Genomic DNA, 56,505 nt, shown 5'->3' with positions numbered 1-56,505 from the left:
TTCATTCAGCTGATAGAGGTGTGTTCATGAGTTTAACGGCTTCTTCTTGGCGCCTAGCTATCGACTCACCATTAATATTGCCTCAATCTGAAAACTATCGTCTCCCTAGCTGGCCACCGCCTGACGATTTCCCTGTTGTTATAGACTCCGCCGGAAGAGTCGTTAGCTTTTACGGCGACTCATTCTGGAACCTTATGCCGTGGGCCAAGCAGTGTCTAAGATTAAATTTCGGTGATAAGCCACAGCGCAAAGACGATCCTGTCACAACCTCCGTAAATGCCAAACTAGCGCGCCTAGTGGCGGCATGGTGGCTATGGGGCCCCCATGCTGTAACTAGCGCAGTTTCTCTGAAAGCACGATTCGTCTGTTTGTTTCCACTATTCGTACTATGCTCTAATGAATCTATCGCCGCGTCTGACCTATGGAAGTTCCCAAGAGTCGCCGATAAATTACTAACATTCATTCCTCCCTCGAAAGCCTCTGAAGCGCTCCACCACCTACACGCATTGTTTGAACAACGTGAAAAACTCGGATTTACAATCCTTGACAGAGAGGGACTGCGCAGATTCCAGGCTTCCATGCCAGTACATCAGGTTAAGCAAACGCCATATATCCCACCTCGAATTTGGACTTATCAGGTTGGTCGCTTACGTAATTTCCTAGAAGACTTCCACAGTCACCGAGACAACATCGAAAAATGCTATAGATACTGCCTTGAAAAATATACAACATACTATGGATCTTTAGGGGAGGCCTGTAGTCGCTCAAAACATCTGGCCAAGAATCGCCCCTCACCATTCAGTGTAAGAAGTCATCAAGCAACTGAGAAACTCGAGTTTGACGGAAAATTTCCTTCAATAGCGCGACGCTATGGTATAGATGGTCTGCTACAGAAATGGATATTGCAGCCCGACCAATCAATTGCCAGTGTGGACTACAGCATCTCAGCACTATCAAGTTATTTTACGATGGTTGGTAAAGTAGGTACCGCCTATATTCTGAACTTCTCAATGATGCGAATCGACGAGGCATGGGCACTCCGGACTAATTGTTTAGAAGTTGAGACTGATGAAAAACTTGGAAAAATCTACACCCTCCGAGGGGTTACAACAAAAACCGTAGAAGACGACGATGCGCGATGGATCACATCTCCCTCTACCAAACTTGCTGTTGATGCCATGAGATACATAGCTCGGTTAAGAGTAGTCTGCGCTGAAGCCAATCCTCGCGTCCCCACTACTTTAGAGGATATTCAGTCTCATCATCTTGTACTGCGTTCTTATGAGCCATGGGCTAATGCCAAAAACACAGACACTCCTCTCCATATCCGCCCAATGTATCCCAGCTACCAAGCCGTTATTGACTCGTACCCTAATTTGTTCGACCCTAAACACCTCAAAATTACTGAATCCGACTTAATCACCGCCAGACTTGTTACTACAACATTGGACGACGAAGCGTTCAAAGTAGGTGAATTATGGCCGTTGGCCTGGCACCAACTTCGACGCACTGGCGCAGTAAATATGCTTGCCTCTGGACTGGTATCAGATGCCTCAGTCCAATACCAATTGAAGCATGCCACTCGAGCTATGTCGCTTTACTACGGCCAAGGCCGATCGCAACTAAAAGTCAACAGCGATGCTTGCACCCATTATGTTCGGACAATGTACGAGATTCTGAGTAAAGAAATAGCACTATTATTCTCAGAAAGATTTGTTAGCCCATATGGAGATGATCGAAAAGCGGAAATCCTGAGGCTTGTTGACGCTAGCGACATGAAGAAGCTTAGCAAATCAGCAAAGTTAGGACAGGTCTCATGGCGTCAAACTATGCTAGGTGGATGCACCAAGCGAGGCCCTTGTGAATATGGTGGTGTGGATAACATTATCCGTTGCGGCGGCGGAGATCACCTAAGACCGTGCGCGGATGCTTTGTTTGACCGAGATAGAAAGCAAAACATTCAGCAATTAGCAGAACAGATCAAATCTCGTTTATTGGACGCACCTATAGATTCACCATATCGTGACTCTTTACTTGCTCAACAACGCGCAGTGGAGAATGCCCTCAATGTCATCTCTCATAGACACCTCGCCAGTTGTAGGTCGGGCGGAAAAAGCATTCCGTGAAGCTTTTGGGCGTTTGAAGTTAGGTAAGCCCGAGCGTCTCCCGGAGGGTGCTCCTGTGACGCAGAATAACGTAGCCAGGGAGGCTGGAAATGATCCGTCTGCCCTAAAAAAATCACGGTACCCTGCACTTATCCTAGAAATTCAACATTGGATCAACGAGCACAACCTTGAATCTGCGCCGTCGACTAGACAGAGCACACTCGCTCATCGTAGAAAAAACCGATCACTCAAGCAAACTATCAGAGACCTAAAATTACAGCGTGACAACGCGGCCTCGTTACTTGTCGAAGCAGATGCCAAGATTCTCGAGCTGACTATTGAAAATAAGCGCTTACAGGCTTTGCTAAACCACTCAACTATTAACGACATAAGAAATCTAAAAACTTGAGAAACGCTATAATTACGTTACTGGATGACCACCTCCAGACTCACCATCAGAGCTAACACTTCAGGGATTGAAACCAGGGTGAAATATGCTGGTTTATGTCAAGCGCATCAACCAGCATAATTACAATGATTCTTCGGAAAACGGAGCAATTCTAAGCCTGGCTTCAATCAAGCTGAATCGTATAGTCGCTTAACTCCTCCCAGCAACGAGTTAACTCGAGCGACATTGCAGCCAGGATACTTCAGCTGTCGAACCAAATACCCGTATGCCACTGCCGCACGCTCTCGCTTACCAGCGGCTACTGATTCCGCCCATTCTCTGCAGCTATTAAAAAATTCAGCCGCGGGACAACTGTCAGTTACAAAATTCGACTGACCCCAAAGCAACGCCTCTCTTTCATCCGGCCAAGGGCTATCCTTAAGAGGTCCCTCAGGATGAAAAAAGACGCTTAGCTCGAAAGTTATAGGATCTCTGCTGGCAACGCCTTCTCCAACATCTCCATAGTCAATAATTACTGGGACCATGTTACCTGTAAGCAAAACGTTCATACCATGTAAATCGCCATGAACGCAAACGCAGTTAGCGAACACTGGACTTTGTTCGAATCTATCAATCCAGTCGTGCTGAACTAAGTGACGAATCGACCCAAACTGCTCATCACTGATAAACGCTTGCCGTATACTCTCAATTGAGATACGTCTCTGGGTAACAGCATCAGTCCATCGCTGCAGAGACCCCATAATTCCTTTTACTACAACGCTCGCATTGCCATGAATTATCGAGAACCCTGTAGAATCCGAAGCTGATGCCAAACTGTAGAACACCCCGGATGTATCTTTTGCCCCATGGCTCAGAACCGCTACCTTCCTTGGCGTAGAACTTGGATCTAATCTTAAAATGTACCTATCATGTCGTTCAACTTCATCCCGGATATCGTCAGGCGCCCCTATCTTTGCTACAGAGTTATGGATTTTTGCTCCATCTCCATCTTTAACTACTAAGTTGAGGACTAATGCGCCTGAAAGACCACCTCCAATTTTCCGCACCTCACAAAAAACGCCACCAACTGACGCTGTGAATATCCGGACTAGTCGCGCAACCCGCAAATCTATTTCAATATCAGTGCTAATTTCTACATCGCATACGGCGTCACAGGAACTCACATATGGTTCAATCAGCTTATGGAGATTGTTGATCCTATGTTTTGGCTGAAATCCTATTAGAGAAAGAGCTCTACCTTGCCCCCAGATATCTACTTGATGATTCAATGCTATCATCTCTGGCAAAAACTGCTCTGCTGAAGAGCCGGTTAGCATAAATATCGGTGTCCCAGGTGCAACAGATCTGGCCATATCTAATAAGTCCCGACCATGCTGAGGATCACTATCCATCGCGCCATCAACCGTGGGCAACTTGAGGTCGAGAAAAATGAGATCAAAAAAACCGTTTTGTAACCTGTCGGAGGCTGCCTCTATAGACGATGCGATCGTATAAATAGGCTCTCGACATATTGAGGAAACTATCCTTATTATTTCCTCTACAAAGTCCTGCTCATCCTCAATAATAAGTATATTCAATTAGTTAAGCTCCATCTTAGCTCATATGCGGCACCATCAGCCCCAGAGTTTCGGAGTTCGACAGAGCCGTGAAGTGTTTCAATTGCCTGCCTGGCAATTCCGAGACCAAAGCCTAAATGCCCAGACTTAGAAGACTCTCCAAGAACAAACGATCTAGCTGAGCTACTAGGTAACCCAGGACCATTGTCAATAATTGTTATCCAGTTGTCTTTGTCGGTCTGCCCCCAGCTAACCACAATCATCGGAGCACGAACCTCAGAACGCACTGACATTGCAGCCTCCATGGCATTTTTTATACCATTGCACAACGCAAGGCCTAATAAACCTCGGTCGCAGAATATAATAAGTGGTGAAATCCCAACATAGGACGCCTCCACATCTCTACCAATTCGCTCCACTTCAACCGAATCACGAATGAACTCGGAAAGATCCATTTCTATTGGTTTAGGAGATGAGGTTGCCTTTTTTAACTGCTCAATTCCATCGAATGTATCCTGCAGCTGTTCAATTCGTCGCATTGAGTTGGAGCTTTCAAAATTTGGAACATCCTGTGAAATTTCGCTCGCCAAAAGCCCTAGCTTTGAACCTATCTCATGGAGCAATAGTCCTGCCACCCACTCAATTGCGTCCGCTCTTACCTTTCTTTTCACCTCAGCAGGTACTATATCGTCATCTACTTCAGTTTTCTCAGGCAAATTTTTGTGAAGTTTCGATACGACTCTCTCGATACGTTTTTTAACGTACAAGTCAGCCTCGGTCGTCTGAAGCTTCATCAGCAACTCTATATCTGTAGGGAGGGCAACTCGTTCCAAAACCCCTAAAGCGGTAAACCTGCTATGTGATGTTCCGTTAGCTATCGCATAAAGGGCTTCTTCACGAGTCATCTCAAGAATTCCCGTTGTAGAATTCCGCACGTTTGGAGAAGGCTGCTGCGCCTCCTTCCATAACGGTACTGATAGCCGATACTATATCTTGCTCTTGAAGCGGTCCAGCTGACATCCTAAATCCACGACGACCGTCAGATCCTAGGTGTAGTACCATATCAGCATTCCCTAATACCGGAATGTTGGGATTATGAGTAGAAAATATTATTTGCCCCTTCCCCCCTCTTGAAACGATAACCTTTATCAGTGTTTCTGCAATAAACGCGTTGTCAATATGATCTTCAGGCTGATCTACAATCAACATTCGGTTCATGTGGGAAAGGATGAGGGGCAATACAACTGTACACCGCTGCCCAGTAGATAGCTCCGATATATCTTTATAGTCGGTACCATCTAAAAGCTGAAGCGAAACTTCGTCTTCAATATTTATAGTACACAGCTCCCCCAAATCGCAGCCCTTCAGATGCGAGAGGATTCTCGAAGCGCGATCCAATGTAATATTAGCTGCGTCAGCTATGGCCTCAGTATCAAAATTATCAACTGCTTCCATCAGCGCCCTCGGGCTTAAATTTTCAGCGATATCGTCAGCAACTTCAGCGTACCGCAGCCCACTCCCCCTCAAACTCTCAGAAATAGAAGCTGAGAATTTTTTTACTTGCCCGTTTCTATAAATCGAAACTCTTATATTTGGGCCCACTAACTTATTCAGCCAATTCGCTGCCTCTTGCCTGGCTTGGAAACGAGCAGAGCGTATTGTGTCAAGCTGATCCAAGGCGATTGCTCTTCTATCTATCAGAGCCTTCAGCATATCTTTGCGCTGAGTCAGGTAGGCAGTTATAGACTCCAGCTTAGCGATATTCTCTCTAAGCTCTTGCCCTTTTCTTAGAACTGCGCCTGAACCAGATTGCACACCCTCAATCTCGATCCTCAACTGCCTCGCAACATCTTCCTGTGCTATTTTATCCGCGGTGCATTTTTTTACGATGGCGTCTAATTCATGATATGTAGCGATTACGTTCCCAAGCTCTGCATTCATCCGCTTTCTCATTTCTTTTATTTTTTGCACTAACGGTAATGCTGACGGTGCTATGGACGCCGTTAGCGCAGAATCTAAGTCATCGGGCAGTGAATACTCGGCACTCTTTTTTACCTCATGACTCCATCCAGCCACGCCATCCCTGAGCCTGTTCACCTGTTGGAGAACGACACTGATGTTTGAGATTTCGTTAGATCTCTGGTTTAGATGCTGGGCTTTCTCCTGCAAAGCGAGGGAGCTTTTAGATACCTCCTGCTCTGCATAGGCTATTTTCTTTAGCTCCTCATGGAGACTAGGCAGCCCTTTTTGCGTTTGCTCGAGCTCATCAATTTCTCTGCGGCAGGATTCTACCTGCCGCGTCAGGTTGCGGCACTCACTTATGATATCTCGTTCGTCCAGATCGGTATCTTGCTTTAATTTTACAAAACCATCCAATAACCTAAGCCTGCCTGTAGCCTCGAGCCCAACGGTTTCGATTTCAGTCTGCGAAAAAATTACAGGTTTACGATAATTCGATGTCGCTCTGGGAACATCATCCATAGCAGTTCGAGTCACTAATATTAGTTGCTCATTATCTGCTATAGTAACTGTCACTTGCCCAGATCCAAGTATCGACAGCGCATGATCCTTACTTTTTCTCGTGGTTTCTGCCGAGGTACTAGTGACGTCAAGGCAAAACCTAATTATCTCAATCAATGAAGTCTTGCCAGTTCCACGCGCACCTATTATTGCATTCAACCCCGGAGTGAAGCTTACATCCAGGCCATCCAAAAAACCTTCTTCTATTTGTACCCTTGTAATATGCATTCAGACTCCAGTCCCTAGATATGGTTGTATTCAGAAATTGTTACCCTAAAGATACCTCACTGCGTGGTCCTAGAAAATCTGTCATGCGATATTTTTCTGTCCACCGCTCATGGTTCTGTGTACGTCCGTAACTAGAATTTCTCTCTCGCAGACACGCGGTTAGCATGGACGTACACCGATATTTGAAACCGCACAGCAAGCTCTAAGGCATGGACGTAGCACTAACTATTTCAGGATGGAAAACAAGGAGTTATAGAGCGTCCATGATTGCAAACTAACCCGTAGACAGCCGCTACGACCTTGCCATCGCCCTGGGCATCCTCGCCGCCAACGGCCAGGTGCCGGTGGCGACCTTGGTCGATTTCGAATGCCTGGGCGAGTTGGCGCTATCCGGGGCATTGCGCCCAGTGCAGGGCGTGCTGCCAGCGGCGCTGGCGGCGCGGGAGGCCGGGCGGGCACTAGTGGTGCCGCGGGAGAATGCCGAGGAGGCGAGTTTGGCCAGTGGGCTGGTGGTGTATGCGGTCGGGCATCTGCAGGAGCTGGTGGCGCACCTCAATGGCCAGGCACCGCTGCCAGCCTATGCCGCCAACGGCTTGATGCTACGCGCGCGCCCCTATCCGGACCTCAGCGAAGTACAGGGGCAGATCGCGGCCAAGCGCGCCCTTCTGGTCGCGGCGGCGGGGGCGCACAATCTGCTGTTTACCGGGCCACCCGGCACTGGCAAGACCTTGCTTGCCAGCCGCCTGCCGGGCTTGCTGCCGCCGCTGGACGAGCACGAGGCGCTGGAGGTTGCGGCCATCCAGTCGGTCAGCGGCAAGGCACCGATCGACTGCTGGCCACAGCGGCCGTTTCGCCATCCTCATCACAGCGCGTCGGGCCCGGCACTGGTCGGTGGCGGCAGTCGGCCACAGCCTGGGGAAATCACCCTGGCCCATCATGGGGTGCTGTTTCTCGACGAACTGCCCGAGTTCGAACGGCGTGTGCTGGAGGTGCTGCGCGAGCCGCTGGAGTCTGGCGAGATCGTGATTTCACGGGCCCGGGACCGGGTGCGCTTTCCTGCGCGCTTTCAGCTTGTAGCGGCGATGAACCCCTGCCCCTGCGGCTACCTGGGCGACCCGGCAGCCCGCTGCCGGTGCAGCCCTGAGCAGATCCAGCGCTACCGCAACAAGCTCTCGGGCCCGCTGCTCGACCGCATCGACCTGCACCTGACCGTCGCACGCGAAAGCACCACCCTCAGCCACCAGCCCAGTGGCGAGACCAGCGCCAGCGTCGCCGCCCAGGTCGCCCAGACCCGCGAGCGGCAACAGCGCCGCCAGGGTTGTGCCAACGCGTTTCTCGATATGCCAGGCCTGCGCAAGCATTGCGACCTGAAAGCCGCCGACCAGTCATGGCTGGAGGGCGCGTGCGAGCGACTCAACCTTTCGTTGCGCGCCGCTCACCGTCTGCTCAAGGTCGCCCGCACCCTGGCCGACCTTGAACAAGCCGATCACATCGACCGCCCCCATCTGGCTGAGGCACTGCAATACCGCCCCGGCAGTTGACCCAACGTCCGCACAACCACCGATTACCCCTCTCAATCTTCTCCATAGCGGAAATATATTTTGCGCGCTAAATATTTGCGAGCAATATTCACCTCAAGCAGCAAGCAGTCGCTGACCCCTTACCGAACCCTTGGAGAACGATCATGACCACTCTTCGCAAAGCCTTCGCCATCGCCACCCTGACCCTGTGCACCACTGCAGGCGCCTTCGCCCAGTCCATCGAGGCCACGCCGTACCACTACGGCATGAACCTGGACATCGCCCAGGTCATCGCGGTCGATGCCCCGAACAGCACCCGCAGCCATGCCTCGGCCGCCACCCTCACCTACCGCGACAGCAGCGGCCAGGTGCAGAAGGTCAGCTACATCCACCCCACCACCGCCGCCAACCAGAACTGAACCCCACGGCCCGACACCAGAGGAGCTTGAACCATGAAACTGTCCTGCACCCTGACCACCGGCCTGCTGGCCCTCGCCGTCAACAGCGCCTTCGCCGCCGGTAGCCCCGGCGTCGAGCACACCACCCAGGGCTTCCTCGACGCCCTGGCCGCCGGTGGCGGCAAGCCGCTGGAAACCTTGGCGCCCAAAGACGCACGGGCCGTGCTCAGCGGTGCGCAGGCCAGCGTCAAGGTCGACCTCTCGGGTATCGAGGTCGAGCGTCGCACCCTGCAGATCGACGGCAAGCCGCTGGACATCCGCGTGGTGCGCCCGCAAGGCGCGAAGGGTGAGCTGCCAGTGTTCATGTTCTTCCACGGCGGCGGCTGGGTGCTGGGCGACTACCCGACCCACGAGCGCCTGATCCATGATCTGGTGGTTGGCTCCGGCGCGGCGGCGGTCTATGTCGACTACACGCCATCGCCAGACGCCAAGTTCCCCACCGCGATCAACCAGGCCTACGCCGCAACCCGCTGGGTAGCCGAGCACGGCAAGGAAATCGGTGTGGATGGCAGCCGACTGGCCGTGGCCGGCAACAGCGTCGGCGGCAACATGGCGGCGGTGGTGGCGATCAAGGCCAAGGAAGCAGGTACGCCCAAGTTGCGGTTCCAGGCGCTGTTGTGGCCGGTCACCGATGCCAACTTCAACAATGCGTCGTACAACCAGTTTGCCGAAGGGCACTTCCTGACCCGCAACATGATGCAGTGGTTCTGGGACAGCTACACCACCGACCCGCGCCAGCGTGACGATATCCATGCTTCGCCGCTGCGGGCCAGCCTGGATCAACTCAAAGGCCTGCCACCAGCACTGGTGCAGACTGCCGAGATGGATGTACTGCGTGACGAAGGCGAAGCCTACGCCCGCAAGCTCGATGCTGCCGGTGTGCCGGTGACTGCCGTGCGTTACAACGGCATGATCCATGACTTCGGATTGCTGAACGTGCTGGGACAGGTGCCCGGAACTCGTAGCGCGATGGGCCAGGCGGCGCAGGCGCTGAAGGAACATCTGCAATAACGATGGTGGCCTCACGGGCCTCTTCGTGGGCAAGCCCGCTCCCATTTGTAGGAGCGGGCTTGCCCGCGAAGAGGCTCGTGAGGGCTACAAAGGCTCCAGATCCTGAACGCTGCTTCCCACCCCCGACGGTTGCCCCCTCCCCCCGCCGAGACGAAAATGCCTACCGTCCCCGGCGCCTGCTCACACAGCGCTTCATCCAAGCCTCCTGGAGTTCTACCCATGCCACATGAAGGCAGCATCCTGCAGACCGCAGTGATCTTCCTGCTTGCCGCCGTCGTCGCCGTGCCCCTTGCCAAGCGCCTGCAACTGGGTGCCGTCATCGGCTACCTGCTCGCCGGCGTGGCCATCGGACCACAAGCACTGGGCCTGATCCGCGACACCGAGAGCGTGGCGCACATTTCTGAACTGGGCGTAGTCCTGCTGCTGTTCATCATCGGCCTCGAACTTTCCCCACGACGCCTGTGGCTGATGCGCAAGGCGGTGTTCGGCGTAGGCCTGGCACAAGTGGTGCTGACTGGCGCGATCATCGGTGCCATCGCCCTGTTCGGCTTTGCCCAGTCCCTGCCAGCAGCCGTGGTGCTCGGCCTGGGCCTGGCGTTGTCATCCACCGCGCTGGGCCTGCAGAGCCTGGCCGAAAGCAAGCAACTGAACGCCCCCCATGGGCGCCTGGCCTTTGCGATCCTGTTGTTCCAGGACATCGCGGCAATCCCGCTGATCGCGCTGGTGCCCTTGCTGGCGGCCAGCGGCCCGGACACCAGCCACGGTGACAGCATCGAACATGGCCTGCGGGTGTTCGGCAGCATCGCCATCGTCATCGTCGGCGGGCGCTACCTGCTGCGCCCGCTGTTCCGCATCGTCGCCCGTACCGGCCTGCCGGAGGTGTCCACGGCCACCGCGCTGCTGGTGGTGATCGGCACCGCCTGGCTGATGGAGGAAGCCGGCATTTCCATGGCACTGGGCGCGTTCCTCGCGGGCCTGCTGCTGGCCGACTCGGAATACCGGCACGAGCTGGAGTCGCAGATCGAGCCGTTCAAGGGCCTGCTGCTGGGGCTGTTCTTCATCAGCGTTGGCATGGGCGCCAACCTTGGCCTGCTGCTGGAGGCACCCGCGCTGTTGCTGGGCCTGACCTTGCTGCTGGTAGCGGTGAAACTGCCACTGCTGATGCTGGTCGGCCGTGCGGTGGGCGGCCTGAGCAACCTGAGCGCGCTGCGCCTGGGGCTTGTGCTGGCGGCGGGCGGTGAGTTCGCTTTCGTGGTGTTCAAGCTGGGCAAGGACCAGAACCTGTTCGACACCTACACCTACGACCTGCTGCTGATGACCATCACCCTGTCGATGGCCCTGACGCCGATGTTGCTGCTGGCCAGCTCGCGCCTGATCAAGCGCCCGGCGCCAACCCGCGAAGTGCCAGAGCAATACCGCACGATCCAGGCCGACGCCCCGCGCGTGGTGATCATCGGCATGGGCCGCATGGGGCAGATCGTGGCGCGTATCCTGCGGGCCCAGAAAGTCTCCTTCATCGCCCTGGACACCTCGGTCGATGCCATCGAGATGACCCGCACCTTCGAACAGGCCCCGGTGTTCTACGGCGACCCGATGCGCCCCGAGGTGCTGCATGCGGCCAAGGTCGGCGAGGCCGAGTACTTCGTCATCACCACCGACGATCCGGAAGCGACCATCCGCATCGCCGAGCGGGTCAAGCATGAGTATCCGCACCTGAAGGTGATCGCCCGGGCGCGTAACCGCCAGCACGTGCACAAGTTGCTCGACGTCGGCGCCGAGCCGATTCGCGAGACCTTCTACTCGAGCCTGGAGATGACCCGCCTGACCTTGATCGGCCTTGGCCTGAGCGAGTCCCAGGCGGCAGACCGCATCCAGCGCTTCACCGAGCATGACCAGCAGGTGCTGGAAGCACAGGGACGGGTTCGCGATGACCGGGCGAAGGTGATGCAGACGGCCAAGGAGGCCAGGGTGGAGCTGGAGCGGTTGTTCGAATCGGATAGCGACTGAGCTGTATGCCGCAGGGGCCTCCATGCCGCCCCTGCGGCGACACGGCACCTGCTCGACGCCGTGCCAGGAAGGGTCAAAATCAGCTTCGGCTCAAGCAAATCCCAGCCGCGCGATAGGCGGGTGCTCACGATGAGCAGCCTGCCATAGATCATACGCCGCCTGCTCTGCCAGATATTGGCGGGCACTGCCCAGACCAGCCAATTCAAGCCGGTACGCAAGATCGGCGGAGATAGCTGCGCGCCCGTTCATCACAGTGGACAGTTGACCTCGGGAATAACCGAGATGACGAGCAAGCGCAGAGACACTCAGGCCAATCGCCGGCAGGACATCCTCGCGCAACGCTTCACCCGGATGGGGGGGGTTATGCATGGGCATGACAGTGCCTCCTAGTGATAGTCCAGATAGTCCACAAGCTCTGCATCAGTGCCGACAAAGCGAAACACCAGCCGCCAATTTCCCGATACGTTGACAGCCCAATACCCCTCCAAATGTCCGCGCAGGGGATGAATACGGTTTCCCGGACGCTCCATATCGTGCGGGCCCTTCGCGATCTCGAGTGAGGCCAAGAGTCTTCGTAAGCGCGGTACATGATCGGCACGAACACCCGACCTGTCGTCACGCTGGTACAAAGCCTTGAGGCCCTTGTGCCTGAAGCTTCGTATCATGGTCGCCAAAGTGTAAGGCCGTACCTTACACACCTCAAGCACATCGAGCTCATTTGAACGTTGCTCCTCTACACAGAATGCACAATTCTGGAGGGAAGGCGTTCCGGGAGGGAGTTTCAGCTTTCCGCCTAAGGCGTGAGAGCCTTCCGATCCACTGGCGTGATCTGATACCTGCGAAAACCCACCACACAAACAGCAAAAAGGGCGACTGTCTCCAGTCGCCCTCAATGCCGCAGTTGCGCAGGCCAGGCCTCAGCCGGTCACTTCGCCAGAAACGCCAGCAAGTCGTCGTTCAATTGCTGCGCGTGGGTCACGGCAAAGCCGTGTGGTGCACCCTGATACACCTTCAACTGCGCCCCCTTGATCATCTCGGCGGCTTTCTTGCCGGTGGTCTCGAACGGCACGATCTGGTCGTCATCGCCGTGGATCACCAGTGTCGGTACATCGATCCTCGCCATGTCCGGGCGGAAGTCCGTTTCGGAGAACGCCGTCACGCAGTCGATGGTGCCTTTGAGCGAGGCCAGCAGGGCAATGTTCAGGGTCTGGGCCTGCACGCCCTGGGAGACTTTCTGCCCATGGTTGATGCCATAGAACGGCGCGGCGAAGTCGGAAATGAACTGCGCACGGTCGGCACGCAGGCCGTCGCGAATACCGTCGAATACCGACTTGTCGACGCCCTCGGGGTTGTCGGCGGTCTTGATGAACAGTGGCGTCACCGCACCCAGCAGCACCAGCCCGGCCACGCGCTCGCTACCATGCTTGGCGATGTAGCGGGTGACATCGCCACCGCCCATGGAGAAGCCGACCAGGGTGACGTCACGCAGGTCCAGGTGCTCGATCAACTGGGCGATGTCATCGGCAAAGGTGTCGTAGTCGTAACCGTTCCACGGCTGGCTGGAACGCCCGAAGCCGCGGCGGTCGAAGGCGATGGTGCGGTAGCCGCGGCTGGCCAGGAACTCCATCTGGCCATCCCACATGTCGGCGTCCAGCGGCCAGCCGTGGCTGAACAGCACGGGCTTGCCGCTGCCCCAGTCCTTGTAATAGATCGCGGTGCCATCGCGGGTAACTAGTGTGCTCATGTCGGAATCTCCTGAAAGTCGGGTAGGTCTGGATCTTGAGTGCGGGGCGCGAGGAACATTCCATCGCGCGGCTGGCCGGTCGCTCACGAGGCGTACCGACCGGCCATTGGCTGGGTCACTTGCCCGCGGTGAGGGCGTTGTAGCTGGTGATCAGGTTGCGGTAGTCGGGGATGTGGTTGGAGCACAGCGCGGCCAGGCCTTCGACGTCGTTGCGCCAGTCACGGTGCAGCTCGCAGGCCACGCCGAACCAGGTCATCAGTTGCGCACCGGCAGCTTCCATCCGGCGCCAGGCGGCATCGCGGGTCATCTCGTTGAAGGTGCCGGAGGCATCGGCCACCACGAACACTTCGAAGTCCTCGGCCAGGGCCGACAGTGCCGGGAAGGCCACGCACACTTCTGTCACCACACCGGCGATGATCAGCTGCTTCTTGCCGGTGGCCTTCACCGCCTTGACGAAATCTTCGTTGTCCCAGGCATTGATCTGGCCAGGGCGGGCGATGTAGGGCGCGTCCGGGAACAGCGCCTTGAGCTCTGGCACCAGCGGGCCGTTCGGGCCTTGCTCGAAGCTGGTGGTGAGGATGGTCGGCAGGTTGAAGAACTTGGCCAGGTCGGCCAGCGCCAGCACGTTGTTCTTGAACTTGTCCGGCTCGATGTCACGGACCAGCGACAGCAGGCCTGCCTGGTGGTCGACCAGCAGTACGGCGGCATCGTCTTTGTTCAGGCGGTTGTAGGTGAATTGGCTCATGGTCTGTACTCCCAATGTGTCTTTGATGTGCGGTAAGTGGGTGTTGCGCGTTGATGAGTACAGATTAAAAACATCACCTTTGATGCGGTAGACTGCAAAAATTGTCTGTAGCGTTCTGTTTGGAGAACGATCTTGGAAGACCTGAATTCCCTCTATTTCTTCACCCAGGTCGTCGAGCATGGCGGCTTCGCCCCGGCGGGCCGGGCGCTGGACATGCCCAAGTCGAAACTCAGTCGGCGCATCGCCGACCTGGAAGACCGTCTTGGCGTTCGCCTGCTGCACCGTACCAGCCGCCACTGTTCGCTGACCGAGATCGGCCAGGCCTACTACAACCGTTGCCTGGCCATGCGTGTGGAAGCCGAGGGCGCGGCAGAGATCATCGAGCGCAACCGCAGCGAACCACGTGGTCTGGTGCGAATCAGTTGCCCCACCACCCTGCTCAACTCGTGGGTCGGGCCGATGCTCACGCGCTACATGCTCAAGTACCCGCAGGTGGAGCTGTTCATCGAGAGCACCAACCGTCGCGTCGACCTGTTGCATGAAGGCTTCGATGTGGCGCTACGGGTGCGCTTCCCGCCGCTGGAGAACACTGACATGGTGATGAAGGTGCTGAGCAATAGCACCCAATGCCTGGTGGGCCATCCATCGTTTCTCGCCCAGCTGCCCGAAGGTTTCGAACCGCAGGTGCTGAGCTCGCTGCCGAGCCTGCACTGGGGCGCGGCGCAGCAGAAGTATCAATGGGAGTTGTTCCAGGGGGAGGACATGGCGCGCAAGCTGGTGATCACGCACACGCCGCGCATGGTCACCGATGATCTGTTCGCGCTGCGGCATTTCGTGGTGGCGGGGGTGGGCATCGCGCACTTGCCGCGGGTGGCGGTGCGCGAGGACCTGGCCCAGGGGCGCCTGGTGGAGATGTTGCCGGCGTGGCAGCCGCGCTGCGGGATCGTCCATGCGATCTTCCCGTCGCGGCGCGGGCTGCTGCCTTCGGTACGCTCGCTGATCGACCATCTGGCCGAGGAGTTTGCGGTCAGTGATATGGCTTGAGTTTCAGAACGCGAAGCAGGAACAGCCCAGCGCTCCCCAGAAGCCCTGATAGTCGCTCACCGGCACGCTGGAATGGCGTGCCTTCTCATGGCTGTGCGCATGCACCCCGCACGGCCCGACGCACTGGTGTACCGCCGCCGCCAGCGGCGCACCGGCCCGCCAGTGGCCCGGCACCTTGGCCACCGGCGACCACTCGGGCACCACCGGAATCTGCGCCGGGCCGAGCTTGTCGAACTCCGCCGCGCCGTACACCACCTTGCCATCCACCACCGTCAGCACCGACTCGATGCTCTTGATCGCCTCTTCCTCGACGCTGAAGAAGTCCAGCGACAGCGCCGCCAGGTCAGCCAATTGCCCGACCTTGATCTGCCCCTTCTTGCCCTGCTCGCTGGAGAACCAGGCGCTGCCATGGGTGAACAGCTCAAGCGCCGTGGCGCGACTCAGGCCTTCCGGATACAGCTCCAGGCCGCCAACGGTCTTGCCGCTGACCATCCAGTACAGCGACGTCCACGGGTTGTAGCTCGATACTCGGGTGGCATCGGTGCCGGCACCGACCGGCACACCCTCGGCGAGCATGCGCTGGATCGGCGGGGTCTTCTCGGCGGCCTTGGCGCCGTAGCGGTCGACGAAATACTCACCCTGGAAGGCCATGCGGTCCTGGATGGCAATCCCGCCATTCAACGCCCGCACCCGCTCGATGTTCTTCGGCGAGATGGTTTCGGCGTGGTCGAAGAACCACGGCAGGTTGTTGAACGGGATGTCGCGGTTGACCTTCTCGAACACATCGAGCATGCGCGAGATGGACTCGTCGTAGGTGGCATGCAGGCGGAACGGCCAGCGCTGCTCGACCAGGTGACGGATCACCGGCTCCAGCTCTTCTTCCATGGTCTGCGGCAGGTCCGGACGCGGCTCGAGGAAGTCCTCGAAGTCGGCCGCGGAGAACACCAGCATCTCGCCAGCGCCGTTGTGGCGCAGGAAGTCGGTGCCGCTGTGAACTTTCACGCTGGAGGTCCACTTCTTGAAGTCGTCCAGCTCTTCCTTGGGTTTCTGGGTGAACAGATTGTAGGCGATGCGCACGGTCAGCTGGTCGTTGTCGGCCAGTTGCTGGATCACCGAATAGTCGTCCGGGAAGTTCTGGTAGCCGCCACCTGCGTCGATGGCGCTGGTCAAGCCGAGGCGGTTGAGCTCACGCATGAACTGACGGGTCGAGTTGACCTGGTACTCCAACGGCAACTTCGGCCCCTTGGCCAAGGTGGCGTAGAGGATGGTCGCGTTGGGACGGGCTATGAGCATGCCGGTCGGGTTGCCGAACTTGTCGCGCTGGATTTCGCCACCGGGCGGGTTGGGCGTGTCCTTGGTGTAGCCGACAGCACGCAACGCCGCACGGTTGAGCAGCGCCCGATCGTACAGGTGAAGGATGAACACCGGCGTGTCAGGCGCAGCCTGGTTGATTTCTTCAAGGGTAGGCATGCGTTTTTCGGCGAACTGGAATTCGTTCCAGCCACCCACCACTCGCACCCATTGCGGCGTTGGTGTACGCAGGGCCTGCTCCTTGAGCATGCGCAGGGCATCGGCCAGCGATGGCACGCCTTCCCAGCGCAGTTCGAGGTTGTAGTTGAGGCCGCCGCGGATCAGGTGCAGGTGCGAGTCGTTCAGACCCGGGATCACCGTGCGCTGCTTCAGGTCGATGATCTGCGTGCTGTTGCCCTTGTGGGCCATGGCCTCGGCATCGCTGCCCACGGCGACGAAGCGCCCGTCCTTGATGGCCACGGCAGTGGCGGTCGGTTTTTCACGGTCGACGGTGTGCAGCTTGCCGTTGAACAGAATGAGGTCGGCGGTCATGGGATCTCCTGAAATGTCGGCATGGGCGGAATCGGTGAAGGGCAGTGCGGACCAGAGCGCGCCGGCCGCACCGAGCAGGGTACTGTTGGCGAGGAAACGGCGGCGGCTCTTGTCGGTGGGGTCCTGGTTCATGGTGCTCTCCGTCCGGTGGTGATGATCGGGCGATTGAACGCTAGCAGTGGATCGTCGGGCGTGCGCTCAACGGCGCAGCCATCCGGCGCAGCGGCGCGTCACCCACGGCATGATGAAGAACACCACCGGGAGGATGACGCACAGGTTGACCAGCAAGTTGCTCGCCAACGGCCCGCCCAGCGGCGGCACCTTTGCGAACAGCGGCGCCAGCAACAGGGGCACCAGCAAGGTCATCGGGCAGATAACCAGATAAGTCAGCACCGCCTGCTTCCAGCGCGCAGGCTGTGTCGCTGCCGTGCTGGATGGGGTGAACCAGAACTCCGGGTCATCGTGGATACGGGTCTGGTCACCCTCCTCCAGCAGCGGCAGCACTTCGGCGACCAGGCGCTGGCGCTCCGGTGAATCGACCCAGGCACGCAGTTGTCCTGCATCGGCAAAACGCACCACGGTGGTGAACTGACCGCCATTGGCGTCCGGGCGGATCACGTTCACGTCCAGATGACCCGGTTGGCGGCGGGCAACCCCGACGGTATGACGCAACCAGGTCTCGTAGTGCGCCAGGGCATCGGCCCGGACCTTGTGCTGGATCACCAGGGTGACCACGCTGCTGTTGTTCATTGCTGAATACCTGAGCAAAAGTTGACCAGGCGCCGCAGAGGGCGCCTGGCGGGGCGGCTCACTTGCCTGCGGTGAGGGCGTTGTAGCTGGTGATCAGGTTGCGGTAGTCGGGGATGTGGTTGGAGCACAGCGCGGCCAGGCCTTCGACGTCGTTGCGCCAGTCGCGGTGCAGCTCGCAGGCCACGCCGAACCAGGTCATCAGTTGCGCACCGGCAGCTTCCATCCGGCGCCAGGCGGCATCGCGGGTCATCTCGTTGAAGGTGCCGGAGGCATCGGCCACCACGAACACTTCGAAGTCCTCGGCCAGGGCCGACAGTGCCGGGAAGGCCACGCACACTTCAGTCACGACACCGGCGATGATCAGCTGCTTCTTGCCGGTGGCCTTCACCGCCTTGACGAAATCTTCGTTGTCCCAGGCATTGATCTGGCCAGGGCGGGCGATGTAGGGCGCGTCCGGGAACAGCGCCTTGAGCTCTGGCACCAGCGGGCCGTTGGGGCCTTGCTCGAAGCTGGTGGTGAGGATGGTCGGCAGGTTGAAGAACTTGGCCAGGTCGGCCAGCGCCAGCACGTTGTTCTTGAACTTGTCCGGTTCGATGTCGCGGACCAGCGACAGCAGGCCTGCCTGGTGGTCGACCAGCAGTACGGCGGCGTCGTCTTTGTTCAGGCGGTTGTAGGTGAATTGGCTCATGGTCGTGCTCCTTCGGATGGGTTGGGTTGTTGTCTCGACTGCATGGGCACAGATTAAAAACATTGCATTTCTTGCGGTAGATAGTGAAAAACAGCCTTAGCGTTCCTTTTTTGGAACGATGAAATCGGTGCGGTCTTGTTCGCGGGCAAACCCACTCCCACAGATGCCCCATTGCCTGGGCAACCAACCTGCTCTTTACTACCCCTCAGCCCTCCCCTAGCCCCCCGAGACCACCATGCTGGCCTTCATCCAGTCTTATCCCCTGCTGCTGGGTACCTGCCTGATCTTCCTCGACCTGCTGCTCTGGCAACTGATCCCGCTGGAGCGCCGCGCCTGGCGTATCGTCACGCGCCTGGGCATCTTCGTCATCTTCAGCGCGGTTCTGCTGGCTGCCGGCATGAGCCCACTGCAACCGCCGCCATGGGCGGACGATGTCGCGCGCAACCTGATCGCCACGGTGCTGACCATCGGCTGGTGGCTGTTCGGCGCGCGCACGGTGACGGTGGTGTTCGGCCTGCTGATGATCGCCCGCGGCAGTCACGGCGGACGCCTGCTGCAGGATGTCGTGGGGGCGCTGATCTTTCTCGCCGCGGCCGTGGCAGCGGCGGCCTATGTCCTGCAACTGCCGGTCAAGGGGTTGCTGGCGACCTCCGGGGTGATGGCCATCGTCATCGGCCTGGCGCTGCAGAGCACCCTGGCCGACGTGTTCTCCGGCATCGTGCTCAACACCACGCGGCCCTACCAGATCGGTGACTCGATCTCCATCGACGGCACCGAGGGCAAGGTGGTGGATATCGACTGGCGCGCCACGCGGCTGATCACCGGCAGCGGCAGCCTGGCGGTGATTCCCAACTCGGTGGCAGCCAAGGCGCGCCTGCTCAACCACAGCCGGCCTGCCGACCGCCACGGAATTTCGATCAGTGTGGTGGTACCCGCCAGGATCCGCCCCAAGCGGGTGTTCGATGCGCTGGAAAAGGCCCTGCAAGGCACCAGCGCCCTGCTCCCGTCACCCGCAGCGAAGGTGTCGGTGAAAGCCTCGACACTGGAATCGGTGGAATACGAGGCCAGCGGCTTTATCGCCGACGCGGCGCACAAGACCGAAGTACGCAACCAGCTGTTCGACCTCGCCCACCGCCATCTCGAGGCCAGCGGCGTGATGTGGAACCTCGACCTCGCCGTGACCCCACGCAGCCGACAGCGTGAGCTGCTCGACGAAGTGCGGGTGTTCCGTTCCCTGAGCAGCGAGGAGCGCGATGCCCTCAGCCAGCGCATGATGGCGGTGGAGTATCTGGCCGACCAGGTGATCCTGGATGTCGGCGAACAGTCCGATCACCTGCTGGTGATCGGCAGCGGCGTGGTCCAGGCATCGATCCGCAATGGCGACAAGCGGGTGGAGGCCGGGCGCATGGGGCCGGGGGAAGTGCTGGGGATCGAGGGCATCATGGACGAGGACAGCTCGTTCGCCGAGTTCCGCACCCTGACTGGCTGCCTGCTGTACCGGATCGACAAGGAGCAGGTGCGCAGTTGCCTGGCCGAGCGCGGCGACGTGGTGCAGGCGTTGAACAAGCTGCAGCGCTTCAGGCTGCAGAGCCGGGAGTCACTGCTGCTGCAGAAACCGGCAGCGGTGAAGAAGGGTGGCTTCCTGAGCTGGCTGCACAAATAAACGGGCCCTTTCGCGGGCTTATCCGCGAAAGGGCCAGCGCAATCACAACACCACGCGCAAGCACTGCCCAGCGTGATACAGCGAGAAGCCCGACTCGTAGAAGGCCGTGCGCAACGAAGGCGCACTCACCGGTTTCATCGGCGAGAACGGGATCGGCAGGTGGTCGGGATCATCCTTGAGCAGAAACTCCGCAAGGGCCCGCCCAATCACCGTGCCCGTGGTATTGCCACGACCGTTGTAGCCCGTCACCGCCACCACCCCCGACGCCGGCTCGAACAGGCGCATCAGATGGTCGGGGGTGAAGTCGATGCAACCGGTCCAGTGCACCTCCCACTCGACCTTGCCCAGCTCGGGGAAGTAATGGCTCTGGATTCGATCGGCCCAACTGCGCACGAACCACGCCGGCTTGTTGTCGACCCGGCCCAGGCTGCCGAGCAGCAGGCGACCTTGATCATCGCGGCGGATGCTGCTGAGTACGGTGCGGGTATCCCACGAGCCCTGGCCATGGGGCAGGATCCTGTCGGCCGCCGCCCCCTGCAGTGGCTTGGAGGCGACCTGGTAGTAGTAGCCGCGGAAGAAGTGCTTCTGCAAATGGCTCCAGTCGCCCTCGGTGTAGGCGCCCGTGGAAATCACCACCTTGTCGGCGCGCACGCTTCCACGGTCGGTGGCGACTCGCCAGCCGTCGCCATCACGCGTCAGGCCTTCGACCGGCGATTGCTGGAACAGCTTACCCCCCAGACGCTGCACTGCGGCGGCCAGGCCCTGGGTGTAGCCCATGGGGTTGATGGTGCCAGCGCGGCGGTCGAGCAGCGCGGCGGAAATCTTGTCGGTACCGCAGTATTCCTGGCACTCGGCCCCCCGCAGCAGTTCCACGTCGGCACCACGGCGGCGCCATTGCTCGTGGCGTGCTTCGAGGTCGGCGAAGCCCGTGGCGTTGTGCGCCATGTGCAGGTTGCCTTTGTGCTGAGCCTGGCAGTCGATGCCCAGGCGTTCGATCATGGCGAAGACTTCACCGGGCGCCTCGCCCAGCACCTTGTTCAGGCGCCCGCCCTGCTCGACGCCCAGGGTTGCCTCGACGTCGTCAGGGCGAATCCAGGTCCCGGCATTGACCAGCCCGACATTGCGCCCGGAACCGCCATGCCCAACCTTCCACGCCTCCAGCAGGACGACCGACTTGCCTTGTTCGAGCAGGTGGATCGCCGTCGACAGCCCGGTGATTCCTGCGCCGATCACGCAGACATCGGCCTTGTATTCACCGGCCAGGGCCTGTGAAGCAACGGTCGGTTGGGTGATCGATTCCCACAGACATTCTTGACGCAGTTCGGACATGGCCCGGCTCCAGCAATATTATTCTTGTTGCGGTTAGGGCGGCGTATCGCCCAATCGCGGGACAAGCTCGCTCCTACAGGGATCCCCATCGCCTGCGCGATCCTTGTAGGAGCGGGCTTGCCCCGCGAACCGGGGGCCAAGGCCCCCGGCCATTACATCAGTCGAACACGATACCCTGCGCCAGCGGCAGCTCACGCGAGTAGTTCACGGTATTGGTCTGACGGCGCATGTAGCCCTTCCACGCATCCGAACCGGACTCACGGCCACCACCCGTCTCTTTCTCACCACCGAAGGCGCCGCCGATTTCCGCGCCGCTGGTGCCGATGTTGACGTTGGCGATACCGCAATCACTGCCCGAGGCGCTCTGGAAGCGCTCGGCCTCGCGGATGTCGGTGGTGAAGATGCACGACGACAGGCCCTGTGGCACTTCGTTGTTCAGGCGCAGCGCCTCTTCGAAATCATCGTAGGCCAGCACGTAGAGAATCGGCGCGAAGGTTTCGTGGCGCACCACCTCGCTCTGCGCCGGCATCTCGGCAATGGCAGGCGATACGTAATAGGCATTGGGGTACTGGTCGGCCAATTGGCGCTCGCCACCGAAGACCTGCCCACCCTCGTCGCGTGCCTTGGCCAGCGCGCCCTGCATGGCGTCGAACGACAGCTTGTCGATCAGCGGGCCGACCAGGTTGTCCTTGCGCGGGTCGCCGATGCGCACCTTGCCGTAGGCGGCTTTGACGCGGGCGACCACTTCGTCCTTGATCGAACGGTGGACGATCAGGCGGCGCAGCGTGGTGCAGCGTTGACCAGCAGTACCCACGGCCGAGAACAGGATGCCGCGCACGGCCAGGTCGAGGTCGGCGCTCGGGGCAAGGATCATGGCGTTGTTACCGCCCAGTTCGAGGATGCTGCGGCCGAAGCGCGCCGCAACCCGTGGGCCTACTTCGCGGCCCATGCGGGTGCTGCCGGTGGCGCTGACCAGCGGTACACGCGGATCATCGACCAAGGCTTCACCGGCTTCACGCCCGCCGATCACCAGTTGGCTGAGCCCCTGCGGCGCCTCACCAAAGGCTTTCAGGGCCTTCTCGAACAGCGCCTGGCAGGCCAGTGCGGTCAGCGGGGTCTTTTCCGAAGGTTTCCACACCACCGAGTTGCCAGCTACCAGCGCCAGCGTGGTGTTCCATGCCCATACCGCAACCGGGAAGTTGAAGGCGCTGATCACCCCAACCACGCCCAGCGGGTGCCAGGATTCACGCATGTGGTGGCCCGGACGCTCGGAGGCGATGGTCAGGCCGTAGAGCTGACGTGACAGGCCGACAGCGAAGTCGCAGATGTCGATCATCTCCTGCACTTCGCCCAGCCCTTCCTGGGTGATCTTGCCGGCTTCGATGGACACCAGCTCGCCAAGGTCAGCCTTGTGCGCACGCAGCACTTCACCAAACAGACGCACCAGCTCGCCGCGTCGCGGGGCCGGTACGTTGCGCCAGGCTTCGAAGGCTGTTTGCGCCTGGTCGATGCGGGCGATGGTCTCGGCCTTGCCGAGCAATTTCACCGAGGCGATCTGGCTGCCGTCGATCGGCGTGTGGACAGGGTAGTCGCCCTGGGTGTGATCCGCGGCGGCGACGCCGAGGCGCTCGAGCAATGCAGCAACCATTGTGCTTCTCCTACATCGGGTGAAGGGTTGAAAAGGTGATGGGGATCAGTATTAATCCGATTACATTGCTGCAACAAACGACCTTTATTCCTCTTATCATTCCCCTGCGGAATGGTATCGCTGCCGTAGAGAGTGCCATGTCCAAACGCCTGGTTCCGTCGATGACGGCCTTGCAGTGCTTCGAGGCTGCCGCCCGCCACCTGAACTTCACCCGCGCCGCCGAAGAGCTGCACCTGACCCAGAGCGCTGTCAGCAAGCAGGTGGCACAGCTCGAAGAGATGCTGCGTCACCACCTGTTCCTGCGCATCCGCCGGCGCCTGCAGCTCACGCCGGCGGGCTCGCTGTACCTGGCCGAGGTCAACAAGATCCTCACCCAGGTGGACATGTCCAGCCGCTATGTCCTCACCTATGGCGAGCAGACCGAAGTATTGAAAGTAGCCACTCAACCGAGTTTTGGCGTGCGCTGGTTGATTCCTAGGCTCAAGGGCTTTGGCAAACGCCACCCGAACATCCACCTGGACATCCGCAACGAAATGGAGCCCTTCGCCCTGCTGCAGGGTTCGGCCGACGTGGTGTTCTTCTTCGGCCAGGGCACCTGGCCGGGTGCGACCTGCGTGGAACTGTTCGGCGAAGAAGTGGTGCCGGTATGCGCCCCGGAGCTACTGGCCGGACAAGTGCTGGACAGCCCCGGCGCGCTGGCCGGGCAGGTGCTGCTGCAAAGCACTTCGCGGCCGGAGGCCTGGCATGAATGGTTCCTGGAACAGGGGCTGCACACCGACAACAGCTACCATGGCCCGCGCTTCGATACCTTCTACATGGCCCTCAGTGCCGCGCAGTCCGGCTGCGGCGTGGCCCTGGTGCCGCGCTACCTGGCGGCCAAGGAGTTGGCCGAGGGTAGCCTGGTGGTGGCCTGGAACCATGCCATGCCGAGCAACGGCAAGCACTACCTGGCGTTCGCCGAACATGCCGCGGAGGTGCCCAAGGTGCGGGCGTTGGTGGAGTGGATTCGGGCGCAGTTGCCTGGGTGATGCGCTGGAGCGGCCGGCCCTATCGCGGGACAAGCCCGCTCCCACAGGCACCCCGCCGACTCTGAGACCTGCGGGGTGCCTGTGGGAGCGGCGGTTCGCCGCTGCGACTGGCCCCGCGATAGGGCCGGCAAATTCAATAGCAAAAGGAATGACCCTCACACTTTTTTTCGCTTGTGGACAAAGTCCATTCCCCGCTTTCATGTAAGGGTATCTACTGACCTTCAGGAAGCTAGCGATGCCCGCCCACGATTTCGTCAGCCCCGACAACATCCGCGCGCAGTTCTCTGCCGCCATGTCGCTCATGTACAAACAGGAAGTGCCGCTGTACGGCACGCTGCTGGCGCTGGTGAGCGAAATCAACCAGCAGGTCATGGCCCAGCAGCCTGAGGTCGCCCAGGCCCTGCGCTGGACCGGTGAAGTCGAACGCCTGGATCAGGAGCGCCATGGCGCGATCCGCGTCGGCACCGCCGAAGAGCTGGCGACCATCGCCCGCCTGTTCGCCGTCATGGGCATGGAGCCGGTTGGCTACTACGACCTGAGCTCGGCCGGCGTCCCGGTGCACTCCACCGCCTTTCGCGCGGTGCACGAACAGGCGCTGCACATCAGCCCGTTCCGCGTGTTCACCTCGCTGCTGCGCCTGGAACTGATCGATAACCCGCCCCTGCGCGCATTGGCCCAAGACATCCTGGCCAAACGCCAGATCTTCACCCCGCGCGTGCTCGAACTGATCGCCCAGCGCGAACGCGACGGCGGCCTGAACGCAGCCGATGCCGAAACCTTCGTACAGGAGGCGCTGCACACTTTCCGCTGGCACCAGCAAGCCACGGTCACCGCCGAACAGTACCAGCAACTGCACGATCAGCACCGCCTGATCGCCGATGTGGTGGCCTTCAAGGGCCCGCATATCAATCACCTGACCCCGCGCACGCTGGACATCGATGCAATCCAGGTCGGCATGCCGGCCAAGGGCATTCCGCCCAAGGCCGTGGTCGAAGGCCCGCCCACTCGGCGTCACCCGATACTGCTGCGTCAGACCAGCTTCAAGGCGTTGCAGGAAAAGGTCGCGTTCAGCGATGCCCAGGGCAGCCACACCGCGCGCTTCGGCGAGATCGAGCAACGCGGGGCGGCGCTGACGCCGAAAGGCCGGGCGCTCTACGACCGCCTGCTCGACGCGACCCGGGCCGCCCTCAACGGCGTACCGGCCGAAACCAATGCCGAGCACTACAAGACGCTGCTGGCGCAACACTTTGCCGAATTCCCGGATGATCTGACGCAGATGCGCGAGCAGGGGCTGGCGTACTTCCGTTACTTCGCCACCGAAAAAGGCCTGGCCGAGCGAGGTCGCCAGGATCGACCGTCCACGCTGCAAGGCCTGATCGACGCTGGGCATGTGCATTTCGAGGCGCTGGTGTACGAGGATTTCCTGCCGGTCAGTGCCGCAGGGATCTTCCAGTCGAATCTGGGCGACGATGCCCAGGCCGACTATGGCAGCAATGCCAACCGCGACGCCTTCGAGGCAGCGCTGGGACTCAAAGTGCAGGACGAACTTGCGCTGTACGCCCAGAGCGAACGACGTTCGCTGCAAGCCTGTGCACAGGCCTTGGGCGTTACGCTGGCATAGGGCTGCCAGGCAGCCCCTGTGTGCGGCCTCGGCCGCACGCCATCACTCGCCGATGGCAGCCTTGTAGCCTGCCGCGTCCAGCAGTTTGTCCAGCTCGGCCTTGTCGCTCGGCTTGAGCTTGAAGATCCACGATTCGTAGGGCTCTTCATTGAGCAGCTCAGGGCTGTCGGCCAGCTCCTCGTTGACGGCGATGACTTCGCCGCCGACCGGGGCGTAGATGTCGGATGCGGCCTTGACCGACTCGACCACCCCCGCAGCGTCGCCCGCGGCGAACACCTTGCCGACTTCGGCCAGTTCGACGAACACTACATCACCCAGAGCTTCCTGGGCGTGATCGCTGATACCCACGGTCACGGTGCCGTCGGCTTCCAGGCGCGCCCATTCATGACTTTCAGCAAAACGCAGGTCGGCGGGGATATTGCTCATGTGTCGTATTCCTCGGTTGGCTCAGCGGTCTACCGCCGGTAATTGAGTGTTCAGATCAGGGTCTTGCCGTGGCGCACGAAGGTCGGTTTGACCACCCGCACCGGATACCACTTGCCACGAATCTCTACTTCGGCGCGGTCGCCAGTGGCGATGGGCACGCGCGCCAAGGCAATGGACTTGCTCAGCGTAGGGGAGAAACTACCACTGGTGATCTCTCCTTCGCCAATACCGGCAACACGAACTGTCTGGTGGGCACGCAGAACGCCGCGCTCCTCCAGTACCAGGCCGACCAGTTTGTCCTGCACACCACGCTCGATTTCCGCCAGCAGGCCGCTGCGGCCGATGAAATCGCGTTCAGCAGGCTCCCAGGCAACGCTCCAACCCAGGTTGGAGGTCAGCGGTGTGTGGGCTTCGTCGATATCCTGGCCGTACAGGTTCATGCCGGCCTCCAGGCGCAGCGTGTCACGAGCGCCAAGGCCGCTGGGGGCGATGCCGGCGCCGACCAGGTCGTAGAAGAAGCTTGCGGCCTGATCGCCCGGCAGGATGATTTCCAGCCCATCTTCGCCGGTGTAGCCGGTGCGGGCGACGAACCAGTCGCCTTCGGCGACACCCTCGAACGGGCGCAGCTCGCGAATCAGCGCCGCACGCGCAACACTGAGCAATGCGGCGACCTTCTCACGGGCGTGGGGCCCCTGGATGGCGAGGATCGCAAGCTCGGGGCGTACCTCGATGCAGACGGCAAAGCCTTCGCTCTGGGCCTTCAGCCAGGCCAGTACCTTGTCGCGGGTGGCAGCATTGGCCACCAGTCGATAGCCGTCTTCGGTGCGGTAGGCGATCAGGTCGTCGATGACCCCGCCCTGCTCATTGAGCAACGGGCTGTAGAGGGCTTTGCCGGGGCTTTCGAGGCGGGCCACGTCGTTGGCCAGCAGGCGCCGTAGCCAGGGGGTGGCGTCGGCACCGTCGATGTCGATGACTGTCATGTGGGAAACGTCGAAGACGCCGCAATCACTGCGGACCTGATGATGTTCTTCGACCTGAGAGCCGTAATGCAGGGGCATGTCCCAACCGCCGAAATCGACCGTCTTGGCGCCAAGCGCCAGATGCAGGTCGTACAGGGGCGTGCGCTGTCCCATGGGTTTCTCCTTCCGGGCGTGGCGAAGCAGAGGCGGTCGGTGCTGTTGAATCAACACCTGATCTTGTAGGACCCACCTCTACGAATGCCGCGCATTGTAGCCGCAAGGGCGGGGACTGGCACCCTCAGCGAGGATGCCCAGGACGAGAGGCAGAGCGGCGGATCAGGCCGATGACCGGCAAAAGCCCCACCAGCACCAGGGTCAGGGCCGGCAACGAAGCGCGCGCCCATTCGCCCTCGCTGGTCATCTCGAACACCCGCACGGCCAGGGTGTCCCAGCCGAACGGCCGCATCAGAAGCGTGGCCGGCATCTCCTTCAGCACATCGACGAACACCAATAGCGCGGCACTGAGCGCACCCGGCACCAGCAGCGGTAGATACACCTTGAAAAACAATCTCGGCCCCGCCACGCCGAGGCTGCGCGAAGCCTCCGGCAGCGACGGGCGGATCCGCTCCAGGCTGCTTTCCAGCGGCCCGTAGGCCACCGCGATGAAGCGCACCAGATAGGCCAGCAACAGCGCAGACACACTGCCCAGCAACAGCGGCTTGCCGGCGCCGCCCAGCCAGGTGGAAAGCGGAATCACCAGTTGATTGTCCAGATAGCTGAACGCCAGCATGATCGACACCGCGAGCACCGAGCCAGGCAAGGCGTAGCCCAGGTTGGCCAAGCCGACGCCGGCACGAATCGATGGCGTGGGCGCCTGACGCCGGGCAAAGGCCAGCAGCAGCGCCACGCTGACGGTGATCAACGCCGCCATCGCGCCCAGGTACAGGGTGTGCAGGATCAACGCGCCATAGCGCTCGTCCAGATCATGTCGGCCCCGCTGCCAGAACCACGCCAGCAACTGCAGCAGCGGGATGACGAAGGCGCAGGCGAACACCAGCAGGCACCAACCACTGGCCGCCAGCGCCTTGAGCCCGCGCAGATGATAGAGCGCCTGCCCGCGCGGGCGCTCGTTGCCGCTACGGCTGGCGCCACGGGCGCGGCGTTCTCCATAGAGCACCAGCATCACGGCCAGCAGCAACAGGCTGGCCAGTTGCGCCGCACCGGACAGGCTGAAGAATCCGTACCAGGTCTTGTAGATGGCGGTGGTGAAGGTGTCGAAGTTGAACACCGAGACCGCACCGAAGTCCGCCAGCGTCTCCATCAACGCCAGGGCGATGCCCGCGCCAATGGCCGGCCGCGCCATCGGTAGCGCCACCCGCCAGAACGCCTGCAACGGCGACAGCCCCAGCACCCTCGCGGCCTCCATCAGGCCCTTGCCCTGGGCCAGAAAGGCGGTGCGCGCCAACAGGTAGACATAGGGGTAGAACACCAGCACCAGCACGATGATGACCCCGCCGGTCGAACGTACCCGGGGCAGGCGCATCGGCCCGAACAGCTCGCGCAAGGCACTCTGCACCGGGCCGGAGAAATCCAGCAGGCCGACGAAGACGAAGGCCAGCACGTAGGCCGGGATGGCAAAGGGCAGCATCAGCGCCCAGTCGAGCCAGCGCCGGCCGGGGAACTCACAGAGGCTGGTGAGCCAGGCCAGGCTGACGCCCAGCACGGTGACGCCGACACCCACGCCCAGCACCAGGGTCAAGGTGTTGCCCAGCAGGCGGCTCATCTGGGTGTCGAGCAGGTGCGACCAGATCTGCGTGTCGATCGACTGCCATGACAGCACCAGTACGCTCAGGGGCAGGAGCACCAGGGCGGCGACAAGGCTGACCGGAAGGTACCAACGGCGTTGGGGGGAGTGGGGCAAGGCAGGTATCTCGGTTGCAGGTTGCGACCGCTGTGCAGTCGTTCGCAGCTAAAGCCGCTTCCAACCTGTGGGAGCGGCTTCAGGCGAAGGGGCCCAGGAAGGCCCCGAGAGGATAAGCTGTGAAACTCAGTTCCAGCCAGCCCGATCCATCAGGCGAATGGCTTCGGCCTGGCGCTTGCCGGCCACTTCCACCGGCAGACTGTCGGCCTTGAAACTGCCCCAGGCCGCGACTTCATCCGATGGCTTGACCTTGGGGTTGGCCGGGAATTCCTGGTTGATGTCGGCGAACAGCTTCTGCGCTTCCTCGCCCGTCATCCACTCGACCAGCTTCTTCGCCGCTTCCGGGTGCGGGGCATGCTTGGTCAGGCCGATACCCGAGAGGTTGACGTGCACGCCACGGTCGCCCTGGTTGGGCCAGAAGATCTTCACCGGCAGCTTCGGGTCGGCCTTGTGCAGGCGCCCGTAGTAATAGGTGTTGACCACGCCCACGTCACACTGGCCCGCGGCCACGGCCTGGATCACTGCGTTGTCGTCGGAGAACACGTCGGTGGACAGGTTGTTGACCCAGCCCTTGACCAGCTTCTCGGTCTCGGCCTCGCCATGGGTCTCGATCAGGGTGGCGGTCAGCGACTGGTTGTAGACCTTCTTTGCGGTGCGCAGGCACAGGCGGCCTTCCCACTGTTTGTCGGCCAGGCCTTCGTAGGTGCTCAGTTCCGAGGGTTTGACCCGCTCGGTGGAGTAGATGATGGTCCGCGCACGCAGGCTCAGACCTGTCCAGTCGTGGGAAGAGGCGCGGTACTGCGGCGGAATGTTCTTGTCGATGACGTCCGACTTGATCGGCTGCAGGATGCCCATCTGCTCGGCCTGCCAGAGGTTGCCGGCATCAACGGTGAGCAGCAGGTCGGCGACGCCGTTCTGGCCCTCGGCCTTGATGCGCTGCATCAGCGGCGCTTCCTTGTCGGTGATGAACTTGATCTTCACCCCGGTCTTGGCGGTGTAGGCATCGAATACCGGTTTGATCAGTTCGTCGATGCGCGAGGAGTACACCACCACTTCATCATCCGCCGCCTGGACGGAACCGGCGAACAGGGTCAGGGCCAGGGCGGCCAGTAGGGGCTTGCGGGGCGACATGGTGGATGCTCCTCGGGGTTAAAGAGATGCAAATGGTAGTGAATCCCATTTTCCCACTCACCCTGGAAGCAGTTACCGGATGTTGCAAAGCAATCGCGGGGCACGCCCGCGCCTACAGAACCACCCCGTTCTTCAGGCAGGTGGCGTACCTGTAGGAGCGGGCTTGCCCCGCGATAGGGCCCTCACGCCTTGGCCAGGTCTGGAAGGTCGCCGCTCAACCCCAAGGCCTGGCGCACGAACACTGCCTTGGCCTCGGGCATCCCTTCCACCAGTTTCAAGCCCGTGTTGCGCAGCCAGCGCAGCGGCAGAGGATTGGCCTGGAACAGGCGTTCGAAGCCCTCCATCGCCGCCATCAGGGCAAGGTTGTGCGGCATACGTCGACGCTCGTAGCGACTCAGCACCTTCATATCCGCCAGGCGCTCGCCACGCTCGCACGCGTGCATCAGCTCCTCGGCCAGCACTGCCGCATCGAGAAAGCCCAGGTTGACGCCCTGCCCCGCCAGGGGGTGGATGGTGTGGGCAGCATCGCCGATCAGCACCAGGCCTTCATCCACATAGCGCTTGGCATGGCGCTGGCGCAGCGGTACGCAGACACGGCGGTCGGCATGCAGCACCTGGCCCAGGCGGCCTTCGAAGGCGCGCTCCAGCGCCTGGCAGAACGCCGCGTCATCCAACGCCATGGCCTGCTCGGCCTGCTCCGGGGTAGTGGACCAGACGATCGAGCACCAGTGCTGCCCGTCATCGCGCGACAACGGCAGGAAAGCCAGCGGCCCTTCGTCGGTGAAGCGTTGCCAGGCCGTGGCGCGGTGCGCCTCGCTGCAGCGCACGCTGGTGACGATGGCGTGATGCAGGTAATCCCACTCGCGCGTCTCGCAGCCCGCCAGGCGCCGCACGGCCGAATTGGCGCCGTCGGCGGCGACCACCAGCGGCGCACGCAGGCGACGGCCATCGGACAGGGTCACCAGCCACTCATCGCCGGAGCGGCGCAACTGCTCCAGGCGAGCATTGGGCAGCAGCCCGACGTCACTGTCGTGCAGACGGTCCAGCAGGCCGTCCTGAACCACACGATTCTCGACGATGTGGCCGAGCACCTGGGCATGCACACTGGCGGCCGAGAAATGAATCTGACCGGTACCGCTGCCGTCCCAGACCTGCATGTCCGAATAGGGCGTCACACGGCGCCCGACAATGCCCTCCCAGGCGCCAAGACGCTCGAGAATGCGCTGGCTGGCCGCCGACAGGGCACTGACCCGCGGCTCGAAGGGCGCGGCGTCATCGAAAGGCTTGACCGACAGCGGCCCGCCATCGAGCAGCAGCACCTCCAGGCCACTGTGGCGCAACGCCAGGGCCAGGGCGCTGCCGACCATACCGGCACCGACAATCAACAGATCCGCGCGCATGTCCATGCCTTACGCCTGCCTCGCTTGCGGCTTGAGCCGCACGTATAGGGTTTTGTCGACCCGCGCCACCAGCTCGCCGGCGCCATCGCGGATATCGACCTGCAGACGCGGCAGGCACTTCTTGCCACCGGCCGTCTGCTGGCGGATGTCGTCCAGCAGTGCGTCATCGATGTGGAATTCGGCGAACACCGGGCCCTTGCCCGGTGCGATGAAGTCGATGCTGGCGGCCTTGTCCCAGACGATGTACTCGCGGCCCAGTTGCTCGATCAGCAACAGCATGTAGAACGGGTCGACCATCGAGTAGAGGCTGCCACCGAACTGGGTGCCGACATAGTTGCGGTTCCAGCGGGTCAGGTTCATGCGCACCTTGACGCTGCGCATGTCGGGGCTGATGTGCTGCACGCGGATACCCGCCCCCAGGTAGGGCGGGTAGAAATTCAGCAACCAGCGCAACATGCGGGCCCGACGGGCGAGCTTGCGGGCGTCCTTCATGCGCGGCCCCGCGGGTCGGGGCGGGTTCCCAGGCCCATGGCCTGGCGGGCGAACCAGCTCTTGGCCGGTGGCAGCAGGTCCAGGCCCAGCAGGCCGAGGTTGCGCCCGGCGGCGAGCAGCGGTTGGGCGCTGCCGAACAGGCGGGTGACCTGGTCGGAAAAGCCGATGGTCAGGCTCTGGTCCAGACGTTGGCGCTGGCGATACCCCTGCAGTGTTGCCAGGTCGCCCGGCTGCTGCGGGCCTGCGAGCAGGGCCTCGGCCAGTGCCTGCACGTCGCGCAGCGACAGGTTGAACCCCTGACCTGCGATCGGGTGCAGGCTGTGCGCCGCGTTGCCCAGCACCACCAGGTGCGGGCGTACCTGCTCCTCGGCTTCGACCAGCGCCAGCGGGTAGAGATGCCGTGCGCCGACCTGGCGCAGAGCGCCGAGGCGGTAGCCGAACGCGTCCTGCAGTTCGCGCAGGAAGGCGCGCTCGTCGATATCGGCCAGACGCCGTGCGTCCATGCCCTGCCGCGTCCAGACCAGCGCGCAGCGGTTTTCCGGCAGTGGCAGCAAGGCCATCGGGCCTTGCTCGGTGAATCGTTCGAAGGCCTGGCCACGATGGGCCTCGCCTGGAGAGATGTTGGCGATCAGCGCGCTCTGGTCATAGGGCGTGCGGCGCACATGAATGCCCAACTGCTCGCGCAGGCCGGAGCGGCCGCCGTCGGCGAGAATCGCCAGGTCGCATTCAAGGCTGGTGTCATCGTCGAGTTGCAGGCGATAACCGCCCTCGACAGGCTGCATGGCCCTGACTTCGGCCGGGCAGCGCCAGCTCACCACCTCGCTGTCCAGCCCCTGCCACAGGCACTGGCCAAGCCAGGCGTTTTCCACCACATAACCCAGCGCAGGCACACCTTCTTCCTGGGCATCCAGGCGGGTGGCGCCAAAGCGGCCGCGGTCGGACACCTGGATCTGCCGGATCGGTTCGGCACGGCGCTCGATGCCCTGCCACAGGCCAAGCTGGTCGTAGATCTGCCGAGTGCCGAAGGACAGCGCCGAGGAGCGTGCATCGTAGCTGGGCTGGAAGCTGTCGCCGGGGGCGAACGGCTCGATCAGCAGGATCTTCCAGCCGCGCGCCTTGGCCCCGGCCTGCAGCGCCAGCGCCAGGCTGGCACCGACCAGGCCGCCGCCGATGATCGCCAGGTTGACCCGGCTCATGCCACGTCCTTGCGCGCGTCGAGCATCAGTGCCTCGATTTCGTCGACTGTCTTCGGCACACCCGAAGTGAGAATTTCACAGCCCTTTCTGGTGACCACTACGTCGTCCTCGATCCGCACCCCGATGCCGCGCCACTTCTTCGCCACGCTCTGGTTGTCGGCTGCGATGTAGATACCTGGCTCGACAGTCAGCGCCATGCCCGGTTCGAGCACCCGCCACTGACCGCCGACCTTGTATTCACCCACATCGTGCACATCCATGCCGAGCCAGTGTCCGGCGCGGTGCATGTAGAACGCGCGGTAGGCTTCGCTGTCGATCAGCGCCTGCACCTCACCCTTGAGCAGCCCCAGTTCGACCAGGCCCTGGGTGATCACCCGCACCGTCGCTTCATGGGCGTGATTCCAGTGTTTGCCTGGCGCAATCTCGGCAAAGGCGGCTTCCTGGGCCTTGAGCACCAGTTCATAGATCGCCTTCTGCTCGGGCGAGAACCGCCCGCTGACCGGGAAGGTACGGGTGATGTCACTGGCGTAGCAGTCGATCTCGCAACCGGCGTCGATCAGCACGAGGTCACCGTCCTTGAGGGGCGCATCGTTCTGCTGATAGTGCAGGATGCAGGCATTGCGCCCGGCGGCGACGATCGAGCCGTAGGCCGGCATCTTCGCGCCACCCTTGCGGAACTCGTAGTCCAGCTCGGCCTCCAGGCTGTATTCGTGCAGACCGGCGCGGCAGGCCTGCATGGCTCGTACATGGGCGCGCGCGGAAATCGCCGCAGCCTCACGCATCACCTTCACTTCCGCTGCCGATTTATACAGGCGCATGTCGTGCAGCAGATGATCCAGGGCAACGAACTCGTTCGGCGGCTGCGCGCCAAGGCGTGCCTTGGAACGGATCACATTGATCCAGTCCATCAGCCGGCGGTCGAACTCGGGGTTGCTGCCCATGGCGCTGTAGACCCGCTCGCGACCTTCGATCAGGCCAGGGAGGATCTCGTCGATATCGGTGATCGGGAAGGCATCGTCGGCGCCGAAGTCGCGTATCGCGCCCTCCTGGCCGGCACGCAGGCCGTCCCAGAGCTCGCGCTCGGGATTGCGCTCGCGGCAGAACAGCACGTACTCGCCGTGCTCGCGACCGGGGATCAGGGCGATCACCGACTCGGGTTCCGGGAAACCGCTCAGGTACTGGAAATCGCTGTCCTGGCGATAGACGTGCTCGACATCGCGATTACGGATTGCGACCGCCGCCGCCGGCAGGATGGCGATGCTGTCGGGGACCATCTGCGCCATCAGCGCCTTGCGCCGACGGGCGTACTCCGCCTTGGGTATGTGGCTCATGGGCAAACGACCCCCGGGTCGATCAATGCAGCGATGGTTTTGGTGCCGGCGCAACAGGCGCGGCCAGCTCCGTGTACAGCAGCAGCGGGGCGACGCGCAGGTACTCCATGACTTCCATGTAGTCGCTCTCGCCGTCCTCGGACTCTTCCAGCGCTTCTTGCACTTGCGAGATGGCGACCAGGTCCTGGAGCACTTCCTTGGCATCGGTGGACAGGTCCTTGCCGCCGGCGTTCAGGCCAAAACCGGTAATGAAGCCCTGGCACCATTGGCCCAGGGCGGTGGCGCGATCGCTCAGGGCGGCATCATCGGTCGGCAGCAGCAGCACGATGGCGACGTCTTCGCCGGTCAGCTCGGCCTTGACCATCTCCTGCAGGCCGATCAGGGCGTTGCGGACGTTGTCACCGGGCTCGGTTTCAAGCAGTTGGGCGGCGTCGGCCAGCCAGCCGTCGGCATCGAAGCCGGCACCGGCGCAGCTGCGGCCGATCAGCAGGCCGTGCAGCTCGGCAGGGGTGGCGGGATGGCCATTGCTGGAGAGCAGCATGGCGAAGGCGGTGTAAGGCGATTGGGTATTGGGCATGGGCGGCTAGGCGCCAGACGGCGCATATGACTAGAATGAAGACCTTGTATCCTAGCACCGGCAGGCGCGCCAAGACCATCTGCGCTGGCCGTCGCGGCTCGGGCAGAGGCATGATCGCCAGGCGATCGACGAAGGAGCGGATCGAGTGCAACCCATGCAAGACAATGACCTGCAAGCGCTGATGAGCCGTTTCGAGTTGCTGATCGAGCGCGTCGAGCAACTAAAACGGCAAAATGCACTCCTAGTAGCTCAGGAAAAATCCTGGCGCGAAGAGCGCGCCCACCTCATCGAAAAGAACGAGATCGCCCGGCACAAGATCGAGTCGATGATCTTGCGTCTGAAGGCCCTGGAGCAAGACTCATGAGTTCAAGCAATAGCGTCACCGTCCAGATTCTCGACAAGGAATACTCGATCATCTGCCCGCCGGAAGAACGCAATAACCTGGTCGGTGCCGCGCGCTACCTGGACGGCAAGATGCGCGAGATCCGCAGCAGCGGCAAGGTGATCGGTGCCGACCGCATCGCGGTAATGGCAGCGCTGAACATCACCCATGAACTGCTGCACCGCCAGGAGCGCCCTGACGTCGCCAGCGGCGGCACCACCCGCGAGCAAGTGCGCGACCTGCTCGAGCGTGTCGACCAGGCACTGTCCGACGACGCGGTTAGCAAAAACGATTGAGATTGGTATACTGGCGCCACTCCCTGGGGGATGCGCCAGTCGGTTATGTCCCTGAGCCGATACGCACAACCACGGGGGTTGCACGTGGGGCAGGTGTGCATGTCCGCTCGACGGAAAGCCTTAACGCCTCCTGCAATCTCCACCTTGAACTTTCGGGTTCAAGGGCTACACCGATAGCGGTCTTGTCGGGGAGCCTGAATTCTCAATGCCCGCCTTTACCGGCGGGCATTTCGTTTGTGCCGCCGCCATCGGCGGCCAGCATCCGGGATCGCCTGTGCCATGACCGACACCGTGCCGCTCACCCGTCCACAACTTCGCCGCGTGCTGCGCAACGCACGACGCGCGCTGACGCCCGCCCAGCAACGCCAGGCCGCCGTCGGACTGTACCGGCAACTCGCCCAGCACCCGCTGTTTCGCCGCGCGCGACATATCGCCCTGTATCTGCCCAACGACGGCGAGATCGACCCACGCCTGCTACTGCGCGAAGCCCAGCGGCGCGGCAAGCGCACCTACCTGCCAGTGCTGCATGCCTGGCCGCGCACGCGCATGGTGTTCCAACGCTTCGAACAGGGCGAAAAACTGCGACGCAATCGCTTCCGTATTCCTGAACCGGTCATCGAGCGCAAGCGTCAGCGGCCGGTCTGGTCGCTCGACCTGATCCTGCTGCCACTGGTGGGTTTCGATGAAGTGGGCGGACGGCTGGGGATGGGCGGCGGCTTCTATGATCGCAGCCTGGCCTATCAGGGGCGGCGCAAGGCGTGGAAGAAACCGCTGCTGCTGGGGCTGGCACATGAATGCCAGAAGGTGGAACGACTGGCGCAGGCCAGTTGGGACGTACCCTTGCGCGGAACGGTCTCGGACCGTGACTGGTACCTGGCGCCGGCCTGAACGTCAGGCCGCGCGCCGCAGAACTTCAGCGTTGCTGTTGGGCGGATACGGCCGGCGCCTGATAGGCGGCGTCCAGCTTTCGCTCCCACAGACCCTGCGCATAACCCGTGGTGACGACACCCAGACCGAAAATGAAGGCCAGGATCCACAGCAGGTCCGGTTTGCGTTTGTTCATCGTTGCCCCCCTAGGCAAACTGTTCAGGCTCGGCAGCCTTCTTGGTGCTACCGGAGCGTATAGCTTTAAAATCGGCGCATTTTCCGACAACGTGACGCGGCACGCAAATGTTGACGCCAACCGGCTGTCGGTTTGATGCAACATCTTATTTCAAACCTTGTCAGGAGCAGCACCCATGGCCTACTGGCTGATGAAATCCGAGCCCGACGAACTTTCCATCGAAGGCTTGGCCCGTCTCGGCCAGGCGCGCTGGGACGGGGTGCGCAACTACCAGGCACGCAATTTCCTGCGGAACATGAGCGTAGGCGACGAATTCTTCTTCTACCACTCCAGTTGCCCGCAACCGGGCATCGCCGGGATCGCCCGGATCAAGGCCGGCGCCTACCCCGACCCGACGGCGCTGGACCCGCAAAGCCACTACTTCGACGCCAAGGCCAGTGCCGACAAGAACCCCTGGAGCGCAGTGGATGTCGAGCATGTGCGCACGTTCGGCCAGGTGCTTGGCCTCGGCTTGCTCAAGCAGCAGACGGCGCTGGAAGCGCTTGCACTGGTACAGAAGGGCAGCCGCTTGTCGGTAATGCCGGTGACCCCGGAGCAATGGCAGGCAATCTGCGCACTGGCGAGGTGATCCAGGCAGCCGATGTGTGGGCGCCCACCAGGGAACTCACTGCACGATCAGGTTGTTGAACAGCAGGTCCTCGACGATTGGCTTGCCTTCTTCGGTTTCCATCACCTGCTGGACCTGCTTCAAGGCTTCCTGACGCAACGCCTCCTTGGCCTCGACATTGCTCATGTTATCCACACCTTGCTGGGTGAACAGCGCCACCAGTTGGTTGCGAATCAGCGGCTCATGGTGCTTGACCGCCGCGGCAGCGGCATCGCCAGTCACGCGCAGGGCCACGTCGGCCTTGTAGACGCGCAGCTTGGGGCCGCCATCCAGGGCGTAGTTGCCGACCAGAGGCGGGCTCAGGTTGATGTAGGCAACCTTCGGCTGGCCTTCCTTGCTCTCTTCGGCCATGGCCGCCACGGGCAGCATCAGGGCCAGCACCATCAAGATCCACGCTTTCACGAAATCGCTCCTCAATACAATTGACGCCAGCTTACCCAGCGCATCGCTCAAACCCAAGCCCAGGCTTATGCCGACTCATCAGAGCAGGCCATGCTCGTTGACCCACCCCTTCGTCCTCCTACACTTATCGGCCATCACCCGCAAAGGAATAGCCCGATGAAAGCTGTGTTGTGCAAAACCCTGGGCCCGGCACGGGACCTGGTGCTGGAAGAGGTCGCAGGCCCCGTGCCGAAAAAGAACGAGATCCTCCTCGAGGTGCATGCCGCCGGGGTCAACTTCCCCGACACCCTGATCATCGAAGGCAAGTACCAGTTCCAACCACCTCTGCCCTTCTCGCCCGGCGGCGAAGCAGCTGGCGTGGTGGCGGCAGTCGGCGAGAAGGCCGGGGCTTTCAAGGTCGGCGACCGGGTCATGGCCCTCACCGGCTGGGGCGCCTTCGCCGAGCAGGTCGCGGTGCCTTATTACAATGTGCTACCCATCCCGGCAGGCATGGATTTCACCACGGCGGCCGCCTTCGGCATGACCTACGGCACCTCGATGCACGCACTTACCCAGCGTGGCCAACTCAAGGCAGGAGAAACCCTGCTGGTGCTCGGCGCGTCAGGGGGCGTGGGTCTGGCAGCGGTGGAGATCGGCAAGGCACTGGGTGCACGGGTCATCGCGGCGGCCAGCAGCACCGAGAAGCTCGCCGTGGCCAAGGCAGCCGGGGCGGATGAGTTGATCGACTACAGCCAGGCCAGCCTCAAGGAAGAGATCAAGCGCCTGACCAACGGCCAGGGTGTGGATGTGATCTACGACCCGGTCGGCGGCGAGTTGTTCGACCAGGCCGTACGAGGCCTGGCCTGGAACGGCCGGCTGCTGGTGGTGGGATTCGCCAGCGGAACCATCCCGCAGATGGCGGCCAACCTGGTGCTGCTCAAGGGCGCGGCGGTGCTGGGGGTGTTCTGGGGCGCGTTCGCCCAGCGCCAACCCGAAGACAACGCTGCCAACTTCCGCCAGCTGTTTGCGTGGCACTCCGAGGGCAAGTTGAAACCGCTGGTGTCGCAGACCTACGCGCTGGGCGAGGCGGGTGCGGCTATCGAACGGCTGGGGCAGCGGCAGGCAGTGGGCAAGCTGGTGGTGTTGGCCAGGTGATTCGGTGATGACTTCTTCGCGGGCAAGCCCGCTCCTGCAAACTGTACCGTCTCTGTAGGAGCGGGCTTGCTGCGAAGAGCCGGCGCGGTCAAACCTCGCGCAGGTTGTGGCAGCGCTGAAACCGCGCTTCCAGCTCCCGAACAGGCATCTGGTGGCTGCGCAGGGCATTCAGCGTCTGCTCCACGTACTCCCGCGTGGTGCCGTAACGCCCCTTGGCGCTGGCCAGAATCTGGCTGAACAGGGTGTCCGGCAGGTTGCCGGCATAGCACGGCAAGTGACGCTCCAGCACGAAACCCAAGGCCTGCACCTTGCTGCCGTCATCGAGTCGGCAGGTCAGCCAATGCGGACGATAGGCCGGATAAGGCATCTCCCGCTGCCACAGGGCCATCAGCGAGTCGTCCAGGCAGCTCTCGTCCAGGCGATAGGCAAAGCCGCTGCACGAACCACCGCGATCCAGGCCGAACACCAGCCCTGGGCATTCTGGTGTACCGCGGTGCTCATGGGACCACAGGTAAAGCCCACGATGATAACCGTGCACCCGTGCACGCTGACGCTCTACCGAGTTGCACTCCGGACGCCAGATCAACGAACCGTAGGCGAACAACCACACAGGCCCACCGTCATGACGGGACATGGTCGTTGTCATGGAGTGCTGCAATTGCTCAGGGGTCAGTTGTTGACCGAAGTCGAGCGACGGAGGATAAGAAACCTGCCACGAAGAACTTTCAAGTGCCGACATAGGCTGCCGCCATTATTTCCTGTGTAACTACCGGAGTGCTGTATTGCGATCGACGCATTCACCTGCGAGCCCGCACCCAATGCTGCGGGGCCTGTACCGCAAGAGGTTGATGACGATGTGCCTACCGTAAGACATATGACGGCGAAACCTCAACCCCTTTTGGCAAAGTTTCACGCGCGATACCGACGACTGGAAAGTGTTGTTATAAGCATAGTAAAAGTTATTAACCCGGCGGGTAATAATTCACTGCTTATAATCGACGACGATAACTTTGGTTATTAATCACGGCGCGCCATTGCAGCGCGCCGTAGGCTCTCATGAAGACCTAATTACTCAGCCGCGTGGAGCGTAGGCAAACACGTCGGCGCGCATGCGGTGCGCATCCATGCCCGCCTCGACCAGCGCATCGAGCGTGCCATAGACCATGTTCGGTGAACCGCTGGCATAGACATGCACACTGTTCAGGTCGGCGATATCCTCGCACACTGCCTCGTGCAAAAGGCCGCAACGCCCCTCCCAGCCACACAGGTCGCTGACCACCTTGTGCAGGAACAGGTTGGGCAGACGCTCCCATTCGGCCCAGTGCTCGAGGGTGTAGAACTCCTCGGGCCGACGTACACCCCAGTACAGGTGCACCGGATGCTCGAAGCCGTTGGCGCGGCAATGCTCGACCAGGCTGTGCATCTGGCCCATGCCGGTCCCGGCAGCGATCAGCACCAGCGGTCCGTCCGGCAGCTCGGCCAGGTGTGCGTCACCGAATGGCAGTTCGATGCGGGCCATGCCGTTGCGTTGCAACTGCTCGATCAGCTTTACCGCACTGCTTTCACGGGCCAGCACATGCAGCTCGAGATCGCGACCTGCATGCGGGGCAGACGCCAGCGAGAAGGCAGCCTTGTCGGCCCCCTCCCGCTCGATCATCAGGTATTGCCCAGCGTGGTAGCGCGGCGGCTTGCCGGCGGGCGCGCGCAGACGCACCCGCCAGACATCCCCGCCTACCTCGACGCACTCGCTCACGGTGCAGGCCAGCTTGCGCACGGGCAACTCGCCCAAGGCCAGCACGCCATCCCACAGCAGCACGCAATCTTCCAGCGGTTCGGCGATGCAGGTGAACAGTTCACCGTGATCGCGGACCTCACCGTCCTGCCGCACCCGCCCTTCCACCAGCAACGCCGCACACACATGGCAATTGCCGTTGCGACAGCTGCTCGGGCACTCGTAGCCCAGGCGCCGCGCTGCATCCAGAATCCTCTCGCCCGGCTCGATGGACAGCACCGCGCCGGACGGCTGCAAGGTCACCTGCATCAATCTATTCCCAACTGGTCCCACAGCTCATCGATACGGCGGGTGACGGCCTCGTCCTTGACGATGACCCGGCCCCATTCGCGTGTAGTCTCGCCCGGCCACTTGTGCGTGGCGTCCAGGCCCATCTTCGACCCCAGGCCCGATACCGGCGACGCGAAGTCGAGGTAGTCGATCGGCGTGTTGTCGATCATCACCGTATCACGCTTGGGATCCATGCGCGTGGTGATGGCCCAGATCACGTCGTTCCAGTCGCGGGCGTTGACGTCGTCGTCGGTGACGATAACGAACTTGGTGTACATGAACTGTCGCAGGAACGACCACACACCCAGCATCACGCGCTTGGCGTGCCCCGGATATTGCTTTTTCATCGTCACTACCGCCATGCGGTAGGAACAGCCTTCCGGTGGCAGGTAGAAGTCGACGATCTCGGGGAACTGCTTCTGCAGGATCGGCACGAACACTTCGTTCAGCGCAACGCCCAGGATCGCCGGCTCATCTGGCGGCCGGCCGGTGTAGGTGCTGTGGTAGATCGGCTTCTGCCGATGGGTGATGCGTTCGATGGTGAACACCGGGAAGCTGTCCACCTCGTTGTAGTAGCCAGTGTGGTCGCCGTAAGGGCCTTCCGGGGCCATTTCACCCGGATGGATCACACCTTCGAGGATGATTTCGGCGGTGGCCGGCACCTGCAGATCGCTGCCGCGGCACTTGACCAGCTCGGTGCGGTTGCCGCGCAGCAGCCCTGCGAAAGCGTACTCGGAGAGGGTGTCGGGCACTGGCGTCACGGCGCCCAGGATGGTGGCCGGATCCGCGCCGAGTGCGACGGCCACCGGGAACGGCTGGCCGGGGTGCTTCTCGCACCATTCGCGGTAATCCAGCGCGCCGCCACGATGGCTCAGCCAGCGCATGATGACCTTGTTGCGACCGATGACCTGCTGGCGGTAGATGCCGAGGTTCTGGCGGTCCTTGTTCGGCCCGCGAGTCACCGTCAGGCCCCAGGTGATCAGTGGCGCCACGTCACCCGGCCAGCAGTGCTGGATCGGCAACTGAGACAGGTCGACATCCTCACCCTCGACCACCACCTCCTGGCACACCGCGTCCTTGACCACCTTGGGCGCCATGGACACGACTTTCTTGAAGATCGGTAGCTTCGACCAGGCATCCTTCAGGCCCTTCGGCGGCTCGGGCTCCTTGAGGAAGGCCAGCAGCTTGCCGATTTCACGCAGCTCGCCAACCGACTCGGCGCCCATGCCCATGGCCACACGCTCGGGGGTACCGAACAGGTTGCCCAACACCGGGATGTCGAAGCCGGTGGGCTTCTCGAACAGCAGCGCCGGGCCCTTGGCCCGCAGGGTGCGGTCGCAGACTTCGGTCATTTCCAGGACGGGCGAGATCGGAACCTGGATGCGCTTGAGTTCGCCGCGCTGCTCCAGGCCACGGATAAAGTCGCGCAAATCGCGATACTGCATGCGTGAGCCTCGTGTTGGCTGTATCGGTCGGGGGTGCAGAGTGTAGCGCCGATCGGGCTTTGATAGCCAAATGGCAGAGTGCAATGCGCTCGTTCGTAGGGCGCATCAATGACTTGGGGCCGTTCGCGCCCTTCGCGGGCAAGCCCGCTCCTACAGGATCTGTGCGATATCTGTGGGAGCGGGCTTGCCCGCGAAGGGACGCGAAGCGGCCCCAATCATTTCCAGCTTGAAACGCTTACTTGCGCTTCATCGACAGGAAGAACTCATCGTTGGTCTTGGTCTGCTTGAGCTTGTCGATGAGGAACTCGATGGCCGCCACTTCATCCATCGGATGCAGCAGCTTGCGCAGGATCCACATGCGCTGCAGCTCGTCGTCGGCAGTCAGCAGCTCTTCGCGGCGGGTACCGGACTTGTTGATGTTGATGGCCGGGAATACGCGCTTTTCAGCGATGCGGCGGTCCAGCGGCAGCTCCATGTTGCCGGTACCCTTGAACTCTTCGTAGATGACCTCGTCCATCTTCGAGCCGGTCTCGACCAGCGCGGTGGCGATGATGGTCAGCGAGCCGCCTTCCTCGATGTTACGGGCAGCGCCGAAGAAACGCTTGGGCTTTTCCAGGGCGTGGGCGTCGACACCACCGGTCAGGACCTTGCCGGAGCTCGGGATCACGGTGTTGTAGGCACGCGCCAGACGGGTGATGGAGTCGAGCAGGATGACCACGTCCTTCTTGTGCTCGACCAGGCGCTTGGCCTTTTCGATCACCATTTCGGCAACCTGCACGTGGCGGGTCGGTGGCTCGTCGAAGGTCGAGGCGACCACTTCGCCGCGCACGGTGCGCTGCATCTCGGTCACTTCTTCCGGGCGCTCGTCGATCAGCAGGACAATCAGGTGGCACTCGGGGTTGTTGCGAGTGATGTTGGCCGCGATGTTCTGCAGCATGATGGTCTTGCCCGCTTTCGGCGGAGCGACGATCAGGCCGCGCTGGCCCTTGCCGATAGGTGCGCACAGGTCGATGACACGACCGGTGAGGTCTTCGGTGGAACCGTTACCGGCTTCCATCTTCAGGCGATGGTTCGGGAACAGCGGCGTCAGGTTCTCGAACAGGATCTTGTTCTTCGCGTTTTCCGGACGGTCGAAGTTGATGGTGTCGACCTTCAGCAGGGCGAAGTAACGCTCCCCTTCCTTCGGCGGGCGGATCTTGCCGACGATGGTGTCGCCGGTGCGCAGGTTGAAGCGGCGGATCTGGCTGGGCGAGACGTAGATATCGTCAGGGCCGGCCAGATACGAGGCATCTGCCGAACGCAGGAAACCGAATCCATCCTGGAGAATCTCCAGCACGCCGTCACCCGAGATCTCTTCGCCGCTCTTCGCGTGTTTTTTCAACAGGGCGAAAATCACGTCCTGCTTGCGCGAACGGGCCATGTTTTCGATGCCCATCTGTTCGGCCATTTCCAGCAGATCGGTAATCGGCTTTTGCTTGAGTTCTGTCAGGTTCATAAGGGGAGTGACGTAATCATGTAAGAAGGGGGGAGAATTAAGCTTCTGGCTTAATGAGGCCGCGCCGCTAGACTGGCGACAGGATCGCGTACTGATTCGAATTGGGAGTGCGTCGGCGACGGCGTGCGAAGGGCACTGGAGAAGCAGTGCGAGGCCGAATGTAACACTTGCTTTTTTCGGCGTCTAGTGGTTTTGACAGGGGAAATCGAGCCTCGGGGGCAAAAAAAGCCCCGCATTTGCGGGGCTCTTTCACATCACAGGTGGGCGTCGAGGAACGCAGCCAGCTGGGACTTGGACAGCGCACCAACCTTGGTCGCCTCGACGTTGCCGTTCTTGAACAGCATCAGCGTCGGGATACCGCGCACGCCGTGCTTGGCCGGGGTTTCCTGGTTGTCGTCGATGTTCAGCTTGGCGACGGTCAGCTTGCCTTCGTAGGTGGAGGCGATGTCGTCCAGGACCGGAGCGATCATCTTGCATGGACCGCACCATTCAGCCCAATAGTCGACCAGCACCGGGCCTTGAGCCTGCAGCACTTCGGCTTCGAAGGTGGCGTCGGTGACGTGTTTGATCAGATCGCTGCTCATGGAGTTCTCCAGGTCGTAAGCATAAAAAACGTTGCCCATCATAGCCGCACCCACGCCCTACAGGAAGCCACGGCCGATTGAGTGTAACTATAGTTGTGCAAGACGCCACGAATCGAAACTGTCATACAAGCGTCATAGGATTTGTCCGAGGCCTTTGTTGATCAGTCATCCAGGCCACCCGCACATTGCCCTGCATCAATCCTCGCCATGTCGCGCGTTGGCGTATGCCCGCGATCATGGCAGGATTGCCGGGTTATCGACCGAGAACATCCAGATCATGCCGCAAACCACCGCGAAGAACCTGTCTCTGATCGCCGCCATCGACCTTGGCTCCAACAGTTTCCACATGGTCGTGGCCAAGGCCCACCATACCGAGATCCGCATTCTCGAACGGCAGGGGGAGAAGGTTCAGCTGGCTGCGGGCATCAGCGAAGATCGCCAGCTCAGCGAAGAAGCCATGCAGCGGGGCCTCGAATGCCTCAAGCGTTTCGCCCAGCTGATCAATGGCATGCCGGCCGGCGCTGTGCGCATCGTCGGCACCAACGCCCTGCGTGAAGCTCGCAACCGCAATGACTTCATCCTGCGTGCCGAAGCCATTCTCGGCCATCCGGTCGAGGTCATTTCAGGTCGTGAAGAGGCGCGCCTCATCTACCTGGGCGTGTCGCACACCCTCGCCGACACCCCCGGCAAACGCCTGGTCGCCGACATCGGCGGTGGCAGTACCGAGTTCATCATCGGTCAACGTTTCGAGCCACTGCTGCGCGAAAGCCTGCAGATGGGCTGCGTAAGCTTCACCCAGCGCTATTTCCGCGACGGCAAGATCACGCCGGCACGCTACGCCCAGGCCTACACCGCCGCGCGCCTTGAGCTGATGAGCATCGAGAACGCCCTGCACCGCCTGACCTGGGACGAAGCCATCGGCTCGTCGGGCACCATCCGCGCCATCGGCGCCGCGATCAAGGCCAGCGGCCATGGCAACGGCGAGGTCAATGCCGAAGGCCTGGCCGTGATCAAGCGCAAGCTGTTCAAGCTGGGCGAAGTCGACAAGATCGACTTCGACGGCGTCAAACCGGACCGGCGCACCATTTTCCCTGCGGGGTTGGCGATTCTCGAGGCGATCTTCGACGCCCTCGAACTGCAGCGCATGGACCACTGTGACGGCGCCCTGCGTGAGGGCGTATTGTTCGACCTGCTCGGCCGCCATCATCACGAGGACGTGCGTGAGCGCACACTGAATTCGCTGATGGAGCGCTATCACGTCGACCAGGGCCAGGCCGCGCGCGTGGAGCGCAAGGCGCTGCACGCCTTCGACCAGGTGGCCAAGGCGTGGGATCTGGAAAACGGCAACTGGCGCGATCTGCTGGGCTGGGCGGCGAAGGTGCATGAAGTCGGGCTGGACATCGCCCACTATCACTACCACAAGCACGGCGCCTACCTGATCGAACACTCCGACTTGTCGGGCTTCTCCCGCGAGGACCAGCAAATGCTGGCCCTGCTGGTACGCGGCCATCGCCGCAACATTCCCAAGGACAAGTTCGCCGAGTTCGGCGACGAAGGCGTCAAGCTGATCCGCCTGTGCGTGCTGCTGCGCTTCGCCATCCTCTTCCACCACATCCGCGGCACCCAGCAAATGCCCAAGGTCGAGCTCAAGGCTGCCGACGACAGTCTGGAAGTGGTGTTCCCTGAGGGCTGGCTCGAGCAGCATCCGCTTACCCAGGCCGACTTCGCCAACGAGGCGGAGTGGCTGGCGCGGGTCGGGTTCGTGCTGAGCGTGCGCTGAACCCCGACGCTGACCCTATGTAGGCGCGGCCTTGTGCCGCGCCTACAGCGTGTCTAGCGTACGTTCAGCACCGGGTTGCTCAGGCGCTCCAGCAGGGTCGCCTGGGCGCTGCGCGGGTTCTGGTTGCCGGTCGGGGTACTGCGCACATAACGACCGTCAGGCTGCAGGGTCCAGGCCTGGGTGTTGTCGGTCAGGTAGCCCTCAAGCTCCTTCTTCACCCGCAGCAGCAACTTCTTGCCCTCCACCGGGAAGCAGGTCTCGACGCGCTTGTCGAGGTTGCGCTCCATCCAGTCGGCGCTGGACAGGTAGATCTGCTCCTCGCCGCCGTTGAGGAAGTAGAACACCCGCGTGTGCTCAAGGAAGCGGCCGATGATCGAGCGCACATTGATATTGTGCGAAACCCCCGGGATGCCCGGACGCAGGCAGCACATGCCACGCACCACCAGGTCGATGCGCACGCCCGACTGGCTCGCCTTGTACAGGGCCTTGATGACCTTGGCATCGGTCAGCGAGTTGAACTTGGCGATGATGTGCGCCGGCTTGCCGTCGAGCGCGAATTGCGTCTCGCGGGCGATCATGTCGAGCATGCCCTTCTTGAGGGTGAAGGGCGCATGCAGCAGCTTCTTCATGCGCAGGGTCTTGCCCATGCCGATCAACTGGCTGAACAGTTTGCCGACGTCCTCGGTGAGCGCATCATCGGAGGTCAGCAGGCTGTAGTCGGTGTACAGGCGAGCGTTGCCGGCGTGGTAGTTGCCGGTACCCAGGTGCGCGTAGCGGACGATCTCGCCCTGCTCGCGGCGCAGGATCAGCATCATCTTGGCGTGGGTCTTGAAGCCGACCACGCCATAGATCACCACCGCACCGGCCGCCTGCAGTCGGCTGGCCATCTGCAGGTTGGACTCTTCGTCGAAACGCGCGCGCAGCTCGATCACCGCAGTGACCTCCTTGCCGTTACGCGCGGCATCGACCAACGCGTCGACGATCTCCGAGTTGGCCCCGGAGCGGTACAGGGTCTGGCGCACGGCGAGCACGTGCGGGTCCTTGGCGGCCTGGCGCAGCAGGTCGACCACCGGAGTGAAGGATTCGAACGGGTGCATCAGCAACACATCCTGCTTGCTGATGACGCTGAAAATGTTGTCGGCGTTCTGCAGGATCTTAGGGATCGCCGGGGTGAACGGCGTGTACTGCAGCTCCGGGTGGCTGTCCAGGCTAGTGATGCTGAACAGACGAGTCAGGTTGACCGGGCCATTGACCTGGTAAAGCTCGCTCTCGCTCAGGCTGAACTGCTTGAGCAGGTAGTCGGAGAGGTGCTTCGGACAGGTGTCGGCAACCTCCAGGCGCACGGCGTCGCCGTAGCGGCGCGAGAACAGCTCGCCACGCAGGGCACGGGCAAGGTCGTCGACCTCTTCGGAGTCCAGCGCCAGGTCGGCGTTTCGGGTCAGGCGGAACTGGTAGCAGCCCTTGACCTTCATGCCCTGGAACAGGTCGTCGGCATGGGCGTGGATCATCGACGACAGGAAGACATAGTTGTCGCCGGGGCCGCCAACCTCTTCCGGCACACGGATCACCCGTGGCAGCAGACGCGGCGCCGGGATGATCGCCAGGCCCGAGTCGCGACCGAAGGCATCGACGCCCTCGAGCTCGACGATGAAGTTCAGGCTCTTGTTCACCAGCAGCGGGAACGGGTGGGTCGGGTCGAGGCCGATCGGGGTGATGATCGGGGCGATCTCGTCGCGGAAGTAGCGACGCACCCAGGTCTTGAGCTTGGGCGTCCAGTAGCGGCGTCGGATGAAGCGAATCGCATGCTTCTCCAGCTCCGGCAGCAACACGTCGTTGAGGATCGCGTACTGGCGGTCCACCTCCAGGTGCACCAGCTCGCTGATCCGCGCCAGCGCCTGATGCGGCTGCAGGCCGTCGGCACCGGCCTGTTCCCGGGCGAAATTGATCTGCTTCTTCAGCCCCGCGACGCGGATCTCGAAGAACTCATCGAGGTTGCTGGAGAAGATCAGCAGGAACTTCAGACGCTCAAGCAGCGGGTAGGACTCATCCAGCGCCTGCTCCAGCACGCGGATGTTGAACTGCAGCTGCGAGAGCTCACGATGAATGTACAGGCTGCTGTCGTCCAGGCCCGGCACCGGAATCGCCGGGGCCGGCGCCGGGGCGGCGGCCTCGACGACAGGCGCAGGCTCCGGTGCCGCCGGCAGGTCCGGTGGGGTCTGCAGCAGTTCCTCCGGGAGGGCCTTGGCTTCCTTGATCTCGACAGCAGTGAGCACTTCGTTATTCATCTGACGTTCCTGTGAGGGCGTTACTGCCCTCTCAACAATTGAGCGGCACGCACGGCGAAATAGGTGAGGATGCCATCGGCGCCGGCCCGTTTGAAAGCGGTGAGGGATTCGAGAATCACGGCCTCGCTCAGCCAGCCGTTCTGGATGGCCGCCATGTGCATGGCGTATTCGCCGCTGACCTGATACACGAAGGTCGGCACGCGGAATTCGGTTTTGACGCGGTGAACGATGTCCAGGTACGGCATGCCCGGCTTGACCATGACCATGTCGGCGCCCTCGGCGAGGTCGGTGGCCACTTCATGCAGGGCCTCGTCACTGTTGGCCGGGTCCATCTGGTAGGAGGCCTTGTTGGCCTTGCCCAGGTTCAGCGCCGAGCCGACCGCATCGCGGAACGGGCCGTAGTAGGCGCTGGCGTACTTGGCGGAGTAGGCCATGATGCGCACGTTCACGTGGCCGGCCAGCTCCAGGGCCTCGCGGATGGCCTGCAGACGACCGTCCATCATGTCGGACGGCGCCACCACCTGGGCACCGGCTTCGGCATGCGACAGCGCCTGACGCACCAGGGCGTCGACGGTGATGTCGTTCTGCACGTAGCCCTCTTCGTCGAGGATGCCGTCCTGGCCGTGAGTGGTGAAGGGATCAAGTGCGACGTCGGTGATCACCCCCAGTTCCGGGAAGCGCGCACGCAGGGCGCGGGTGGCACGCTGGGCGATGCCATCCGGGTTCCAGGCTTCGGCACCGTCGAGGGATTTCTTCTCCACCGGGGTCACCGGGAACAGCGCCAGCGCGGGAATCCCCAGCTCGACCCAACCCTGTGCGGCTTCGAGCAGCAGGTCGATCGACAGGCGCTCGACGCCCGGCATCGACGGCACTTCCTCGCGACGATTTTCACCGTCCAGCACGAATACCGGCAGGATCAGGTCATCGACGGTCAGGGTGTTCTCGCGAACCAGGCGACGGGAGAATTCGTCCCGGCGGTTGCGACGCAGGCGGGTAGCAGGAAACAGGCGGTTGGCGGGGGTAAAGCTCACGGCAGACTCCTGAGCCCGCGCAGGCGGGCTAGCGCGACAGTTATAAGCGCCCATTATGACGCCTAGGTTACAGGGAAGGGCAACCCTGCGACTTGTGGCCGCAGGCATTGTCCTTGTAGGAATTGTTCACGTCGAGACACATTTGGACACTTTCCCCCAGGCGCGCGAAGGGGTAGGCTGCGCGTTCATTTCGCCAGCACCTCAGAAAATGCTTCAACAATTCCTGCAGGATTTCGGCTATTTCGCCCTCTTTCTAGGCACCTTCTTCGAAGGCGAGACCATCCTGGTACTTGCAGGATTTCTCGCGTTCCGTGGATACATGGACATCAGCCTGGTCGTGGTGGTGGCGTTCTTCGGCAGCTATGCCGGTGACCAACTCTGGTATTTCATGGGCCGTCGCCACGGGCGCAAGATCCTCGCGCGCAAACCGCGCTGGCAGGCCATGGGCGACCGCGCGCTGGAACATATCCGCCGCCACCCCGACATCTGGGTGCTGAGCTTCCGTTTCGTCTATGGCCTGCGCACCGTGATGCCGGTGGCCATCGGCCTGTCCGGCTATCCCCCGCGGCGCTACCTGCTGCTCAACGGTATTGGCGCGGCGATCTGGGCCCTGGCCCTGGGCGCAGCGGCCTATCACTTCGGCGCCATCCTCGAAGGCCTGCTGGGCAACGTGAAGAAATACGAGCTATGGGTGCTCGGCGGCCTGCTGGTGCTGGGCGGGCTGCTCTGGCTGCGCCGACGTTTCCGCAACCTGCGTGCCGAGCGCAAGGCGGCGGCAGAAAGCCAGGCCGCACAGGCTGAACAGGCTGTAGAGCCCGAGCAGGAGCCAGGCCAAGGGCGTGACCGCCCCTAGGCCCAACACCCCACCCAGATAAAGCGCCGGCCCGTTGGACGCCAGCCGCAGCAGCTCGAGGCGCGCGGCCCAAGGCCGGTTCTCCAGCGCCACCCCAAGCACGAACAAGCCAAACGCCATCAGTGTCCAGCCAAGCACCAGCGCCGCTGGCGGCACGCGCTCGGCCACCTCCATCAGGTAACTCCCCAACCCTGCGTACACGGCGAACTGCAGCGCCACGTACAACTGCTGGGCTCGCCCCAGCGGTATCTCGAACTTGCGAAACTGCGCCAGATCAACCTTGGCCTGTGGATAACCCGCCTCCACATCCGCCGGTCGCCATCCGGTGGGCATGAACCAGATCCGCAGCTTGTCCCACAGACTGCGAGTGCGCCGCGCATCGCGCCAGAGCTGGGCATAGAACTGCAGGTTGGCCCACAGCGGATTCCAGCTCGCCAGCGGTGTGGTCACGCCGAACACCACGGGCTCGCGCGGGTCCTCCTCCTGGAAAGTGCCGAACAGGCGGTCCCAGAGAATGAACACGCCGCCGTAGTTGCGATCCAAGTACAAAGGATTCTGCGCATGGTGGACGCGATGGTTGGACGGCGTGATCAGTACCCATTCGAGCCAGCCCAGCTTGGGCACGTGCCGGGTATGCACCCAGAACTGGTACAGCAGGTTCAACGATGCCACGGTGACGAATACCAGCGGCGGCACGCCGATCAGGGCCAGCGGCAGATAGAAGATCCACGAGAAGAGAAAGCCGCTGCTGGTCTGGCGCAGGGCGGTGGTGAGGTTGTACTCCTCGCTCTGGTGATGCACCGAATGCGCCGCCCACAACACGTTGCGTTCATGGCCGAGGCGGTGCAGCCAGTAGTAGCAGAAGTCGTAGAGCACGAACGCCAGCAACCAGACCCAGAGCGCACCGTCCGGCAGGCGCAGCAGGGCCAGGTGCTCCCAGGCCAGCGCGTAGCTTACAAGCCCGACGCCCTTGGTCAGCAGCCCCGTGCTGGTCGACAGCGCCCCGGTGCTCAGGCTGTTGATCGAATCGGCCAGGCGATAGTTGCGCTGCCCGCGCAGCCGGTCGGTGACCAGCTCCACAGCAATCAGCACGAAGAAGAACGGCACGGCCAGCAGAATCAGGTCCATGGTGACGATCCCAAGCGTTATCCACAGAGATTAGGCCGCGTCGGGCACAACCCTTATGGCCACATCTGCCAAACTAGAGGACATTTAGCGCCTCGACACTGGAGTAATGAGCATGACGAAAAAGGTAGCGGTGATTCTTTCCGGCTGTGGCGTGTATGACGGCGCCGAAATCCACGAAAGCGTGATCACCCTGCTGCGCCTCGACCAGCGCGGCGCCCAGGTGCAGTGTTTCGCGCCGAACATCGCGCAGATGCACGTGATCAACCACCTGACCGGCGAGGAAATGCCCGAGTCGCGCAATGTACTGGTGGAGTCGGCGCGCATCGCCCGCGGTGAAGTGAAGGATATTCGCGAAGCCAAGGCCGAGGACTTCGACGCGCTGATCGTCCCTGGCGGCTTTGGCGCTGCGAAGAACCTGTCCAATTTCGCCGTCGAAGGGACCAGTTGCAGCGTGAACCCCGAGGTACTGGCACTGGCCGAGGCCTTCGCCGCGGCGTGCAAGCCGGTCGGCCTGATCTGCATCTCGCCGGCGTTGGCCGCGAAGATCTACGGCCCAGGCGTGGTCTGCACCATCGGCAACGATGCCGACACCAGCGCAGCCGTGGTGAAGATGGGCGGCACCCATGAAGAATGCGATGTGCATGACATCGTCGAAGACACCCAGCGCAAGCTGGTGACCACCCCGGCCTACATGCTGGCCAAGTCGATCAGCGAAGCGGCGGGCGGGATCTACAAACTGGTGGACCGGGTGCTGGAGCTGACTCACGAGAAGGACTGAAGCGCATCAGGGCGGGCCTTTTCGCGGGCAAGTCGGAGCGCCGAACCGCCGCGAAAAGGTCAACGCGTCAACCGCGTGAGGATTCGATCCAGCGAATTGGCAAACGCCTGCTTCTCCCGCTCGCCATAGGGCGCCTGCCCGCCGCCGACCTGCCCCTGTTCACGCAACTCGGTGAACAGGTTGCGCACCGCCAGTCGATCGCCCATGTTGCGCTCGTCGAACTCGCGACCACGCGGGTCCAGCGCCGCCACACCCTTCTTGATCAGACGATCGGCCAGCGGTACGTCGCTGCAGATCACCAGCTCGCCGGGCTCTGTATGCTCCACCAGGTAGTCGTCGGCGGCATCCATGCCGCTGGGCACCACGATCAGCCGCACGATCGCGAAGGCCGGTTTGGCCACGGCCTGGCCGGCCACCATTACCACTTCCAGCTTGCGCTTGAGGGCGAATTTGACGATCAGGTCCTTGGCCGCCTTGGGGCAGGCGTCGGCGTCGATCCATATGCGCATGACGATGTTTCCGTGATTCGAAAAGCAATAGTGTGCCAGCCCCGGCCTCAGTTCGCTGCAGCCCTGCGTTTTTCGGCAATGCGCGAGCGTCCGTAAAGCACCACGATAGCCAGCAATGCCACCGCCTGCGCACTCAACGAATAAGCGTCGGCATGAATCCCCAGCCAATCGAACTCGAAGAACGGCACCGGTCGCGTGCCCAGTACCCCAGCCTCCTGCAGCGCCTTGACGCCGTGCCCGGCGAACACCACCGACAGCGCGCACAACAACGCAGCGTTGATGCTGAAGAACAGCGACAGTGGCAGCTTCGCCGATCCACGCAGAATCACCCAGGCCAATCCCACCAGCAACACCAGCGCGGTAGCGCCACCGGCCAGCACCGCCTGGTGCCCGGCAGGCCCGGCCTGCAGCCACAGGGTTTCGTAGAACAGGATCACCTCGAACAGCTCGCGGTACACCGAGAAAAACGCCAGCATGGCAAAGCCGAAGCGCCCGCCACCACTGAGCAGGCTGCTCTTGATGTAGTCCTGCCAGGCTGCGGCGTGGCGCCGGTCATGCATCCACACCCCCAGCCACAGCACCATGACCGCAGCGAACAGCGCCGTGCAGCCCTCGAGCAACTCGCGCTGGGCGCCGCCGACATCGATCACATAGGCCGCCAGGGCCCAGGTGGCGAAACCTGCCACCAATGCCAGGCCCCAGCCAATGTTGACGCTGCGTACCGCCGACTGCTGCCCGGTATTGCGCAGGAAGGCGAGGATCGCGGCCAGCACCAGGATCGCCTCCAGGCCCTCGCGCAGCAGGATCAGCAGCCCGGAGATGTAGCTCAGCGACCAACTCAGACCATCGCTGCCCAGCAGTTTCGCCGCCTGCTCCAGCTTGACCTTGGCCTCGGCCAGGCGCTGCGCAGCCTGCTCGGCGGGCAGGCCATCCTGCAGCGACTGCCGGTAGGCCATCAACGACTTCTCGGTATCCTTGCGCACCTGCGCGTCGATGTTGTCGAGCGAGCTCTCCACCAGCTCGAAGCCTTCGAGATATGCGGCCACCGACAGGTCGTAGGCCTGGTCGTGATCGCCCTCGCGGTAGGCCGCCAGGCTCTTGTCCAGGGTGCTGGAGGTGTATTCGAGCAACTGTGCCGGGCCACGCTTGACCTGCGGTGGCTGGGCGCGCTGGGCACGGAATGCGGCAACGGCGTCGGCGCCTTCGTTGGCGGCGACTTCGGCCGGAGTCTGGCGGGCCAGGTCGGCGATGTTCCAGGTTTTGTCACCCTTGGCCGCCTGCGGGTCGGCGGTGAAGCTGGCAATGTAGGCCGCCACATCCCAGCGCTGGCGTTCGTCGAGCTGGTCGGCGAACGACGGCATCTCGGTGCCCTCGATACCCAGGCCGAGGGTGTTGTACAAGTCGAACAGGCTCAGCTGGTCAAGGCGCTGGGCGTCGCGCAGGTTGGCCGGCGCAGGCTCCAGGCCGACACCCGCAGGGCCGTCACCGGCACCGGTGTCACCGTGGCAGATCGAGCAGTTCTGCGCGTACAACGCAGCACCGCGTGCCGGATCCGGCGTGATCACCGGCGCCTGGCTGACCTCATAGGCCACCGCCAGCCGCGCGCCCAACTGCCGAGCCTGGTGCGCCACGGCGCTGCCGTCATGGCGTTGCTCGATGGCCTGGCGCAGCGCCTGCACACCCTGCTCGAGAGCGTCGCGTTCGGGGTTGGCCGGCAAGCCATTGACCAGCTCGGCCAGCACCCCGCTGAACTCCTGCTGTTCGCGGTATTCACCCTCATCCACCACCTTGCCGCCCTCTACGGTCGGCGGGTAGTCGGCACCGATATAGTCCAGCAGGTGCAACGCCTTGATGGCCTCGGCGGGGGCTTCGGCCTGCGCCAGGGTGCTGCACAGCGCCAGCACCGGACCGAGCAACAAGGCCGGCAACCACGCGAGCGGACGGGAACGGGGAATCATGGGGCGATCTCGGCGAGAATACGAAAGCGAACATTGTTCACTTCCACTTCGACTTGCTCAAGGTTCGCGGGCGGATTTCATGAAAAATCTTGCAACGAATACGTCCTGATCGGCCCGCTCAAGACGCTCCCAGGATCTCCACCTCAGGCAAGTCCATCGCCGCCGCCTCCTCCTGCAAGAAGGCACTCAAACGCCGCAACCGCTCGCCGCCCGGGCGGGTGCGCGGCCATACGAGGTAATAGTCCAGGCCGCTGGCCACCGCCGTCGGCCATGGCAGACTCAGTCGCCCCTGGGCGACGTCTTCGGCGACCATCAGCAGGTCACCCATCGACACCCCATAACCCCGAGCAGCTGCGATCATGCCCAGCTCCAGGGTATCGAACACCTGCCCGCCCTTGAGCGACACCGTTTCGCTCAGGCCCATGCGCGCCAGCCAACTGCGCCAGTCGCGACGATCGGGCGTCGGGTGCAACAGTTCGACACTGGCCAGCCTGCGCGCATCCCACGGCGCTTCGGCCTGCAGGTCCGGAGCGCCAACCGGGATCAGCAGCTCGGCGAACAGCCGGCGCACCTCCCAGTCCACCGGAAAGTTGCCGTCGCTGAGCAGCACGGCGCAATCGAAAGGCTCTTGATTGAAATCCACATGGTCGACGTCCATCCAGGCGCTCGTCAGTTGCACCTCGTTGCCCGGCTGCAGGTGGCGAAAGCGGCTCAGGCGCGCCAGCAGCCAGCGCATGGTCAAGGTCGAGGGGGCTTTCATGCGCAGGATGTCGTCTTCGCCGCGCAAGGTATTGCAGGCCCGCTCCAGTGACGAGAACCCGTCGCGCACACCGGGCAACAGCATCCGCGCCGCCTCGGTGGGCTGCAGATTACGACCGTTGCGCACGAACAGGCGGCAGCCGAAGTGATCTTCAAGCGTGCGGATGTGGCGGCTGACCGCGCTCTGGGTGATGGACAGCTCCTCACCGGCGCGGGTGAAGGAGCTCAGCCGCGCGGCGGCTTCAAATGCGCGCAGGGCATACAACGGTGGTAGCTGACGAGACATGGGGCACCTGTCATACGGGCGCATGAGGCAATTCGGCAGAAGCATACATCCATGAGTTCAACTCATGCCAATGATCGCTTTTATCTTTTTGTGCAATGTTGACCGAAGCCTCAGAATCGTGAGCTCTTTGTGTAGGACCCACACCCAAGGACTTCCCCCCATGCATGTCGCGCCCACCACCGAACTCAAGGCTCTGCTGCGCCTGGCCGGCCCCCTGGTCGCCTCGCAATTGGCGCACATGCTGATGGTGCTCACCGAC

General features: G+C 61.9%; 51 protein-coding genes, 1 other RNA gene and 2 pseudogenes (2 of these 54 cut by a window edge). 20 read left to right on the top strand and 34 right to left on the bottom strand.

All coding sequences use genetic code 11. The annotated features are described in order from the left end of the window. Together AB688_RS26695 and AB688_RS27115 are read left to right on the top strand one after the other, a co-directional pair. Positions 1–30, top strand: the 3' end of a protein-coding gene (locus AB688_RS26695) for a site-specific integrase (RefSeq protein WP_063542086.1). 1,695 nt of this gene lie to the left of the window's left edge; only the last 30 of its 1,725 coding nucleotides appear in the window; its start codon lies off the left edge, out of view; the stop codon is at positions 28–30. 548 nt (positions 31–578) lie between these two features. Next, positions 579–2,126 (top strand): hypothetical protein, encoded by a 1,548-nt coding sequence (locus AB688_RS27115; RefSeq protein WP_231100284.1) that lies wholly within the window; start codon positions 579–581, stop codon positions 2,124–2,126. A 555-nt stretch (positions 2,127–2,681) separates the two neighbouring features. On the opposite strand, the gene AB688_RS26035 is transcribed toward AB688_RS27115, so the two are convergent. Genes AB688_RS26035 through AB688_RS03015 form a run of 3 tightly spaced genes read right to left on the bottom strand, consistent with a single transcriptional unit; the run spans position 2,682 to position 6,818 of the window. After that, positions 2,682–4,091 (bottom strand): response regulator, encoded by a 1,410-nt coding sequence (locus AB688_RS26035; RefSeq protein WP_081255184.1) that lies wholly within the window; start codon positions 4,089–4,091, stop codon positions 2,682–2,684. Next, on the bottom strand, positions 4,088–4,975 hold the full coding sequence (locus tag AB688_RS26030; protein ID WP_081255183.1) for an ATP-binding protein: 888 nt from the start codon (positions 4,973–4,975) through the stop codon (positions 4,088–4,090). Before AB688_RS26030 ends, AB688_RS26035 begins: the two co-directional genes overlap by 4 nt. A gap of 1 nt (position 4,976) precedes the next feature. After that, positions 4,977–6,818 carry an AAA family ATPase gene (locus AB688_RS03015; RefSeq protein WP_063542084.1) on the bottom strand — a complete coding sequence of 614 codons (1,842 nt, stop codon included), beginning with the start codon at positions 6,816–6,818 and terminating at the stop codon, positions 4,977–4,979. Between the two features lie 290 nt (positions 6,819–7,108). Here AB688_RS03015 and AB688_RS03010 point away from each other — a divergent pair. From AB688_RS03010 to AB688_RS02995, 4 genes and pseudogenes are all read left to right on the top strand, one after another. Further along, positions 7,109–8,359: pseudogene (locus AB688_RS03010) on the top strand (YifB family Mg chelatase-like AAA ATPase); the annotation flags it as partial. A 143-nt stretch (positions 8,360–8,502) separates the two neighbouring features. After that, entirely contained in the window at positions 8,503–8,757 is a 255-nt protein-coding gene (locus AB688_RS03005) for a DUF2790 domain-containing protein (RefSeq protein ID WP_063542083.1), read from the top strand. Positions 8,758–8,790: 33 nt separating this feature from the next. Next, complete coding sequence (locus AB688_RS03000) at positions 8,791–9,807, top strand: alpha/beta hydrolase (RefSeq protein ID WP_063542082.1); 1,017 nt, start codon at positions 8,791–8,793, stop codon at positions 9,805–9,807. 219 nt (positions 9,808–10,026) lie between these two features. Beyond that, positions 10,027–11,814, top strand: a complete 1,788-nt coding sequence (locus tag AB688_RS02995; RefSeq protein WP_063542080.1) for a monovalent cation:proton antiporter-2 (CPA2) family protein — start codon at positions 10,027–10,029, stop codon at positions 11,812–11,814. Positions 11,815–11,904: 90 nt separating this feature from the next. Here AB688_RS02995 and AB688_RS26025 read toward each other — a convergent pair whose 3' ends face one another. The 4 genes from AB688_RS26025 to ycaC (AB688_RS02980) form a co-directional block, all read right to left on the bottom strand. After that, positions 11,905–12,189, bottom strand: coding sequence for a HigA family addiction module antitoxin (locus AB688_RS26025; protein WP_081255182.1), 285 nt, complete (start codon positions 12,187–12,189; stop codon positions 11,905–11,907). Positions 12,190–12,200: 11 nt separating this feature from the next. Continuing rightward, positions 12,201–12,479: a type II toxin-antitoxin system RelE/ParE family toxin gene (locus tag AB688_RS02990; protein ID WP_054893718.1), complete on the bottom strand. Its 279-nt coding sequence runs from the start codon at positions 12,477–12,479 to the stop codon at positions 12,201–12,203. Positions 12,480–12,739: 260 nt separating this feature from the next. Beyond that, positions 12,740–13,558, bottom strand: coding sequence for an alpha/beta fold hydrolase (locus AB688_RS02985; protein ID WP_063542079.1), 819 nt, complete (start codon positions 13,556–13,558; stop codon positions 12,740–12,742). Positions 13,559–13,673: 115 nt separating this feature from the next. Further along, positions 13,674–14,303, bottom strand: coding sequence for an isochorismate family cysteine hydrolase YcaC (ycaC, locus tag AB688_RS02980; protein WP_054893711.1), 630 nt, complete (start codon positions 14,301–14,303; stop codon positions 13,674–13,676). Between the two features lie 132 nt (positions 14,304–14,435). Here ycaC (AB688_RS02980) and AB688_RS02975 point away from each other — a divergent pair, with 132 nt between their 5' ends. Further along, on the top strand, positions 14,436–15,347 hold the full coding sequence (locus AB688_RS02975; protein ID WP_063542074.1) for a LysR substrate-binding domain-containing protein: 912 nt from the start codon (positions 14,436–14,438) through the stop codon (positions 15,345–15,347). A gap of 3 nt (positions 15,348–15,350) precedes the next feature. On the opposite strand, the gene AB688_RS02970 is transcribed toward AB688_RS02975, so the two are convergent. The 3 genes from AB688_RS02970 to ycaC (AB688_RS02960) form a co-directional block, all read right to left on the bottom strand. Further along, positions 15,351–17,189: an amidohydrolase gene (locus AB688_RS02970; RefSeq protein ID WP_172964840.1), complete on the bottom strand. Its 1,839-nt coding sequence runs from the start codon at positions 17,187–17,189 to the stop codon at positions 15,351–15,353. Between the two features lie 198 nt (positions 17,190–17,387). Continuing rightward, positions 17,388–17,939, bottom strand: a complete 552-nt coding sequence (locus AB688_RS02965; protein ID WP_063542070.1) for an antibiotic biosynthesis monooxygenase — start codon at positions 17,937–17,939, stop codon at positions 17,388–17,390. A gap of 58 nt (positions 17,940–17,997) precedes the next feature. After that, a complete protein-coding gene (gene ycaC, locus AB688_RS02960; protein ID WP_054893711.1) occupies positions 17,998–18,627 on the bottom strand; it encodes an isochorismate family cysteine hydrolase YcaC in 630 nt (209 codons plus the stop codon). A gap of 235 nt (positions 18,628–18,862) precedes the next feature. Here ycaC (AB688_RS02960) and AB688_RS02955 point away from each other — a divergent pair, with 235 nt between their 5' ends. Further along, positions 18,863–20,290, top strand: a complete 1,428-nt coding sequence (locus tag AB688_RS02955) for a mechanosensitive ion channel family protein (RefSeq protein WP_063542068.1) — start codon at positions 18,863–18,865, stop codon at positions 20,288–20,290. A gap of 42 nt (positions 20,291–20,332) precedes the next feature. On the opposite strand, the gene AB688_RS02950 is transcribed toward AB688_RS02955, so the two are convergent. Then, the gene (locus AB688_RS02950; protein WP_063542066.1) at positions 20,333–21,619 is read right to left on the bottom strand and encodes an NAD(P)/FAD-dependent oxidoreductase; all 1,287 of its coding nucleotides are present in this window, start codon (positions 21,617–21,619) and stop codon (positions 20,333–20,335) included. A 157-nt stretch (positions 21,620–21,776) separates the two neighbouring features. Next, positions 21,777–23,267 (bottom strand): aldehyde dehydrogenase family protein, encoded by a 1,491-nt coding sequence (locus AB688_RS02945; RefSeq protein WP_054893714.1) that lies wholly within the window; start codon positions 23,265–23,267, stop codon positions 21,777–21,779. Positions 23,268–23,404: 137 nt separating this feature from the next. Here AB688_RS02945 and AB688_RS02940 point away from each other — a divergent pair, with 137 nt between their 5' ends. Further along, the gene (locus tag AB688_RS02940) at positions 23,405–24,295 is read left to right on the top strand and encodes a LysR substrate-binding domain-containing protein (RefSeq protein WP_054893715.1); all 891 of its coding nucleotides are present in this window, start codon (positions 23,405–23,407) and stop codon (positions 24,293–24,295) included. 235 nt (positions 24,296–24,530) lie between these two features. Beyond that, the gene (locus AB688_RS02935; protein ID WP_063542064.1) at positions 24,531–25,916 is read left to right on the top strand and encodes a VOC family protein; all 1,386 of its coding nucleotides are present in this window, start codon (positions 24,531–24,533) and stop codon (positions 25,914–25,916) included. 42 nt (positions 25,917–25,958) lie between these two features. Here the strand turns inward: AB688_RS02935 and gcvH are convergent, their stop codons facing one another. The 9 genes from gcvH to AB688_RS02890 all read right to left on the bottom strand — a co-directional run bounded on the left by gcvH (position 25,959) and on the right by AB688_RS02890 (position 35,349). Further along, complete coding sequence (gcvH, locus tag AB688_RS02930; RefSeq protein WP_054894075.1) at positions 25,959–26,342, bottom strand: glycine cleavage system protein GcvH; 384 nt, start codon at positions 26,340–26,342, stop codon at positions 25,959–25,961. 50 nt (positions 26,343–26,392) lie between these two features. Further along, complete coding sequence (gcvT, locus tag AB688_RS02925; protein WP_063542063.1) at positions 26,393–27,475, bottom strand: glycine cleavage system aminomethyltransferase GcvT; 1,083 nt, start codon at positions 27,473–27,475, stop codon at positions 26,393–26,395. A gap of 124 nt (positions 27,476–27,599) precedes the next feature. Continuing rightward, complete coding sequence (locus tag AB688_RS02920) at positions 27,600–29,222, bottom strand: ABC transporter permease (RefSeq protein WP_063542062.1); 1,623 nt, start codon at positions 29,220–29,222, stop codon at positions 27,600–27,602. A gap of 126 nt (positions 29,223–29,348) precedes the next feature. Continuing rightward, on the bottom strand, positions 29,349–30,353 hold the full coding sequence (locus tag AB688_RS02915) for an extracellular solute-binding protein (protein ID WP_063542061.1): 1,005 nt from the start codon (positions 30,351–30,353) through the stop codon (positions 29,349–29,351). 182 nt (positions 30,354–30,535) lie between these two features. Further along, positions 30,536–31,753: a 2-octaprenyl-3-methyl-6-methoxy-1,4-benzoquinol hydroxylase gene (locus tag AB688_RS02910; protein ID WP_196759890.1), complete on the bottom strand. Its 1,218-nt coding sequence runs from the start codon at positions 31,751–31,753 to the stop codon at positions 30,536–30,538. Positions 31,754–31,762: 9 nt separating this feature from the next. Next, positions 31,763–32,245, bottom strand: coding sequence for a DUF4442 domain-containing protein (locus AB688_RS02905; RefSeq protein ID WP_054894080.1), 483 nt, complete (start codon positions 32,243–32,245; stop codon positions 31,763–31,765). Next, entirely contained in the window at positions 32,242–33,441 is a 1,200-nt protein-coding gene (gene ubiH / locus AB688_RS02900) for a 2-octaprenyl-6-methoxyphenyl hydroxylase (RefSeq protein ID WP_063542059.1), read from the bottom strand. Before ubiH ends, AB688_RS02905 begins: the two co-directional genes overlap by 4 nt. Then, entirely contained in the window at positions 33,438–34,772 is a 1,335-nt protein-coding gene (gene pepP, locus AB688_RS02895) for a Xaa-Pro aminopeptidase (RefSeq protein WP_063542057.1), read from the bottom strand. The genes ubiH and pepP overlap by 4 nt, the downstream gene beginning before the upstream one ends. A 22-nt stretch (positions 34,773–34,794) precedes the next feature. Beyond that, on the bottom strand, positions 34,795–35,349 hold the full coding sequence (locus tag AB688_RS02890) for a YecA family protein (RefSeq protein WP_054894083.1): 555 nt from the start codon (positions 35,347–35,349) through the stop codon (positions 34,795–34,797). A gap of 154 nt (positions 35,350–35,503) precedes the next feature. On the opposite strand from AB688_RS02890, the gene AB688_RS02885 reads away from it, so the two are divergent. From AB688_RS02885 to AB688_RS02870, 4 genes are all read left to right on the top strand, one after another. Next, positions 35,504–35,713 (top strand): TIGR02449 family protein, encoded by a 210-nt coding sequence (locus AB688_RS02885; protein ID WP_054894084.1) that lies wholly within the window; start codon positions 35,504–35,506, stop codon positions 35,711–35,713. Next, a complete protein-coding gene (locus AB688_RS02880) occupies positions 35,710–36,027 on the top strand; it encodes a cell division protein ZapA (RefSeq protein ID WP_054894085.1) in 318 nt (105 codons plus the stop codon). Before AB688_RS02885 ends, AB688_RS02880 begins: the two co-directional genes overlap by 4 nt. A gap of 17 nt (positions 36,028–36,044) precedes the next feature. Next, positions 36,045–36,223: non-coding RNA, 6S RNA (ssrS, locus tag AB688_RS02875), on the top strand. An 83-nt stretch (positions 36,224–36,306) separates the two neighbouring features. Continuing rightward, the gene (locus AB688_RS02870) at positions 36,307–36,915 is read left to right on the top strand and encodes a 5-formyltetrahydrofolate cyclo-ligase (RefSeq protein ID WP_063542056.1); all 609 of its coding nucleotides are present in this window, start codon (positions 36,307–36,309) and stop codon (positions 36,913–36,915) included. Positions 36,916–36,940: 25 nt separating this feature from the next. Here AB688_RS02870 and AB688_RS26965 read toward each other — a convergent pair whose 3' ends face one another. Further along, complete coding sequence (locus AB688_RS26965; protein WP_172964797.1) at positions 36,941–37,090, bottom strand: hypothetical protein; 150 nt, start codon at positions 37,088–37,090, stop codon at positions 36,941–36,943. Positions 37,091–37,265: 175 nt separating this feature from the next. On the opposite strand from AB688_RS26965, the gene AB688_RS02865 reads away from it, so the two are divergent. Then, a complete protein-coding gene (locus AB688_RS02865) occupies positions 37,266–37,718 on the top strand; it encodes an EVE domain-containing protein (RefSeq protein WP_063542055.1) in 453 nt (150 codons plus the stop codon). 36 nt (positions 37,719–37,754) lie between these two features. Here AB688_RS02865 and AB688_RS02860 read toward each other — a convergent pair whose 3' ends face one another. After that, complete coding sequence (locus AB688_RS02860; RefSeq protein WP_063542054.1) at positions 37,755–38,159, bottom strand: flagellar basal body-associated protein FliL; 405 nt, start codon at positions 38,157–38,159, stop codon at positions 37,755–37,757. Between the two features lie 156 nt (positions 38,160–38,315). On the opposite strand from AB688_RS02860, the gene AB688_RS02855 reads away from it, so the two are divergent. After that, complete coding sequence (locus AB688_RS02855; RefSeq protein ID WP_063542052.1) at positions 38,316–39,293, top strand: NADPH:quinone oxidoreductase family protein; 978 nt, start codon at positions 38,316–38,318, stop codon at positions 39,291–39,293. A gap of 88 nt (positions 39,294–39,381) precedes the next feature. Here AB688_RS02855 and AB688_RS02850 read toward each other — a convergent pair whose 3' ends face one another. The 5 genes from AB688_RS02850 to trxA all read right to left on the bottom strand — a co-directional run bounded on the left by AB688_RS02850 (position 39,382) and on the right by trxA (position 44,879). Then, positions 39,382–40,032, bottom strand: coding sequence for a gamma-glutamylcyclotransferase (locus tag AB688_RS02850; protein WP_063542051.1), 651 nt, complete (start codon positions 40,030–40,032; stop codon positions 39,382–39,384). A 333-nt stretch (positions 40,033–40,365) separates the two neighbouring features. Further along, on the bottom strand, positions 40,366–41,334 hold the full coding sequence (locus AB688_RS02845; RefSeq protein WP_063542050.1) for a CDP-6-deoxy-delta-3,4-glucoseen reductase: 969 nt from the start codon (positions 41,332–41,334) through the stop codon (positions 40,366–40,368). Beyond that, positions 41,334–42,800, bottom strand: a complete 1,467-nt coding sequence (ubiD, locus tag AB688_RS02840) for a 4-hydroxy-3-polyprenylbenzoate decarboxylase (protein WP_054894092.1) — start codon at positions 42,798–42,800, stop codon at positions 41,334–41,336. The genes AB688_RS02845 and ubiD overlap by 1 nt, the downstream gene beginning before the upstream one ends. 235 nt (positions 42,801–43,035) lie before the next feature. Then, the gene (gene rho, locus AB688_RS02835; protein ID WP_039581904.1) at positions 43,036–44,295 is read right to left on the bottom strand and encodes a transcription termination factor Rho; all 1,260 of its coding nucleotides are present in this window, start codon (positions 44,293–44,295) and stop codon (positions 43,036–43,038) included. A gap of 254 nt (positions 44,296–44,549) precedes the next feature. Then, positions 44,550–44,879, bottom strand: coding sequence for a thioredoxin TrxA (trxA, locus tag AB688_RS02830; RefSeq protein ID WP_009684153.1), 330 nt, complete (start codon positions 44,877–44,879; stop codon positions 44,550–44,552). Positions 44,880–45,156: 277 nt separating this feature from the next. Here trxA and ppx point away from each other — a divergent pair, with 277 nt between their 5' ends. Next, positions 45,157–46,659 carry an exopolyphosphatase gene (gene ppx, locus AB688_RS02825; RefSeq protein WP_063542049.1) on the top strand — a complete coding sequence of 501 codons (1,503 nt, stop codon included), beginning with the start codon at positions 45,157–45,159 and terminating at the stop codon, positions 46,657–46,659. Between the two features lie 53 nt (positions 46,660–46,712). Here ppx and ppk1 read toward each other — a convergent pair whose 3' ends face one another. Both ppk1 and hemB read right to left on the bottom strand, forming a co-directional pair. Beyond that, positions 46,713–48,944, bottom strand: a complete 2,232-nt coding sequence (ppk1, locus tag AB688_RS02820; RefSeq protein WP_063542048.1) for a polyphosphate kinase 1 — start codon at positions 48,942–48,944, stop codon at positions 46,713–46,715. Between the two features lie 20 nt (positions 48,945–48,964). Then, positions 48,965–49,975 (bottom strand): porphobilinogen synthase, encoded by a 1,011-nt coding sequence (gene hemB, locus AB688_RS02815; protein WP_063542047.1) that lies wholly within the window; start codon positions 49,973–49,975, stop codon positions 48,965–48,967. Between the two features lie 208 nt (positions 49,976–50,183). On the opposite strand from hemB, the gene AB688_RS26020 reads away from it, so the two are divergent. After that, positions 50,184–50,828, top strand: coding sequence for a DedA family protein (locus tag AB688_RS26020; protein WP_172964798.1), 645 nt, complete (start codon positions 50,184–50,186; stop codon positions 50,826–50,828). 549 nt (positions 50,829–51,377) lie between these two features. Here the strand turns inward: AB688_RS26020 and AB688_RS27110 are convergent. Continuing rightward, positions 51,378–51,956, bottom strand: a pseudogene (locus tag AB688_RS27110) (sterol desaturase family protein); the annotation flags it as partial. A gap of 112 nt (positions 51,957–52,068) precedes the next feature. On the opposite strand from AB688_RS27110, the gene elbB reads away from it, so the two are divergent. Beyond that, positions 52,069–52,734 carry an isoprenoid biosynthesis glyoxalase ElbB gene (elbB, locus tag AB688_RS02800; protein WP_054894099.1) on the top strand — a complete coding sequence of 222 codons (666 nt, stop codon included), beginning with the start codon at positions 52,069–52,071 and terminating at the stop codon, positions 52,732–52,734. 59 nt (positions 52,735–52,793) lie between these two features. Here elbB and AB688_RS02795 read toward each other — a convergent pair whose 3' ends face one another. The 3 genes from AB688_RS02795 to AB688_RS02785 form a co-directional block, all read right to left on the bottom strand. Further along, entirely contained in the window at positions 52,794–53,243 is a 450-nt protein-coding gene (locus AB688_RS02795; protein WP_063542043.1) for a YaiI/YqxD family protein, read from the bottom strand. Between the two features lie 47 nt (positions 53,244–53,290). Then, positions 53,291–55,201 (bottom strand): cytochrome c/FTR1 family iron permease, encoded by a 1,911-nt coding sequence (locus AB688_RS02790; protein WP_063542042.1) that lies wholly within the window; start codon positions 55,199–55,201, stop codon positions 53,291–53,293. Positions 55,202–55,319: 118 nt separating this feature from the next. Next, positions 55,320–56,246, bottom strand: a complete 927-nt coding sequence (locus tag AB688_RS02785; protein ID WP_054894102.1) for a LysR substrate-binding domain-containing protein — start codon at positions 56,244–56,246, stop codon at positions 55,320–55,322. 160 nt (positions 56,247–56,406) lie between these two features. Here AB688_RS02785 and AB688_RS02780 point away from each other — a divergent pair, with 160 nt between their 5' ends. Next, positions 56,407–56,505, top strand: partial view of a NorM family multidrug efflux MATE transporter gene (locus AB688_RS02780; protein ID WP_054894103.1) — the start only. 1,284 nt of this gene lie beyond the right edge of the window; only the first 99 of its 1,383 coding nucleotides appear in the window; it begins with the start codon at positions 56,407–56,409; its stop codon lies off the right edge, out of view.

The sequence above is a fragment of the Pseudomonas putida genome (assembly GCF_001636055.1).
Classification (GTDB): domain Bacteria; phylum Pseudomonadota; class Gammaproteobacteria; order Pseudomonadales; family Pseudomonadaceae; genus Aquipseudomonas; species Aquipseudomonas machongensis.
This window is presented reverse-complemented; position numbering and strand designations above follow the sequence as displayed.

What these genes read in the sequence shown, in the direction of transcription:
- AB688_RS27115 (WP_231100284.1), top strand. Translation starts at nt 579, where the DNA reads ATGCCAGTACATCAGGTTAAGCAAACGCCATATATCCCACCTCGAATT.
- AB688_RS26030 (WP_081255183.1), bottom strand. Translation starts at nt 4,975, where the DNA reads ATGACTCGTGAAGAAGCCCTTTATGCGATAGCTAACGGAACATCACAT.
- AB688_RS03015 (WP_063542084.1), bottom strand. Translation starts at nt 6,818, where the DNA reads ATGCATATTACAAGGGTACAAATAGAAGAAGGTTTTTTGGATGGCCTG.
- AB688_RS03005 (WP_063542083.1), top strand. Translation starts at nt 8,503, where the DNA reads ATGACCACTCTTCGCAAAGCCTTCGCCATCGCCACCCTGACCCTGTGC.
- AB688_RS03000 (WP_063542082.1), top strand. Translation starts at nt 8,791, where the DNA reads ATGAAACTGTCCTGCACCCTGACCACCGGCCTGCTGGCCCTCGCCGTC.
- AB688_RS02995 (WP_063542080.1), top strand. Translation starts at nt 10,027, where the DNA reads ATGCCACATGAAGGCAGCATCCTGCAGACCGCAGTGATCTTCCTGCTT.
- AB688_RS26025 (WP_081255182.1), bottom strand. Translation starts at nt 12,189, where the DNA reads ATGCCCATGCATAACCCCCCCCATCCGGGTGAAGCGTTGCGCGAGGAT.
- AB688_RS02990 (WP_054893718.1), bottom strand. Translation starts at nt 12,479, where the DNA reads ATGATACGAAGCTTCAGGCACAAGGGCCTCAAGGCTTTGTACCAGCGT.
- AB688_RS02985 (WP_063542079.1), bottom strand. Translation starts at nt 13,558, where the DNA reads ATGAGCACACTAGTTACCCGCGATGGCACCGCGATCTATTACAAGGAC.
- ycaC (WP_054893711.1), bottom strand. Translation starts at nt 14,303, where the DNA reads ATGAGCCAATTCACCTACAACCGCCTGAACAAAGACGATGCCGCCGTA.
- AB688_RS02970 (WP_172964840.1), bottom strand. Translation starts at nt 17,189, where the DNA reads ATGACCGCCGACCTCATTCTGTTCAACGGCAAGCTGCACACCGTCGAC.
- AB688_RS02965 (WP_063542070.1), bottom strand. Translation starts at nt 17,939, where the DNA reads ATGAACAACAGCAGCGTGGTCACCCTGGTGATCCAGCACAAGGTCCGG.
- ycaC (WP_054893711.1), bottom strand. Translation starts at nt 18,627, where the DNA reads ATGAGCCAATTCACCTACAACCGCCTGAACAAAGACGACGCCGCCGTA.
- AB688_RS02955 (WP_063542068.1), top strand. Translation starts at nt 18,863, where the DNA reads ATGCTGGCCTTCATCCAGTCTTATCCCCTGCTGCTGGGTACCTGCCTG.
- AB688_RS02950 (WP_063542066.1), bottom strand. Translation starts at nt 21,619, where the DNA reads ATGTCCGAACTGCGTCAAGAATGTCTGTGGGAATCGATCACCCAACCG.
- AB688_RS02945 (WP_054893714.1), bottom strand. Translation starts at nt 23,267, where the DNA reads ATGGTTGCTGCATTGCTCGAGCGCCTCGGCGTCGCCGCCGCGGATCAC.
- AB688_RS02940 (WP_054893715.1), top strand. Translation starts at nt 23,405, where the DNA reads ATGTCCAAACGCCTGGTTCCGTCGATGACGGCCTTGCAGTGCTTCGAG.
- AB688_RS02935 (WP_063542064.1), top strand. Translation starts at nt 24,531, where the DNA reads ATGCCCGCCCACGATTTCGTCAGCCCCGACAACATCCGCGCGCAGTTC.
- gcvH (WP_054894075.1), bottom strand. Translation starts at nt 26,342, where the DNA reads ATGAGCAATATCCCCGCCGACCTGCGTTTTGCTGAAAGTCATGAATGG.
- gcvT (WP_063542063.1), bottom strand. Translation starts at nt 27,475, where the DNA reads ATGGGACAGCGCACGCCCCTGTACGACCTGCATCTGGCGCTTGGCGCC.
- AB688_RS02915 (WP_063542061.1), bottom strand. Translation starts at nt 30,353, where the DNA reads ATGTCGCCCCGCAAGCCCCTACTGGCCGCCCTGGCCCTGACCCTGTTC.
- AB688_RS02910 (WP_196759890.1), bottom strand. Translation starts at nt 31,753, where the DNA reads ATGCGCGCGGATCTGTTGATTGTCGGTGCCGGTATGGTCGGCAGCGCC.
- AB688_RS02905 (WP_054894080.1), bottom strand. Translation starts at nt 32,245, where the DNA reads ATGAAGGACGCCCGCAAGCTCGCCCGTCGGGCCCGCATGTTGCGCTGG.
- ubiH (WP_063542059.1), bottom strand. Translation starts at nt 33,441, where the DNA reads ATGAGCCGGGTCAACCTGGCGATCATCGGCGGCGGCCTGGTCGGTGCC.
- pepP (WP_063542057.1), bottom strand. Translation starts at nt 34,772, where the DNA reads ATGAGCCACATACCCAAGGCGGAGTACGCCCGTCGGCGCAAGGCGCTG.
- AB688_RS02890 (WP_054894083.1), bottom strand. Translation starts at nt 35,349, where the DNA reads ATGCCCAATACCCAATCGCCTTACACCGCCTTCGCCATGCTGCTCTCC.
- AB688_RS02885 (WP_054894084.1), top strand. Translation starts at nt 35,504, where the DNA reads ATGCAAGACAATGACCTGCAAGCGCTGATGAGCCGTTTCGAGTTGCTG.
- AB688_RS02880 (WP_054894085.1), top strand. Translation starts at nt 35,710, where the DNA reads ATGAGTTCAAGCAATAGCGTCACCGTCCAGATTCTCGACAAGGAATAC.
- AB688_RS02870 (WP_063542056.1), top strand. Translation starts at nt 36,307, where the DNA reads ATGACCGACACCGTGCCGCTCACCCGTCCACAACTTCGCCGCGTGCTG.
- AB688_RS26965 (WP_172964797.1), bottom strand. Translation starts at nt 37,090, where the DNA reads ATGAACAAACGCAAACCGGACCTGCTGTGGATCCTGGCCTTCATTTTC.
- AB688_RS02865 (WP_063542055.1), top strand. Translation starts at nt 37,266, where the DNA reads ATGGCCTACTGGCTGATGAAATCCGAGCCCGACGAACTTTCCATCGAA.
- AB688_RS02855 (WP_063542052.1), top strand. Translation starts at nt 38,316, where the DNA reads ATGAAAGCTGTGTTGTGCAAAACCCTGGGCCCGGCACGGGACCTGGTG.
- AB688_RS02850 (WP_063542051.1), bottom strand. Translation starts at nt 40,032, where the DNA reads ATGTCGGCACTTGAAAGTTCTTCGTGGCAGGTTTCTTATCCTCCGTCG.
- AB688_RS02845 (WP_063542050.1), bottom strand. Translation starts at nt 41,334, where the DNA reads ATGCAGGTGACCTTGCAGCCGTCCGGCGCGGTGCTGTCCATCGAGCCG.
- ubiD (WP_054894092.1), bottom strand. Translation starts at nt 42,800, where the DNA reads ATGCAGTATCGCGATTTGCGCGACTTTATCCGTGGCCTGGAGCAGCGC.
- rho (WP_039581904.1), bottom strand. Translation starts at nt 44,295, where the DNA reads ATGAACCTGACAGAACTCAAGCAAAAGCCGATTACCGATCTGCTGGAA.
- trxA (WP_009684153.1), bottom strand. Translation starts at nt 44,879, where the DNA reads ATGAGCAGCGATCTGATCAAACACGTCACCGACGCCACCTTCGAAGCC.
- ppx (WP_063542049.1), top strand. Translation starts at nt 45,157, where the DNA reads ATGCCGCAAACCACCGCGAAGAACCTGTCTCTGATCGCCGCCATCGAC.
- ppk1 (WP_063542048.1), bottom strand. Translation starts at nt 48,944, where the DNA reads ATGAATAACGAAGTGCTCACTGCTGTCGAGATCAAGGAAGCCAAGGCC.
- AB688_RS26020 (WP_172964798.1), top strand. Translation starts at nt 50,184, where the DNA reads ATGCTTCAACAATTCCTGCAGGATTTCGGCTATTTCGCCCTCTTTCTA.
- elbB (WP_054894099.1), top strand. Translation starts at nt 52,069, where the DNA reads ATGACGAAAAAGGTAGCGGTGATTCTTTCCGGCTGTGGCGTGTATGAC.
- AB688_RS02795 (WP_063542043.1), bottom strand. Translation starts at nt 53,243, where the DNA reads ATGCGCATATGGATCGACGCCGACGCCTGCCCCAAGGCGGCCAAGGAC.
- AB688_RS02790 (WP_063542042.1), bottom strand. Translation starts at nt 55,201, where the DNA reads ATGATTCCCCGTTCCCGTCCGCTCGCGTGGTTGCCGGCCTTGTTGCTC.
- AB688_RS02785 (WP_054894102.1), bottom strand. Translation starts at nt 56,246, where the DNA reads ATGTCTCGTCAGCTACCACCGTTGTATGCCCTGCGCGCATTTGAAGCC.